The following is a 57,671-nucleotide window of genomic DNA, read 5'->3' as shown; positions in this document are numbered from 1 at the left end:
GGCCAAGAGATCAACGAAGCGGCGCACAGGCGTATACTTCATGCGCATTCCAGCACAGCCCATAAGCGAGCGCTTCCCGTCACAACGATTGCCATGACGGGTTCGATATTTAGGCATCGGCAATAGCGTCTCAACATACACGATCGATGGGCTTGCCGCAGTTAGGCAGCTAGCGGCCTGAATTACCGCTGGAGCGAAGCGCTGCTCTTTCAGCCCGCATGCGGTCATGAGGTTGACAGTGTCGGCACGTATCGCCGAGGCCGGCACGCGAACTCATTCTCCCTGAATGCCTGCTCTATCGATCTTCCGCAGCGTACCCACTTGACCGGTCGCTTCGACATTCCAGGCACCTGGATTGTAGCCGATCCTTGCCGCTCTCCTTCGGCCGGTCGCAATGCTAGACGTGCGGCCGTTACGCTATGCAGAGCTGGTTGTCAGATGCGTGATGCGAAACGTGAGATGCAGCTCCAGTTTTGGCGATGGCGGGCTCGCCGCATTGTTGATATCATCCGCACAGAACAGGCGCGCAAATGACATCGGATTCAGAGAAGGCTGAGGCGGTCGAGCAGTTACTTGATACACCTGACCTTGCAACCGCACTGGAAAGCGAACAGTTCAAGAAATTCCTCGACCAGGTGCCGATCGCCATAGCCGTTTCGGACCTTGCCGGTGAAGAGCGCGTGGTCTACGCCAATCCGGAATTCGAGAAACTCTCAGGCCTGATGGCCGCCAGGCTCACCCAAGAAAACTGGGCGGCCCTTTTAGGCACGGGCCTCCATCAGCAAAAGGACAGGCCGCTAGCCGAGGCGGTGGTCGAGGGAACCGATTTGGTCGGCACCTTCAGGCTGGAGCGCGGCGAGGACAAACCCGCGATCGTCGACGTTTATTCCAACGTGATCGAAGACGACAACGGTAAGGTTTGCTTCCGACTGGTGGCCCTGGTCGACGTATCGGCTCACGGCGAGGCGGGAGATCAGCGCTCGGCCGAGGAGCGTGTCAGCGAGAAAGACACGCTGCTGCGCGAACTGCAGCACCGGGTGAAGAACAACCTGCAGATGATCACCGCGCTGATCCGGCTGGAAAGCCGCAACGCGACCGAGGCCGACCGGAGACGGTTTGAGCGGCTCGCCGGTCGCGTCGACGCTCTGGCGATCCTCTACCAGACGCTAACGGCCGACGAGCCGAAGGAGGAGGTCGATCTTGGCGTCTATCTCAGCCAGATCGCGTCCGCGGTGATGAGCTCGCATGCAGTCGAGGGGATCCGGCTGGATATGAAGGTGGATACATATCCCGTGTCAATAAACGTCGCCATGCCGGCCGGGCTGGTCGTAAACGAATTGCTGACCAATTCACTAAAGCATGCGTTCCGGGGCCGCGATGGCGGCACGATAACACTGCACAGCGTCGTCGATGGCGACGGCTGCCGGGTTATGGTGGCGGACGACGGAATCGGCCTGCCGGAAGGCGAGGTGTGGCCCAAACCAGGCAAGCTCGGAGCGCTGATCGCGCGATCGCTGACCGAGAACGCCAAGGCGCAGCTAGCCGTCGAGTCCAGCGCCAACAAAGGGACGAAGGTGACCATCGTTTTCAAGCGGTCGGCGGCAGCAAGCTGAACGGTTGCTGTCGAACTAGCAGGCTGGCGGCTGGCTTCATGTCGCGGCTTTGAGCAGGTGGCTGCAAATAGGCTAGGTCGCCCTTCACGGCCTGTTTCACATGGTCGAGGTCTTCCATTATGCTCCAGGCTTGCTGCTTCTGACTTCGGCGGCCAGTCCATCCCCACCTAGCGGAAGGCACTCCCGCCTGATTACGTTGCGGCTTGAGTCTTGACGGCGGGGGCACCTGACGCCTTCGCGCTCATCACGCGCGGGCCGGCAATTCAGCAGCGAGTCATCGCTTGGCCAATCTTGCCGAGGACGAAGGTCTAACCTACAAATAAAATTGGTCCGACTGTTCGTGGCCGGAGGTAACCGCGAATTTGCGCTATCGGGACAGGAGAGCAGTGCTGTAGGCAAACCGCGATGCGTGCATTCGTTCGATTGGTTCTACGATTATCCTGACGCCTGGGGTGACCAGTTGCACCAGTATTTCCTACTACGCGCAATCTTTGTAGGGTCATGTGCAGGTCATCGCGGCCCGCCAAGACATCGGAAAACTGATCGACGATCCTTCAACCCCTGAGATATTGCGCGCCCGAATGGCATCGGCGGCCGCCATATAATAGTTTGCGGCAAAGACGGCCGCGATCGAACGGCTGAGGACGCGCTCGCCAACAGATTGCGCGACAGACGATGGGGTGGATACCGCGGATACGACGCCTGGTTCGATGCTCCGATCAACAACGCGAAGCTCGCCGCGACTTCCGTCTACAGCGATTCGGTTCAAAGGCTTGGCGCGTTGGACAAAGCTCGCCGCGCCGAAGCGCGATGCATAGAAGCCGGGATAAGTCGCCCGAACACAAGTCGAACAAGCGGAGTGGTCGACCGTTTCGTCCTCCCCGGGGACGAGCCGGTTGCTCTGGCCTGGGGCGACCTGATGGGTCTTGCGGAGCACCGTCTCCAGCATGGCGATCAGGTCTTCGGGAAGTATGGCCTCATTCTGCACAGACGGTTTTGCGTGGCTGTTACGGATGCCGGCGGGCACGGTGGCGATATGGCGGTCCTTTCGATCGAGCGGCTCGCCACGCTGCGTATAATTCCACGCCAGGGAGGAGAGACGGCGCTCGATCGTCGCCACAGAGTTTGGTTTCTTGTCTCCTGTAACCTTTCTGGATGCACAGGCCGTGATGTAGAGGCCGACGGTCTGCGGATCAGGCGGCAACACCTCCGAGGTGCTGCCGGCGCGCCCAGGCGCAAAAATCCGCTCTCGACCGAGCGGCGTCAGACCGGTATTCTTATGGATGTTCATCCGGTCCCCCTGGAGTCACTGAAGCTTCGACAATCTCAGCTTTCCCGGTTCGGACCGGATGGACAAGCTACTGAAAGCTCACAACTAGCTACCAATGCGATCAGCTTTCGGGCTATCGGGCGCATCCAGGGAGGATGGGTATGTTCTTGGCTAACGGGCTCAAGCTGCGGGACCGCGGGTGCACGCTGGCACTGATGTTGGCGATTATATGTGTATGTGCGCCTGCACTGGCGGCAAACGCGTCGGATCAGGCGTGCCGGTCCATCGCCAAGCTCAAAATTCCAAGCGTGATTTTACCGAGGCTAGCCTTCAAAAGCCGCAGGAGATCCCCGCAGATCCCTTCACTGCATTCACCGGCGCCTCGCCTCAGGCGGTAAAAGTGGGCGGGCACTGCCTTGTCCGAGGTGTTATCGGGAAACGCCAGGGGGTCGATGGTCAATCATATGGCACCCGGTTTGAGGTGCGTCTTCCGACGACCTGGAACGACATGTTCCTTTTCCAGGGCGGCGGCGCAGTTGATGGCTTCCTGGCGCCGGCCGTCGGGACCATTCCTTGCCGGAACTCGACCGCGGCTCCCGGGCTCTTGCGCGGCTACGCTGTTGTAAGCATGGATGGCGGGCACCCAAGCCCCGATCCGGCTTTCGGGGTCGATCAAGCCGCACGCATTGATTTTGCGTACGCCTCCATTGGCAAAGTCACTTCGGTCTCGAAGCAGGTGATTGCAAAGTTCTATGGGGCGGCTCCGAAAAAGTCGGTGTTCATGGGATGCTCGAATGGCGGTCGTGAGGCGTTGATAGCGGCTCAGCGATATCCGCTCGAGTTCGACGGCATTGTTGCAGGTAGCCCGGGTTTTCGTCTCAGTGCCGCCAACATTGCCGAAGCCTGGGATACTCGCCAGTACATGAGCATCGCTCCCAAAGATGAGGCCGGCCATCCCATTCTGTCCCGCGCCTTCTCCCAGCAGGATCTGAACATCGTCGCCAAGGCGGTTCTCGCTGCCTGTGATGCCCGCGATGGCATTGAGGATGGCGTCATCAACGCCTGGCAGCAGTGCCGGTTCGACCCAAAGGTCCTGTCCTGCCAAGGCGATAAGACGGACAGCTGCCTCACGGCTGGTCAAGTGCAGGCCATGAGCCGCGCGTTCGCGGGTCCGGAAAGCTCCGATGGCGAAAAGCTTTACAGCGATTGGCCATATGATACGGGCGTTGCGGGCGCGGACTGGAGAATGTGGAAGCTGGGCAATTCCCCCACTTCCCAGTCGGATGCAAATAACATCGTTCTGGGAGCCCGCTCGCTTCAATACTACTTCATGACGCCCCCGGCGCCGAATTTTGACCCCCTGAAGTTCGACTTCGACAAGGATCCGGCACGCGTTGCGGATACGGCCAAGCTCAATGATGCGACCGGCACGTATCTCGCCAGCTTCGCTGCCCACGGTGGAAAGCTGCTCTTGTTTCAGGGACTTTCCGATCCGGTCTTCTCAGCCAACGATCTGGTGCGCTGGTACAAGCAAGTCGTCGAGGTCACAAGCGGCGGCGATTTGGAAGCGACTCGCCGTTTCGTGCGCATGTTCATAATCCCGGGGATGACCCACTGCGGCGATGGCCAAGCCTTCGACGACTTTGATCCTTTGGCCGCCATCGAGGGCTGGATAAACCAAGACAAGGCTCCGGATTCTCTCGCGGCTGGCAGCAAGGCATTCCCCGGCAAGCACCAGCCGATCTGCGCTTATCCCACTCAAGCTGCCTATGGCGGTAAGGGAAATCCCGATGAGATCGCGAGCTATTCGTGTCGGGGATAAGAGACCTCGTCATTTGTTCGCTTCAATCTGCGCGCATTCCCGGAACAGGTCTCCCGGACCAAGGATCGGTTGGAAAAGCTAAACCCGGAATTTGTGGGCCGTGCATAACGCAGTTGATGATCATGCCTGACTACGAAGCGTCGGCCGCCGATAGTCTGGACACAGCGCTCGCTGTGCTCGATGAGGTAATTGTTATCGCCTGAGATCTGACCGCCTCATCCCAGCGGACAAAACGGGGGCATCAGAGCCCGGACGCCTTGGTGAGATTTACGCGGAAACGATCGCGCCGGCGCTGATAATTTCGCGTCATCTCCGCGGAGGCATGGCCGAGCTGTTTTTGCACATAGCGTTCGTCGACCTCGGCCGACGAGGCGAGGCCGGCGCGCAGTGAGTGGCCGGCGAATTTCTTGGCCCGTTCGCCCTCCGACAGATCGCCGCGCACGCCGGCGGCGAGCGCCGTGCGCTTGACCAGGCGTGCGACCTCCTGGTCGTTCAAGCGATCGGCACCGACGGCTCTGCCTTGACCAGCAACGCGCCGAAACAGCGGTCCGTGCGCAATGCGCGCCAGTCTTAGCCAGGTCTGCAGAGCGACCACAGGGCAGGTGGCGTCGGAGGAGCCGCGGCCGATTTCGACCTCGCGCCAGCCGGTTTTGCCGCGCAATGTGACAAGCAGACCCTTATCGGCAAAAATCTCGACCCAGCCGCGCCCGTCCTCGGTCTGATCCCTGCCGACGTCGAGGCCGACGATTTCGGATCGGCGAAGGCCGCCGGCGAGACCCAAAAGCAGCATGGCGCGGTCGCGCAGACCACGCAGCGTGCCGCGGTCGAGGGTCTCGAACATGCGATCAGATCCTCGGGCAGGATCGCTTCCTTCTGCCGGGGAGGGGAGGCGTGGGTGTTGCGAACGCCAGCCATCACCGTGGCGATATGCCGGTCCTTGCGGTCCAGCGGCTGGCCGCGCTGGGCAAAATTCCAGGAGAGCGACGAAAGCCGGCGCTCGATGGTTGAAACGGTGTTGGGCTTTTTGTCGCCAGTGGCCGTACCTGACGCGCAGGCGGCGATATAGAGCCCGACCACCTGAGGATCGGGCGGGAACATCTCGATGCCTTGGCGCCGGCACCAGCTCGAAAAATGCTTCCAGTCGGCTGCGTAGGCGCGGCGCGTGTTGGCCGAACTCGCCGCCTCGATATAATCGCGCGCGCGGCCGGCGAGCGCCTCAAGCTGCGCAGGCAGGCTGGGATTGGCAATGGCTGGAAGGGGAGGGGACGAGGCTAGGTCGGCATCGCCCATCTGCATGACGATATCGATGATGTCGGGCAAAGCCGCGGCGCTTTGTGTATGAAGCTTGTCCGAAATTCGTAGCATATTTCGGACATCTTGACCGTCACTTCGTCCGAAATCGGACCACAGATTTCGGACAAAGCCCCGGCATCAACCCGCCAATATCTCGATCCGCCGTCGCCGCTGCAAACGTCGCCTGTAAGAGGCGAGCCGCCTCTAAACTGGTCGTATATCCCGATTAATAATAAGAATGTAGTCAACTTCCATATTTTAGAGGGCACGCATGCTGCCACTCAACCGGCCTGATCACCACACAAAGTGAGGAAGAACCTGGTTAGGTGCAAAGCGACAATTGCCTCGACAGCGGGTCCCGGAAGGTTTATGCTGCCCAATCTTACCGCAATCCGAAATGGCGATTGAGTACCTTCACGAGTGAAGGGATTCCCGCGGTCTTAGAGATGAGTTGTCGAATGGCGCGAAGTCGCACAGAATCGCGAAGTCGCACAGAATCGTGTGTTTGATACCGATCAGGATCGCGAGCTATTTCAGGTGCAGAGAGGTCTTGCGCCCGATGCACGAGTTGCTCCCGGTCCAACGGAAGTGAATGGGGTGGAACTGCTTTGTCGACCAAATTGTTGACGGAACGTCCGGCGCCCATTGTTGCTACATGTCTGGATTCTTGGGGCGTTTTGGATGATGCAATCCACCATCTCACTCCAAAGGGCAGTGGAATCTGGAACAATGTCGCTTTTGTACGCAGGACATCCTTCGCGCCCGATTGGCATATTGTCTTTAACTCTGCTTCTATTTTTGGGCTCCCTGTTGATATCGAGGCGAGTCCAAACAGGACAATTTTTGCAATCGGCGAACCGCCGACGAAAGCTCATCGCGCATTTCATGAAGGGCAGGGGAAAAATACCATCGTCCTGACGTCTGACGCAGAGCTGGCTGCTCGGCAGAATGCAGAGCGCCGATTCGTTTTGTCTCCACCTATCACTCGGTCTTGGTCTGTAACAAAGACATATGACCAACTTCTGGTCAGCGAAGTCGTGGACAAGCCGCTTCGGCTCTCATGGATTACCAGTAACATCGCCCTGCTTAAAGGGCATCGATATCGGCTGGCGTTTCTGGAACGGCTGAGAGAGGAGCTCGATTTTGACCTGTTCGGCCGAGGTTTTCGGCTGATTGGAGATAAATGGGACGCACTCGCACCGTACCGTTACAGTATAGCTTTCGAGAATACTCGTGCTGATTACTATTTTACAGAGAAGCTTATGGACTGCTTCGTTGCTGAAACAATGCCGATCTATTACGGCAGCCCGGCAATCACGAGGTTCTTCCCTTCCGACTCAATGGTTCTGATTGACCCAGAGGACAGGAACGTAATCCAAAAAATTCAAGAAATCATCGACTCGGACCTCTGGAAGGAGCGTCGCGGCGCAATACAAGAGGCGAAGCGGTTGGTTCTTGAGAAATACAATACGTTTGCTTATCTCGCGGGCTTCATCGAAAGCGTTCACGATAAACCCTTACCGCCGGAAGTTATACACATCGGTTCGCCTGCGGTCGATTTTGGGACAGACGAATGAAGTACTCCAACGCTCGCTTCGCGTGCCCGGCGGTTGGTGGTCTGGCGAGATCGGTACGGAGCGCTCGGCGGAGAATGCCTACCTGCGCAGACGGGCCGGCACGGGCGCACGAGGTCATGCGCCCCCGGCTGCCGCTGATCAGACGAACTGGGGAAGGCCAGGAACGGAATTGAGGACCTCGTCCACGAGTTCGTCGCCGGCATGTTCCTTGGCGAAGGCGATCGTCTCGTTGGCGATGGCGGCGATCTTTAGAATGCTGAGACCCTCACTCATCAATTGCTGGCCGAGCCCCATGAGGCCGCCTCCGCCCTCTGGGTCGTTGCCATGATACTTCGCCACTAATTCCGAAGCTCCGGGAATGGCCGCGATCATGCGCGCAACGGGACCGTCGGCCGCGTGGCGTTGCAGGAAACCCAGCATTAACCCAACGGCCTTCTCTGCGAGAGCCGGGCCGATGCCGGCACCAGTGGCGATGCGCGATAAGAATTCTTCCATGGCAGGGTTCGTCTCTCTTTAATGAGGTTTACACGGGGCCGGTCCGGCGCCCAAAGCGCCCTTGGCCGAACCACAATTGAACTCCACAAAAATAGGCCGGCGGAAGTGCTATTGCAACTGCGCGTAAAACCGCCTCTGTCAACGCAAGCTGCGTCGGACGTGCGTATTTCGCAAAAACGGGACAGTCGTTCCGCTAAATCGCGGACAGCAGTTTCACTAATTCGCGGACAGCAGGATGGGGTCGGCGCTCGGTTGCCTGGTTGAAGTCATTTGCGATTGATTTCGCCGTTTTCGGCGCCGGTCAAGGGCGGCGGTGTTTTTTGCTTTCTCATGCTGTCGCCTTCGAGGGTGATGCGATGGGCGTTGTGGATGATCCGGTCGAGAATGGCGTCGGCTATTGTCGGCTCCGCGAATGCTTCATGATGCACCTTTCCTTGATCGCCTGGTCCGTTGCAGTCGGCGTTGAAGTTGATCGATCTGGTCGCTGGAAAGGTTTCCGCTTGGCCGCGGGGCGTCACCATTTCTTTCCCACAAGATCCTTCAACGCGGCATTGTCGAGCATGGCGTCGGCCAAAAGCCGCTTCAGCCGCGTGTTCTCGTCCTCCAGAGCCTTCAGTCGCCGAGCCTCGGAGACATCCATCCCGCCGAAGCGGGCCTTCCAGTTGTAAATCGAGGCGTCGCTGACCCCGTGCTTGCGGCACAGATCGGCAACCGATACCCCGGCCTCATGTTCCTTCAAAATTCCGATGATCTGCTCTTCAGAGAAGCGGCTACGTTTCATGTCCTGATCCTCTCGATGGGCCAGAACGAACTTCAAACCGGATTAGATAAGAGGGGCAAGGTCAAGGTCGATGACTCAACTGTTGTGTGGGGAGAGCTCTTCCTTCTCATTCGCTCCAAATGCGGACGCGGCGCACGAGCTCGGAAGTTGAGATCCCGTAGCGATCGTGAAGCGTCGGCAGCGCGCCAGCGTCGAGGAACTCGTCGGGCAGGGCGATCTGGCGAAAGACTGGGGTCACTCTCTCGCGCATCAGCAGCGCGGCAACGCCTTCGCCAAGGCCACCAATGATGGTGTGGTTCTCCGCCGCCACCACCAGCCGTCCCGAACGGCGCGCGGCAGCGAGTATCGCCTCCGTATCCAGAGGTTTGATCGTCGGAACGTGCAGAACGGCGCAGCCGATCCTGTCGGCTTCAAGCGCCTTCGCGGCCTCCAGCGCGCGCATGGTCATCAGGCCGCTGGAAATGAACAATACGTCCGCGCCCTCGCGCAGCATTCGCGCCTTGCCGATTTCAAATGTATAGTCGTCTTCGTCGAGCACGACAGGAACCTTACCGCGCGAAAGCCGCATGTAGACCGGCCCGTTGTAGTCCGCGATCGCCTCCGTGGCCTGTTCGATGTCGAGCGCGTCGCAAGGGTCGATGATCGTCAGGTTCGGCATCCCGCGGAAAATCGCGATGTCCTCCGTCGCCTGGTGGCTGGGGCCGTAGCCGGTCGTCAGCCCCGGTAAGGCGCAGACGATCTTCACATTGAGTTTCTCCTCGGCGATCGCCATGCAGATGAAATCGTAGGCACGTCGCGATGCGAAGACGGCGTAGGTGGTGGCGAAGGGCGTAAAACCCTCCCGCGCCAAGCCGGCGGCGGCGCTCATCAGCACCTGCTCCGCCATGCCCATCTGATAGAAGCGGTCCGGATGCTCCTGTGCGAAGACATGGAGATCGGTGTATTTCGCGAGGTCCGCCGTCAGGCCAACTATCCCGGGCCGCTGGTGCGCCAGTCTGGCCAGTGTGTGCCCGAACGGCGCATTGCGTGTCGGTACGCCATCGGGCGCGATCGACGCGATCATCGCCGATGTGGTCTTGCGCTCACCGGCATTGGCGGCGTGGCGCGGCGCGAACTTTGACAACCTCAACGCGGACGTCCCTTTTCCAAAGCTTCGAGCGCTAACGTCCATTCGTGCGGTTCGACGCGGATGAAATGCGTGATGTCGCGGGTTTCCAGGAATGGCACACCCTTGGCCATGCGCGTATCGCAAACGATCACACGCGGACCAGGTTCCTTCAGGCCGCGCGCCATGTCGAAGGCCTTGCGGACCGCCTCGATGTCGTTGCCGTCGACGCGCTGCGCATGCCAGCCGAACGCCTCGAACTTGTCGGTCACTGGTTCGGAGGAGAGCATGGCCGTCGACGGACCATCGGCCTGCTGATTGTTGAAGTCGACAATGGCAATGAGATTGTCGAGCTTGTGGTGGGCGGCCGACATCGCGGCTTCCCAGGTCGAGCCCTCACCGAGCTCGCCGTCGGACAAAAGATTGTAGACGAAACTGTCGCTTCGCTTGCGCGTCAGCCCCATGCACATGCCAACGGCAATGCCAAGGCCGTGACCGAGCGAGCCGCCGGTGATCTCCATGCCGGGCGTGTATGGCGCCATGCCGGACATCGGCATACGGCTTTCATCGCTGCCATAGGTTTCGAGCTCTTCCTCCGGCAGCACGCCCGCTTCGATCAGAGCCGCGTAGAGCGCGATCGCATAGTGTCCGATCGACAGCAGGAAGCGGTCGCGTCCCTCCCACAACGTGTCCTCCGGCCGGTAACGAAGCGCATGGAAATAGGCGACGGCAAGCACGTCGGCGACACCCAGCGCCTGTCCGACATAACCTTGGCCCTGGACTTGACCCATCCGCACGGCGCGTCGGCGGATACGATAGGCTCGTTCGGCCAGGCTGACATTGCTGCCAGCGCGAGGCATCTCAAGCTCCGTTGTCCACTCAGCCATGGATTAGCATCCCACCGTTGACATCGATCACGGCGCCGGTGATGTAGCTGGCCAGATCGGAAGCCAGGAAGAGATAGGCGCCGGCTACGTCGCGCGCCTCGCCCAGCCGGCTGAGCGGGATTCCCTTGATGATGTCGGCGCGCATGGCGTTGGTCAGTTTGCCGCCGGTGATGTCGGTCTGGATCAGGCCCGGTGTGATGCAGTTGACGCGGATGCCTTCGGGACCGAATTCGCGCGCCATGGCCTTGGCAAGCCCCAGAACACCCGCCTTGGCAGCCGAATAGTGCGGGCCACCGAAGATGCCGCCGCCGCGCTGGGCCGAAACTGACGACATGCAGATGATCGAGCCGCCGCCATTTTCGCGCATGTTCGGGATGAATGCCTGGCTGAGATGGAGCACGCCGCGTAGGTTGACATCGAGGATGCGGTCCCAGTCAGCCGCGCTGATCTCCAGCGTCTTGACCGGCTGCGTGACGCCCGCATTGTTGCAGAGCACATCGATCCTGCCCAAGGTTTCTGTCACTTGCGCCGCCGCCCTCTTGCAGGCGTCGAGGTCCGCGACGTTGCACGCAAGGCCGATATGGTCGGGTCCAAGCGACGCAGCGGCGTCACGCGCTTGCCCGTCATCGAGGTCGAGTATTGCAACGCGAGCCCCGTGCTGTACCATCAGCGCTGCCGTGGAGCGGCCAATTCCCCGGGGGCCCGCGGCCCCCGAAATCACCACGGCCTTGCCCTTCAGCAACAAGTCGAACTCTCCTGCTATTTCTGTTTGCCGGTGATCTAAAGTCGGTAGAACCGGGCGGCGTTGTCATGGAACAGCGCGAGCCGCTCCTCGTGCGGGTGGGCGATCGTAATTTCCTTGAAGGCGTTCAAAATGGCGTCGAAGCTCGAGAACAGCTTGCCGACGGGGAAGTTCGTCGCGAACATCGAGCGGCCGACGCCGAAGGCTGCGATCGCCTCCTCGATGCTCGGCGCCGTCGACCTGCATGCCGGTGTGATTGAGAATGATCTGCACGTCGGGAAAGTCGCGCGCCAGTTCGAGGAACTCGCTCATCTGCGGATAGTAGAGCTGCGGGTCGAAGCTCAGCCCGCGCTTCGCCAGCTCCCGGAAGCCGCGCCGCCATTCGGGCGTACGACTGACCTCCGGCCGCGCCAGATAGGTCTTGGCGGGGTCGGGATGATAATTCATCGGCTGCCGCATGCCGCGGAAGTTCGGATATTCCATGTGGCGGTCGAGGAGGTCGCCGACGTCGGGTTGGGACAGGTCGGCATAGCCGACGATGCATGCGGAAAGCCTCGCTTGTTGGCGATCTCCTGCAGCCAGCGCGTTTCCCCAACCGGATCGCCGGGATCGAGAAGCAGCACTTCGGCTCCGGTGGAAAGGGCACGAGCGATCCGGACGATCTGGCCTCCGTGGAGGGACAATTTGCGTGCCGGCATTATCGATGATCGCTTCGCCGATCGCTGGGTCGATCAGCTGGAGCGCTCCGAGCGCAGTTTCGCGCGTGCGGCGACGGCTGATCTGCGACCAGCCCGACCTCGCATGCACAATGCCGATGTTTTCCGCGACCGGACAGCTCGGGCAACAGCGCCAGCTCCTGATGCACCACCGCGATGATCGGGCTGTTGTGGTCGGCCTTGGACGAGGCGAAGCCAATCTCGCCGGCTTCGCGTGAGGTCAGCCCTGTGACGATGCGGATGAGAGTGCTTTTGCCGGCGCCGTTGCCGCCCAGGAGCGCGTGGATTTCGTCGGCCCGGACCTGAAAACTCACACCCCGCAGGACACGGGTTGCGTCATAACTCTTCTCGATATTGGCAGCTTCGATCAGGGGCTTCCTGGTCAATACCTGTCCAACTCCCGGCACGTTGCCGGCGCTACCCAAGCTTTGGGTTGAACTCGGCTCCATCCTGTATCTCCTTCCGGGACCACTGTGCGACCGATTGACATTCGGCTCAATTTTCGTTTCTTAACATTCTGTGTAGCTGAGCTTAACTGACGAGGACGAGGTCAGACATCAAGTTCAATTCGATGACGCATTTCGAGGCAGTCGCGCGGCTCGGCGGCGTGGCAAAGGCCGCTCAGGAATTGCAGGTGACACCTTCGGCGGTTAGCCAGCAGCTGCGGCTGCTCGAACACCAACTCGGGGTGCGGCTTTTTCAGCGCGAAAAGCGCCATCTCTCGCTCACGATCGACGGTGAGCGGCTCTTCCAGACCACGACCCAGGCTTTCGAATCCATACGCGAGGTGCGTAATGCCATTGTGCGGCAGCGCGAAAGCTTCCAGCTTAGCCTGCGCGTCAGTCCTTCCTTCGGCGAGAAATGGCTGGCGCCGCGGTTGGCCGAGTTCAGCAAGGGCTATCCGAGCTGGAATTTGCGTGTCGACGCCACGCCCAATTTCTCGGATTTCGAAACGGAGGTCATCGATCTCGATCTTCGTTATGGCGACGGCGGCTGGGCCGGCCTTTATTCGGATTGCATCGTCAACGATCTGATCCTGCCGATGTGCTCGCCTTCCTATCTTGCCGAACTGCGCGCGATCTCACCGGATCCGCGCGAGCAGCTTCGCCATGCGCGGTTGATCGACAGTGTGAAGGCCTATTTCCGGTGGGATTATTGGCTGCCGTGCAACGGTATCCAGGGCGCCCGCATGACGTATCCCTATCGTTTCGACCGTTCGTCAATGTCGGTTCAACTGGCGAAGGACGGTGCAGGTGTGGTCCTGGAAAGCACATCCATCGCATTCGAGGACCTGGTGTCGGGTTCTCTGGTTCCGGTCTCGATAGAGTTCGAGGTCATCGAGTTTCCGGGATACTGGCTGGTCTGTCCTTCGCGGCATATGAACCGGCGCGCGGTTCGCCTGTTTTCGGACTGGGTGTCACGCGTGGGTAAGCGCGACACCGATCTGGCTCGCCGGTTTCTGGCGGATAAGCAACTGCGCATATCGTTCGAACGACGGCCTCATTTCGGGGCACGGGATGACAAAGCGGCGCCAATGGCGTGAACAGTTCGGCGTTCAAGACATGGCAAGACGAACATTGACAGCACGTTGCGGTTGAGGAGCTGGCAAAACGCAGGCTGTGTGCAAGCGAATGGGTTGGCCCCACTTTTCATTTTCCGCGTAGCCTGTGCCTGTGGCTGCCCGCGCCACAAGGCGTTGGTGCACAAATGTGGCATTAGGCACAATCAGCTCTTTGATGCCGCCTGCTATGTCGGCCTTGCCGGGCAGCGAACGGACTCCGGGCGTGCGCACGCCGTCATGCGGTTGAGAACGGCGCAGCCGATGGCGACCTCGGTCTGCTGAGCCGAAAAGGAGCGGGCTCGCAGGCGACGTCCGATCAGCCCCTTGTAGCGCCCGATGGCGGTCTCGATCAGGGCGCGCTTGCCATAGCCGGTGGACGCCTGCCAATTCAGCCTTCCATCATTGGCGATCGCCGTGATGTGACCGTCCCTTTGACCGGGTGGTCCGGTGTCATCACTCTCCACGGCCGTTGAACGTGGCGGGATGACTATCCTTGCGGTGACGCTGTGTTGCAGCACCGCGCAGTAGGTGGGACCGCCATCATATGCTCCGTCGGCCCTGAATTGGTCGATCTCTGCGTCGATGCGGTCGAGCAGCGGCTTCACCTGCGAGGGATCGTCGCCGTCCTGGTCGGTCAGATATTGGGCGATGATCTCGCCGCTGTCGGCATTGAGAACCAAATGCAGCTTGCGCCAGGTCCGGCGTGATCTGGCACCGTGCTTGTCTTCCAGCCATTGGCCGGCGCCGTAGACTTTCAAATCCGGTGCTGTCGATCAGCACATGCAGCGGACCGTCCTCGGGATGCCGCTGCCGCTTGGCCGATGGTTCCCCTATCTGCGCCCGGCGGCTTAGCGTCGTGTGATCGGGAACCGGTATGATCAAGCCCCATCAGATGAGCAGCGAGGTCGCCAATCCCTCGCTCTGGCGCAGACGAAGCCCGAAGACGCATCCCAGTGTCAAGACCGACTCGATGGCGAGGCTGGCCGCCGCGGGTCGTTCTTCGCGGCGCATGCCACCTGGCCAAGGCTTCTTCTGTCAACCACAGCGTCAGACTGCCGCGCCGCCGAAGGCCCGCCTCGTATTCCGGCCAGTTTGTCACCTTGAATTTCATCTTCGCGACTCGGTGACGGCGGCTGGCATTGTGTTTGTAGGGCATCGGGCGAAGATCATGTCGTTGGCGATCTCGCCTGCCTATCGGCAAACCCTTGAAAAATGTTCCACGCACCAACGCCTCGACAAGCACCTTTCTTCATAGATTTCCCGAACGACCCGCAGCGCAAAGCCTCCCCATGAGAAAAGAGCTTCCCATGTCTTTCACGCCATTGATTGACCCCGAGATCAAGGCCCGCTACCGGGATTTTCATCTGATCAGCATTGTGGTGCGGAACGCTGGAATCGACGTGCCGGATGCACAGTCGTTGAACGACACGATTGCGGCGGCGGAACAGGCGGCGCTTCGCGATGACGCCCAAAGGGACGCGCGTCTTGCGGCGTGGGCCGTTGCCTACGAGGCTTTCGGCACAAAGGCCAATCGAACGCCGTGCTCGGCCGCCGCGCTTCTCAAGCGGGTGCGGAAAGATGGCTCTCTCCCGCGGATTTCCCCACTGGTTGATGCCTACAATGCCGTCAGCGTGTTGTATGGCGTTCCGATTGGCGGGAAGATCTCGATCTCTACCAGGGGTCCCGAGACTTTTAATTGCGAAGGGAGCGGAGCCATTCGACACGATCGAGCAAGGTGAAATGGTAACAGAGCATCCTGAACCGGGCGAAGTCATCTGGTGTGATGATGCCGGTGTCACGTGCCGCCGCTGGAACTGGCGGCAGGGGCGGCGCACCATGGGTCACGGTCGATACCCGCGCCATGTGGCTCGTGCTGGAAGCCCTCGGCCGAATGTCAGCTATACAGATGACGGGCACCGGAGAGCATTTGATGGGACTTATCCAAGCGTTGTGCCCGGGTGCGCGAATCGAAACCGCGCGGATCGACGAGTCCACTACATCTCGTGTCCCTTAGGGTATGGCCCCACCTTTCGGAGAAACAACACTCAGCCCTGTCCGGATCTGGCGCTCCTTGCTCGCTCCGCTGGCCTACACAGTTGATTGCGAACGACCCAGAACGGCTCTCGAAAACGAGCGTCGAACGAAATCAGATCACCGTTTGTTCTCCCTTAGCGTTGTTTGGCGTACTTTTATCGCGATGCCCTCTTGTGGGCCGTGCCATAACGCAGTTGATGATCATGCCTGACTACGAAGCGTCGGCCGCCGATAGTCTGGATACAGCGCTCGCTGTGCTCGATGAGGTATTGTTATCGCCTGAGATCTGACCGCCTCATCCCAGCGGACAAAACGGGGGCATCAGAGCCCGGACGCCTTGGTGAGATTGACGCGGAAACGATCGCGCCGGCGCTGATACTTTCGCGTCATCTCGGCCGAGGCATGGCCGAGCTGTTTTTGCACATAGCGTTCGTCGACCTCGGCCGACGAGGCGAGGCCGGCGCGCAGTGAGTGGCCGGCGAATTTCTTGGCCCGTTCGCCCTCCGACAGATCGCCGCGCACGCCGGCGGCGAGCGCCGTGCGCTTGACCAGGCGTGCGACCTCCTGGTCGTTCAAGCGATCGGCACCGACGGCTCTGCCTTGACCAGCAACGCGCCGAAACAGCGGTCCGTGCGCAATGCGCGCAGTCTTAGCCAGGTCTGCAGAGCGACCACAGGGCAGGTGGCGTCGGAGGAGCCGCGGCCGATTTCGACCTCGCGCCAGCCGGTTTTGCCGCGCAATGTGACAAGCAGACCCTTATCGGCAAAAATCTCGACCCAGCCGCGTCCGTCCTCGGTCTGATCCCTGCCGAGGTCGAGGCCGACGATTTCGGATCGGCGAAGGCCGCCGGCGAAACCCAAAAGCAGCATGGCGCGGTCGCGCAGACCACGCAGCGTGCCGCGGTCGAGGGTCTCGAGCATGGCAATCAGATCCTCAGGCAGGATCGCTTCCTTCTGCCGGGGAGGGGAGGCGTGGGTGTTGCGAACGCCAGCCATCACCGTGGCGATATGCCAATCCTTGCGGTCCAGCGGCTGGCCGCGCTGGGCAAAATTCCAGGAGAGCGACGAAAGCCGGCGCTCGATGGTTGAAACGGTGTTGGGCTTTTTGTCGCCAGTGGCCGTACCTGACGCGCAGGCGGCGATATAGAGCCCGACGACCTGAGGATCGGGCGGGAACATCTCGATGCCTTGGCGCCGGCACCAGCTCGAAAAATGCTTCCAGTCGGCTGCGTAGGCGCGGCGCGTGTTGGCCGAACTCGCCGCCTCGATATAATCGCGCGCGCGGCCGGCGAGCGCCTCAAGCTGCGCAGGCAGGCTGGGATTGGCAATGGCTGGAAGGGGAGGGGACGAGGCTAGGTCGGCATCGCCCATCTGCATGACGATATCGATGATGTCGGGCATGTCGTCCTCGCCGGAAGCAGCGGATGATCGTTGCGCGTCGCCAGCCATGCTCATGCCGCTTCGATATCCGTTTGGGAGAAGTCTTTGCCGACGAAAAGCAGCGGTTCATCCGCACGCTTTGCCAAAGCATAGGACAGGCAATCGGCAAAATTCAGCGCCGCCGGGTGGTGGCCCTTGCCGTAGGTCAGCCAACCTTGGGTCGCCAGATCAACCAATTCGGAGTCGACAGGAATGATGTCGGCCTCGATTTTGCGCAGCCAAAGATCGATCTCGGCCAATGCGTGTTCGCCGCGCCTGCTGACCAGCACCATGCGTGCCTCGAGCACGCAGGTTGCCGGGACCAGACGGATTGGGTCCAAGACCAGCGCTCGTTCCAGCCTTGCTGCCTCAGGCTCGCTCCGAAGGGTCGCTACAACAGCTGAGGTGTCGATCACCATCAGTTAGGGATTCCATGCTCGTCATACCCGATGATCTCCTCGTCGCTGCGACTATCCAGTTCAGGCAATCGTGCCACTCTTTCTCGGATGGCGCGCAATTCTGCCAGCAGACGCTCCTGAGCGGTCTCTCCAAAGCCCAAGCGATGCAAGCGCTCGCTCAGGGCCTGATGAATGGCTGCTGTCTTACTGATACCCTGGCGGCGTGCGAGTTCATCGGCGAGAGCAACGGTGGCCGGATTTTTGATGTTCAGGGACACGAAAGACTCCAAAATTCTACCTTTCTGGCCAATTCTACCATGGACCCCTAGCCTCGTAAAGGACGAATGATAATGCAATTATCATTCGTTTTGAATACGCGGCAGGGTGTGCGTTTTTAGGCGGATGTTGTGGTACAAAGCGCATGTAACTCCGTACTTCTGCTCGCGGCCAAGGTTGACCATGTCATGACAAGCGTGGCCCAGATCAGTCAGTTCTTGGTCCGAAAGCACTGATGCCGGTGTCACCAAGGCCTGGCGCAACGCGGACTCAGGCAGATCGGGCGGTGCATTCGGCAGCTGCCGCCTCAGGCAGGATTTGACGAGTCCAAATTCTCTCTGAGCAACCAGCTTGTCGAGGCTATCCAGGTTATCATCGCCGGCATCCAGCGCGCTGTGCCAGTAGCGCAGGAGCAGATTGGCGCCTGCTACGGAATCCCTCGCCAGCCTTTGGCGTGGCGATCGAGCCAGCAGGACTCCATCTTCACCACTGAAATAGTCCTGCCGCAATCCAATCAGGGCGCGGACGAGCGGGGCCGCAGCCAGCTCAGCCCCTATGCAATCCCGCCGCGACGACATATTCGGCAGTGTAAGCTCCAAGCTTGCTTCGAAGGTACCTTTCGTTTACCCGACCATTCCCTCGTTTAGCTTGTTCATCGCCGTGGTTGTAACGAGTGCTTAGAGGTTTCGCGTCTTTCGCGTCACCCAAGTCATTATGCCTGTGCTATTTATGGCAGATCACACAGCCGGCAGCGGCTTCGCCGATGCCATACACATCATCCACGGTCGGCGCTTGATCGCCTGCAAGCGGATTGATGCGCCGACGCGAAAGCAACCGTGCCCTGCGGACTTCGAATTCTTTCTCGATCGCCTCGACGCGCTCCGGCTTGCTGAGCTCGTCCAGACCTTCTCCCTGACTCCAGGTAAACGGCGATCCATGCTCGCGGGCAGTCTTCTCGTATCCACGAGCGTCTGCGAACGCCTCTGGATGCTCGCGCATCAGACGCACCCACTCGATCTTTTGCTGGAAGAAACAGAAAGTGCATCCCGAGCGCGTACGCCAGCGGTAGTACTCGGGCTCGCCCAGGCCGGCGCTCTCCAGAGTCTCACTCACGCCCGCCCGGTTGATTCCGTCTTCCCGGAGCGGGAAGTGAATCTGCATGTTGCCGTTAGTAGCTTGGTAGCCCTCTCGGCTGGGCTCGTCGGCGCGGATGGCGACGTAAGAGTGGATCGTGACACCTGCCTCCAGATCGTCGCGCAGCCACTGCTCCAGCGGTCGGAGCTTGAGTTGCCGGGTGCACCATCGGGTTTGTGGCGACGGCAGGAAGTGATTGTATTCCTTGAGCCAGAAATCGAAGTCGCGGTCCGGATTGAGGCGCGTGATTGGCCTGCCCAGGAAGCCTTCCAGCTTGTCGAGAAACGAATATACCTCGGCCAGCTCCTTGCCCGTATCAGTGAAGAAGTATTCGAGGTCGATATCCGGTCGGGTCTGCCGCATGTGAACTGCCAGGGCGGCACTGTCACGCCCGCCTGATATACCGAGTATGTGACGCTCGCGAACCACGGTCATATCTGCTCCAATTCCTGTTCTGCCGACAGCCGCTCTACTATCTTGGCCAGCGCAGTGAGCGATACCGCCGACCGGAGGTCTCTTGTCTTGAGTTGCCGAAATAGCTCTTCCGCTATTCCGTCTGCTTCGGCAAACTCGTCTTCCGACACATGGAATGCGTGGAACAAGGGCCTTTGTGCGGGATCCAGCCCGATCACCACGGAGATTGCCCTGGCCGTCGGCGCGCGGCCCTTGACCGACGCGAACGCCTCGGCATCACGGAAACGGCGGGCGAGCTTGGCCATCTCGAACACGGCTTGTTCCTGCTCGCGATCCGACCAATTCCGCGGCGGTTTATGAACGAGCAGGCTTGCCAGACCTTCCATGTCGCCCGCTCCGCCCTCGAATTCGCCGATTCTCATGATGAAGGCTTCGAGGCGAAGTTCGCCAGACACTCCGGCGGCCGTAGAGGCGCGGAAACCGATACCCTCGAAGGTGTCGCTTTCCACGCTGAGGTGTTCCGCTAGCTGGCGGGTAAGCTCATGGACCATGGCCGGGTATGCAGTCTCCGCCTTGGACAGCGACGCGGCGATCGTCACGGCAGGATCGGTCTCGCCCTTAAGGGCAGTCGCCAGTTCGGAGAACAGCAGTACCTCGGGATCGTTTGCCTTGAGGACGACATCGCGGACCCGCCGCACTCGCTCGTCCAGGCGCCTGGTGCGCTGAGTCCAAAGCGGAAGCGCGTGGAACCGTTGGAAGAGGGCGGAAGCCACGGGAAGGGCCTCAGCCTCGAGAATCTTTTCCTCCGTGGACAGCAAGGTGGCGAGCTGACGGATGAATTCCACGTCGCGCTTGGACCGGGAAATACGCCTGAACTCGACGGCCGACGCATCCTGCAGCAGGCGATCCGCTACGACGTCGTTGATGACGGCCTGGTAAAGACCGTCAACATAGACTGCCACCAGACTTCGGTTCGCCAGGAGATAGGCGAGCGCCAGCATCGGCATGACACCGCGTTTGATGCCGAACGGGCGACCGGCCCATCGGTCGAACAGCTCGCCGAGGTTGACGCTCTTTTCCTTGAGCAATTTCCAAGCTGGAGCAAGTTTAGCTCCCGCACCCTGCTTGTCGGGATCATGGAACCTCCAGCCCCCCGTTTCGTCGCGGCGATGAAGCCCCAGCGGAGACAGGACCGTCAGATAGTGACCCCGCTCCACTGGGTAGTCCTCGATGCCGAGATCCTCGATGTCCGGCTTCGCTACCATGGCGTGCAACACCGCGCGGAGGCCGGCCATGGCACTGGACGAAGGCTTGTCCCGGTAAAGCAGTTCGGACTGTATGACCGGAGCGCTATCGAATGACGCGTTGCAGAGGGCCGAGGCGACTACCGTCAGTCCTTTGCCGTCCAAGTCACTTTCCCGCTTGTCGAATGCCCACCACCGCGAGGCGAAGAAGGCTTCAACCAGCTCGCCGCGGACAGCATCGGTGATCTGTGCGCGACGGGCGGTCAGCTCGCGGCGGGCAATACGGTCACCCTCCAGCCGGGGATGGGAAGCTTCGACATGATCGATCGCATAGAGATCGGAGGCATGGTCGCGCAGCAAATAGACACGGTCGGTAGCCGCCACGGCTGCGAGAACGCCGGCCTCCTCTAGTTCGCGGCTGAGAATCTTGGCCGCCACCTCCGGCTTGGCATCGAACGTGCGTGCATCCGGCATGATGAGCACCAGAAGGCCAGAGGAGTTTCGCTGCCTTTTGGCCAGCGCCGCCGCCGTCCTCTTTGCCCATGCGGCCGGGTTTAACGGAACGTCATCCGCGAACTGCAGGACGACGTTGAACAGCCGGAGGGCGCCCGTCGCGAAGTAGTGGCTCTTGGCGGCGATCGGACCGATGCCCAGGCGGGAAGGAAGATCGGCCAGGACGTCGGCATCCAGCTTGAGACTGGCTTTTGAGATGGCATCGTCCAGATCGAAATCGCTGCCGGCGAATAGGGCGTAGCCCCCAAGCCTTGCCTGGCGGATAAGGATCGCCCTGTTCACCAGGTCATCCAGCGTCGCGGAAACGTCGTCGGGGCTGCGCGTCGGCGCACACAGGGCAAGAACGTCATCGGCGACGGCAAGCCCCGATCCGTTGCGGAACAATTCGATGATGGCCGCGGCCTTGGTCAGATAGCCGGCTAACACACCCTGCAACGTGGCGCGCTCGACCGCTTCGATGGCTAGCGTCATCCGGTTGCTGTCGGGCCCGACAATCAGGGCGGTGCCGAAGTTAGCCACCAGGTAGTCCCAGAGTTGGTCGGGTCCGTAGAGCGCATTGTCCCCAACGTCGGCCTGGGCGAGATGTGCCTGGAACCCGTAGGGTTCCGCCGACGAGAGGAAACCGAAGACACTTCTTTCGTTCTGCGCGAAGCGTTGCCGCGACAGCGGGCCTAACAGCAGGGCGGATACGGGGTGAAGCGGCCAGGCATCGGCCAGTACTTGCGCCAGTACAGGTACGTCAACCGCCCGACGTTTGGATATGGCCGTCGCGGTCCTCGCGGCAAGGTCGAGGGCGCTCCGGGGCGTCTGCTCGGAATGGATCGCGCGGGCGAGCAATGCCGCCACTTCGTCAGCCTGGGCGACGAACGGCACGTTCTGGAAGCGGCCCTGAACCTTGGCCCACTCGTCACGCGCGCTGCGGTTGAGGCGTCCGGCATATTGTTCGAAAGACTGGTGCAGTATCCCGACGACGACCAACCGACCGTCCGACCGTGCGGCCCGCTCTGCGAGGTCTTGGAGGACATGAATGTCGCCTTTCCCTCCCATAGCGTGTTCGAGAAATTTCCCGAGTTCGTCGATTATGATCAGCAGGCCGCCCTTGGACCGGGCCTCCGCTTCCAGTCGGTCCACCAGCGCCTTTTCGTCGGCAGCAGCGGTTGCCTTATCCTCGCCAGACCAGCCGAACCTATCCGAAGCCGCGTCCGCGAGGGCGCCTGATAGGCTCGTGCGCCGGCCGGTCAGCGCCAGGATGCCCCACGATTTTCCGCGGCCTGGAAACGAGTGGCTGAAAGCCTCCGCCAAGTCGTTGCCGACGATTTCCTCGGCCAGAGCCCTTTGTTTCTTGCTTCCGGCAACCAGGTTGGCCACGAGCAGTGCCGCACAGGACTTGCCGCCGCCATAGGGCCCCGTCCATGTGAATGCGTACTGCGAGCCTTCCCCTATCCCGCCCAGCATCGCCTCGAGCGACTTCCGGACGCTCGACTGCAGGACATAGCCCGTAAGGGGAGGCGTGCCGTTAAGATCGGTGTCCAGTCTTGCCGAAAGGGCGAAGCGACGCTCGACCCTGACGACCTTGGAAAGCTTGGTCACGCCGCCCTCCGACGTTTGTAACTCGCTGCAATTAGCGTCAGTTCATCGATTTCGGCCAAATTGCCTACGAGGGCAACCTGTCGGAGCCCTGCGGTATCCGTCCAAGTCATCTTGCCGCCCGTAACATCGGAAATTCTCATGAGCCTGGCGACAAGGCTGTCCTCGTCGAGCTTGAACACGCGGCCCGGCGAGCCTGGCCCATACTGGGCCTGCTCCACGGACAGCGTCGGTGACTGCTGGTGGTTACGTTCCCAGTAACGCTTGAGGACACGCGCGAATACGCCATCCGGGAGGGTATTCTTGGGGCCGCGTACGAATTCCATCTGTCCGCTGGACTTCAGCTCCCGCAGAAGGCCGAGCTCGACCATCAGCGGCTCGGATGCGTCCTCCCCGGCGTCCTGGCTTCGCGCGGCGTAACTCCGTACGAACACCTCGACATCCCGCTTCAGCGTTTCCACCGTTGCACGGCCTCCACGGGATCCCACGATCACCGCCATCGCCTGAACCAGGTCTTCGCGCGAGAATGCCGACTGGTTGATCCTGTTAAACGCATAGTAGAACGTCGTGGCCACGTCCGGGATTGCGACGAGGTTGGCGTGAATAAGCCATAGCGTCGAATGCTGTTCCAGATATGGATCGAGCCCGTCGTTCCCGAAAATCATATGCCCGAAATCCGTTGCGGTTAGGGCTGCTTCGCCGTCGTCGCTGATGACGCCTGCGGCGAGAGCCCAATGGCGCATCGAAAGGGCCATATTCTTACCTACGCCGAAGCGGGCGATTGCGCTTTGTTCGTGAAATGTTCTGCGGTCGACTCCGTGGGGACCCGACGCCACGTCGTACGCCTTCTTCAGCCAAAGAAGGCGCAGCGGGAAGGTCTCATGGCCCGAGACGCGAATTTGTGTCATGGGGAGGTGAAGCTCGTCAGTCATGATTGAATGCTACTGGAGACGGTCGCCAGCGACAATCATTAATCTCGCACGAGGTCCGACAAAATTCGAGCAGCTTCCGCTACTTCGATCCCGGTCGTGAATCGAGAGCAGTAAATCCTGACAGTCTCTGCTGCCGCTTCCGAAGTATATCCCATGGCGGAGAGGACGTGAGAAGCGTCTATCTGACCGCTCGTACAAGCAGAGCCCTCAGAAATCGCGAGGCGCCCACCTGCGCGGCTCACGAGTGACATGGCGTTATGTCCCGGAAACCTGATGCTGATGCTGCCCGGCACACGATATTTTTGGGGAACGTTCTCGATGAACTTTGTCTGGAGCGACGCCAACTCATCCAACAGCGTACAAGCCATCGCCTTTTGATGGGCGGAATCGGTCAGTAGACGCTCGTTGGCCAGGCTAGCTGCGACTCCGAAGCCGACCGCCAGTGGCGTGGCAACAGTTCCGGGGCGAATTCCCGCTTCCTGCCCCCCGCCGAACTGTAGCGCGAAGGGCCGGAGCGGGGATGCGGAAGAAACGAAGAGCGCGCCGATCCCCATTGGGCCGTAGAACTTATGCGAAGACAGGCTGGCCAAGTCGAAATCGGAGAAATCCAGGGGTACCTTGCCGGCCGCCTGCGCAGCGTCGACATGGACGAGGGCGCCGGCCGTCCGGGCGAGATTGACCACTGTCGAAACGGGCTGGATCGTCCCGACTTCGTTGTTGACTGCCATGACCGAGACCAGAAGTGTCCCCTCGCCGATCAGTGGTTCGAGCCGGTCGAGATCGACGACACCGTTTCGACTGACAGGCGCTTCGACGATCTCGAAACCCATCTTCTCGAGCGAATGGGCGGATGCCAGTACGCTCTTGTGTTCGATTGCGGAGACAATGATCTGCCGGCGGGGGCTCCCGCCATCGAGCGCGGCAAGGGCAGTACCCCGAACCGCGATGTTGTTGGCTTCGGTTGCTCCCGACGTGAAGAACAGCTCCTGCGAATCGGCATTGACCAACCTGGCGATATCCATGCGGGCCGCCTCGACGGCGGACGACGCCATCATACCGCGGAGATGAGGGGAATGCGGGTTGCCCGCCTGCGCGTGCCACCAAGGTGCCATCGCTTCCAGGGCCTCGGGCGCCAGCGGCGTCGTGGAATGTCCGTCAAGGTAAATCTGGTTCAAATCGAGCTGTCCTCGGCTGCTTCGGATAAGGTAGATCTTTTCCGGATACAAACATCGACGTTCGTTAGCGGCGCGGAAACTGTTCCCCTAAACCGAGCGACTTGAATAGGTAGCGGCTGTGCCTGATGTAGGCGTCTCTCGCGCGAATGCTCAGATCATATCCGTCGATCTCCATAGCGATGGCATCGCCGGGATATGCCATGATGGCGGATACCCTCGACGGCAGGCCCCTGGCGTACTTGAGCACCGAGGCGTGCCTGGAAGGGTCTAAGGATTCTATGGCGTCCGAGTTTCGCGAGTTCATCACGCCGGTGGGGCCGGAGACGTCCTTCAGGCAGCCGGGGCAAGCTATGTGGTCTACGAACGGGTAGACATAATTGCCCCGCAAAATACCTGCTAGGTAATACGCCCGTGGCAAGAACCAGCCGGAACCCTGGTGCCAGCCCGTGTCGCGCAGGTGGGCAAGAATGTCGTCTACCGAAGTGTTTTTCCCATAGACTTCCGCAAAGGCCTCTACGCCTCGAGCGAAATAGCAGTCGTAGTGCCACGCGGCGCAGCACTGCGGATAGTCCAGTAGCTGCGCGTCCGAAAGGAACGAGGTGTCGCCTGCCACGAATTTTTCGTGAATGGCTTCGTTTCGCGTAAGCCAGAACACCGACGTTGCTGCCGAGCTCCTGCTGTCCACCTCACGGGCGACGCGGGCGTCGTCGATCTTCAGCGGCCTATACCTATGGTGTACGTTCACCTTGCCGCTGCCGGAGAGGCACCCGTAATCCTTCGCGAGCCTGACCACTTCCCGGTATGGGCCAGCCCGGACCTCGTCCTCCGCCATTCCCAAGAACACGTTTTTGCTTCCCCGCAGCGCCTGAACCACCTGCAGGATGTTGATCGCTTCCTCTTGCAGGTCGATGGCTGCGTTCGGATAGCGTTCGAACACCTCCCTTATTTCACCGAACAGCCGGATTTCGTCCGGGTCTTCCGAAAGTTCCTGCATGTAATGCGTCCTGCTTTCATCGCTGCGAATGGGGTGAGCGGCCGGTATGCTTCAGTCAAGGTCGCGGTGCGGAAGGTAACCGAGATTGGAAGCGTTGCAACGGTCCCTCTATTGGTTTTGGGTTTGAACGGTGCGATCAATCGCACCTGGCATTCCGGGTGATTCCCGCGGGGACGAAGTGTGGCGACCAAGCTCGTAGGAATTCTAGAACGTTGCGGTACGTCGAGTCTTACCGGATTGCTCGGAGCTTCGGCGATCGAGCTCCTTGAGATCAAACGGCCCGAGGCAAAGACGCCCCTCGGCTTGGCCGAGTTCGTGGTCGGCATATTCGGTGCCGAGGGCGCACTCAAACGGGACGACGTGCGCAAGCTGCTGTTCGAGCAGATGAACTCCTCGGAAGCGGCAGAGTTGTGCGAGCTGCTCGAACTTCCCGCTGGCGCGCCACAGTTGACCCTGCGCGCCGTTGCGTTCGATCGACCCTTCTATACCGACCTGCTCTTCAGGTGGTTCGGCCTCGCGTACGACGGGTCCGACCAGGTCGAGCAGGAGAGCTCAAGCAAAGCGCCCAGCAGCAACAAGCTCCGGGAGCACCAGGCGAATGCCTTCCGCGAACTGCGGAACCGTCTCGCGGACAGTAGCCAGGTTGTGCTTGTCCACATGCCGCCTGGCGCGGGGAAGCTTCGGCTGGTCGCTGCAGCGGCGCTGGACCTGTTCCGCTCGGCGGCTGCCGACAGCATTGTCGTTTGGATTGCCCCGCATCCAGCTCTCTGTGACGAGGCATTTCTGGAGCTCACCCATGTCTGGCATGATCTGGGTCTTGTCGACGTGACGGCCTACAGGCTGTACGGCAACCACGCGCTCCCGGACCTAGCTACCCTCTCGAGCGGAATTGTCATCGCCGACCTTGACAGGGTCGCCGCGGATGGCCAGAACCTGGCAAGCCTGGGCGCGAGGGCATGTGTGGTCGTCATGAATGACGCGGAGCACCTCGGGCATCCTATCGGCGCCTCCCTCCTTCAGGAAATGCGTAAAGGAGGGCAGTTCAGCATTGCGGCGATCTATTCCGCTTCCGGAGCTACCCTGCGCCAGAGCAGCTATGCGACCGGCGTGATGGATGCCCTGACCGGAAGGTCTATATGCATGGTCGACCAAGCTCCGCAACTGCTCGTTGCAGCTGGCGACATAGACCCCTTCGATGTGACGACGAAATTCTCGCCAGTGACGGGGCTGACCGTCGATGCTGCCCAGTTGGACTTGCATCAGGATTTGGCGGACGCTCTGGCGTCCGATGTCGGACGCAATGCGATGCTCATCGAGTTGATGGAAGAATTGAACCGGGCAAACGAAAAGGTCGTCCTTCAGGCCACGACCGCCGACCACGCCAACCTCCTGAATGGAATGCTCGGGTTCCTCGGGATAAAGGCGATGGCAATTACTGGCCAGATGGCGTGGAACGACCGAGTCGTCCAGATGCAGCGTTTCAACTCACGATTGGACACGACCGTCCTATGCGTGCATGGGGTTTTCGTGCCGGGGCACGTGGTCCCCGACGTCACTTGCTTAGTCCTGGCCAGACCGACGAGTTCGTCAGCCGTGCTTTCCGAGATGGTGGGGCGAACCGCAAGCGGTCGCAAAAAGCCGGACAAGCCCTTGCGGGTCCTGGCCATCGCCGATCCCGTACCTGCATTCCTGCGGCTCGTGGAAGACCTCTCGCGGTGGAATAGATTTGAAAACGAGGAAAAACAATGAGCTTTCCCGTCATTCCGCAGAACCTCTCCATCTCAGCGATGAGAAGTTCCGGGTATCGCGACACGGCGCACGCGTTGGCCGAACTGATCGATAACTCGATACAATCCGGTCAAAGCGTGGGGACGATTACGGATGTGGAGCTGATCTGCATCGACGAAGTCCCAGCAGGCGGTTCCAGGCGCAGGCTGTCAAGGCTGGCAGTCTTCGATAATGCCGCTGGTATGGACCCAAAAACCCTTCGGGGAGCGCTGCAGTTCGGTAACGGCACGCGCCTTCAGGTAAAGGACCAGAAGGGGATCGGCAAATTCGGCATGGGCCTCCCGAATTCCTCGATCTCGCAGTGCCGCCGCGTCGACGTATGGAGCTGGCAAGAAGGGTCAGTGTATCACAGCTACCTCGATGTCGGTGAGGTGGAGCGGGGACAGATGACCGAGGTACCCGAACCGCAAGTATCGGCTATTCCCAAGGAATGGCTCAAACTTGTCGCGGCCGAGATCGGCCCTCACGGGACTTTGGTGGTTTGGAGCGACCTCGACCGTGTCTCTTGGAAGCAGAGTAGGGCGTTGCTCAGAAACACCGAATTTATTGCCGGTCGTGTTTACCGCCACTTCATCCACAAGCGCTCGGTAAGGATACGGCTCGCCTCCTACGAGGCGGGGGACGGGATATACGCCCCCGGTTATCAGAGCTTCGTCCGTCCGAACGATCCCCTTTTCCTGATGAGCGGGACCAATGCACCTAGCCCTTATGACCAGATTCCGGCATTCGATCCGTTCGGCGAGCCGGTCGAATTGACGGTCGGGTACAATGGGGGCGAGTCGATTGTCAAGATCCGCGCCTCCGTGTGTAAGCCCGAGGCGAGGCGGGGCGGCGGAGCGAAACCGATCGGCCAGCATGCCCGGAAGAACATCGGCATCTCGGTGGTGCGGGCGGACAGGGAACTCGAGCTAAATCGCAGCTTCGAGAACTCGTATGACCCAAGGGAACGCTGGTGGGGGGTAGAAGTCGTATTCGATCCCGCCTTGGACGACGTGTTCGGAGTGACGAACAACAAGCAGTCCGCCACAGGCTTCATCCGACGCGACCTCGAAGAGGATGCGCAAGCCGAGGCCATGTCGGAGGCGGACTTCCAGGCTTCGCTAGAAGAGGATCGAGATCCGCGCCTACCGATGTACAGGATCAGCAAGGAGATTGATCGCCTGTTGAACGCGATGCGGGCGAAGGTAGCGAAGATGCGCGAAGGCGAGCGTGTCGCCAAATCGGAGGAAACGGACGAGACGCGCGCCGAAAAGGCGGCAACGGCTTCGGTGAAGCGGAGACGCGAACGCCTGGGAGATACGGGGCAGAGCGATCGCGACGAGAAAGCACCCGATACCGAGCGTATGGACGCGATCAGTTCCGACATCGCGAACGACGGGGTCGATGCCAAAAAGGCTCGGGAAATCGCGGTAGACTACGTAACCAAATCCTCGAAATTCAGGTTCAAGCACGCCGACATCTCGGGCTCTTCCATGTTCGATGTTTCGTTGGTCGGTGGACTCATTACCGTGACCCTAAATACGCGGCACCCGGCCCACGCCGCGCTATTCGAGGAGTTGCGCGAAGAAAACGCCACCCCCAACCCATACGCCCGGCAGGTCCTGGCCCTGATTGCTGCCTGGGCCCGCATGGAAGACGAGTCGCCGAGCACGAAGGCGAGCGCGGCCATGGAGGAGATGCGGGAGAACTGGGGTCGGGTGGCCCGCGATTTCTACGCTTCAGATGAGGAGTAATTCCGGAATGAGTTTCGAGCTGGAGCTGGCCGATGGGAGGGCGTGAGGCAGTTCGTGGCTTCGCGATTCAGGCGCTAGTTTGTCTTCTTGATGCGCTCGAACCCGGCAACGACTGGACTGCGGTCACCGTCGAGCCGGATTCTGCCAACGATAAGGTGGATATCTTGTGGGAGTTGCCGGAAGGAAGACGGCTCGCCCAACAAGTGAAGTCGTCCAAGAACATCATCGGCCGCGGGGCAGTGGTGACCTGGTGTAGGGAACTGAAGCAGTCTCAGGCGGCTGACAGGTATCAACTGCTGCTCTCTGGCCCCCTCGCACAGGCGGCACTTGACGATGTGCCGTTTGATGGGGTCGAAGTTCCCCCTCCATCATCTATAGATACATTGGCGTTGATGGACCAGGCTATTGCCAAATTGGACCGGTATCTTTCCGACAAGACTATCGCTCCTACTCCGATCGCGATCAGGGAAGCGATCGTCGTCACGGTTTCATCTAAGATCCTCGATGGTTCCATCAGGGGAGACTCCCTCAAGCGCGAGACTTTCGACGGGTTGCTCGTCAACTGGATACTGGCCGCTTACCCTCAGGCCATTGAGCACCGGATGGTGGCCAACTGCGAGGTCCTGTGGAGCACCGTCACCCTCGCGGGGCCCATCAATATGAACGAAAGAGCGTTCCATCTCGTGCTCCCGCTTACTGTCGTCAACGGCGGGCTGTCCGTGGTCGTTGTCGAATGGTTCCGGGTGAAGGTTGACGGGGTAGGCAGGCAGATGCGGTATCTTCCGTCGGTCGTCTTGCCTGAAGGTTCTATCTCGCAGACGGTAGATCGCTCCGCAGGCATCCCGTTCGGAGAGTTTGCGGTGCTGCCGGGGTCTGCTCGGACAGCGAACGTGCTCTTCGTGCCCTTGGAAGGACCCGGTCTCGCCACTGACATGTGGCCCGAACAGGATGTCAAACTTGAACTGTTCGTGAAATACGGTGCGTTGCCCGAATTCAGATCGGTAAGGAAGGTGACGCTCGCGTCGACCGCAGACCATCGGGCCGTGCTCGGAACTACCCGAGCAGTTCACATTTCGACGGTGCCGATTGACGCGTTTGTCTGAATCGTCGCAGCGGCAGCGGAGACAGTCACCCCCGTGACGCGCGGCCGGGCCACGCACCTACTAAATGCGATGAAAGCCCGGTTCTTGGGAACCGAACCGATGTAGCGTCGCGCACTATTGGACTGCATCGAATCCCAGCGAGCCGAAGTCGGGGAGCGTTTAGATGAAATCGATACCGGTCGACGGGTCCATTTTCTGTCCCAAGTGGACCCCGCATTCGAGATCAGACACCGTTCATGTTCGGTTCGACCGTAGAGTACGATTTCGCGCTGCTCTTGTTCTGACCCCAATTTGAACAAGCTCGGCGGCGACTACGCCGTCTCGCTCAAGAACAAGGACAAGAAATGGCCGCCCTCAACGGTAAAGATCATTCAGTTCTGTTGTGGGTCGCGGTGGCGATGTCATGCGCCGGTGTCATTTATGCCCTCGTTCTCCTGTTCGGTCCTGCCCCGCCTCCGGTGTTGCCAGCTCAGCCGTCCTGAGCAGCGATCGCCGACACGACGTCTTCTATATCCTCATCGGACAGGAATGGTGCCTGTGCAAAGACGGTCGAGGCCTCGCCGCTCAGCCGCGCGGCCAGGTGCCCGAGGCCGAGCAGGTTCTCGGCGCCCTTAATCCCGAGGGCGATCTCTGACGTTCCGACGCTGGCGACCTTGAGGATCAGCCGATTACCCAGATTGTCACGCAGCTGAACAGGCATGACCCCGGCATCGGGCCGTTGTGCCGCAAAGACGAGGTGAATGCCGGCGGCTCGCGCCTTCACTCCGAGCCTGGAAACGATCGAGGTGACGGCACCCTTGTAATCCTCGGTCAGCATCCATTCGGCGAACTCGTCGTGGATGAGAAACTTCATCGGCAGCCGTGCTTCTGGCGCGGCCTTGATGTTGAACGATCGGACGTCGCGAGCCCCGCTTTGCCTGAACAGCTCGTACCGCCGGTCCATCTCGACGACGAGCCCCTCCATCATTTCGATCGCGGCCGCTTGGTCAACGACGATCCCACCCTTCACATGGGGCAACCGCTCGATAGCGGAGTAGTCGACGCCCATTTTAGGATCAATCAGGTGAATGTGCACCAAGGCACTAGGATTGGTCGCTGCGATGTCGAGGATTAGCGCCTGGATCAGCACCGATTTGCCGCTGCCAGTCGCGCCGGCAATCAGCGTGTGCGGGTCGTGTTGTGAGACGCCAGCAAAGGGGCCGCCCAAGTTGAGATAGAGAATTTCTCCGTCCAGCTCGCGCAGACCGAGAAGGAAGCTCGTGTTGAGACCGGCGGCGTTGCGGTTCAGGGCACGGCGCTCCCAGAGATCCCACATTGAGACAATCTGCCGCTTTGCTCTTGCCACGCCCACTACGATCTCGCCGGGCAGTGGCGAGATCGAGATCACTCTCAGGCCATGCGTGGTCAGAAGGGCCGACTGCTTGGCCTCGATGTCTTCAACGCGCAGGCGATCGCTGCCGACAAATCGCACCAAGGCGGCGTTTGGCGTCAATCGCGTCCCAGCGATCTTGGCCTGTAGATTGTACCCCATAAGAGCCGTACGCAGCCGGCCGGCTGTTGCCTCGAGCCATTGTTCGTCCTCGTCAGCCGCAGACTGCACCTGCCCCGCCCGTCGGGTCACCATCCCGGCAAAACTCTCGATGTCCCCGGGAATCGGTCCTTCCACCTCCTCCTCCCGATCAGGCGGAGTGGCGTGGGCAGCCGAATGAGGACCACCCTCATCGGCATCGGCAAGAGGCGCTGTATCGGCACTTCCCTTGGGCCCAGCCGGAAGGGGCGCGGGTGTCGTTTGCGGAGGGCTCAGCGGCGACGCGTCCGGCTCGGGGCCGGTACCACTGGCTGGGCCACTCTTCGTGGTCCACCGAACGCGTGGCGCTGGCGCGCGAAACTCAGATGTCTCCCACGGCCTGCGATCTCCCAAGGCGCTTCTGATCGGCATCAACCAGTCAGAGGCCTCATAGGCCTTGATCAGTTGCCGCAGACCTTCGCGCGTGTAGATCTCCTGCAGTCCCCGGACCTCGGTCACTTCGTCCTGATCGCCGGCGGAGCCACCCGCGTCTGCGGGTCCCGAGACAAAAATGTGGGAATAGCCCTTTAGATCGATTTCCACCGTGCCGTTGCGGATGCCGTTCCTCACCTCCTCAAGCGAAAAGCTTGCGGTTAGTGCCGACGGCTCATCGAGCAGGATGTCCGCAAGACGCGAAAGCCATAGGTCACGGTCAAGCCGTCCTGGATCGCCGAAGAGCGCGTCCTCGATCCGGCGCATCGTTTGTCGTAACTGTTGGCTAGAATGACGTTTGGCTTCCGCCAGGCCACTGGCCTCGACATACTTCGCTTCGGTCACCACAGCGCGAAGCCTGGGGTGCCCATCGGGCCCCGGGTCGACGCTGAGCGCAAGAATGTCGGCAATCCCTTCCTCTCGCTGGCCCAGCCATTGTGCGTAATCGTCGAGAAGGAACCACGATGCCGGACGCTTCAGAAGCTCCTCAGCAACAAGCGCACGACTGAGGACCAGGCCTATTAATTCACCAGCCGATACGCCGCGCTTGGCCGCACGCAGTATGACATCGCCGGAAATGGCCGTCGCGTCGGCGATCATCCTCTGGGCAAGCGCCGATAGACGCGCGTCGCTAAGCCCGAGGCTGAGTTGATCGAGGCGTCGACGGACAAGCACCGGAAGGACACGCAGGTCGGAGGTCGAGGACACCACCATGTTGCGGCCGTGCGTCCGTTCGCGCCGATATCGGATGACCTTGATGCCCTGCGCCATGAGCTGCCGCTTGTCGAGGAGGTCGTCATAAGTGGCGACCCACTCGGCCAGGCCGTGAACATCCTTGAACATGGCCTCAAGGCCATGGTCCTGCAGCGAAATCTGACGCGCGGGCAGATAATGCTCGTTGTCGCGATGCGACTGTTTGCGGATCACGGCTGCCAGAGCGTCGAGATAGGACCAGCCGACCCGAGGTTGGCGAGGCGAAACCAGATAACTTGTTGCGGTGAGCTGTTCTTCTCCAACAACCCGCCGATACGACCAGCGAGGCGGGACGTGGTCGGCGATCGAAGGATCCGAGTCATCCTTGCGAGGCACGGAAAACCAGGCCTCCTTGGCCTGACGCGATACGACATCATGCAGGAACGCCACGTCCACGCTGCGCTCGTCAGGCGCCCGGCGCCCCGTGCTGCCCTCAAGCATCACCCCGATTCTGAGCTTCGACATGAAGTTGAGCGACGTTTCACTGACGACGATTGCGTCGGGGTCGTTGCCCGACTGATCGAGGAGATCGGTATAGACCTTGTTGAGCTTCGAGCGGTCTCGATGGCGGACGAGGACGTTGCAGTGGACCTCGTCTTCGTGAACTGACCCCAACGCGTTGACCGTGGCCAATGGCAGGCCTGCAGCATCGCAGTTGTAGAGCATGATACTCAGATTGGCGCGCTCGTGCGGCTGCAGGTCGAGATAACGGCCGATCAGCCCGCGGATCTCACGCGCAGCCTCGGCAGGATCCACATCGGTGGAGGCTTCCGAGGGATCGCGAACCGGCCGTTCCATGAAGCTGTAGTCGTTGAGCGTGCTCGTCTCAGTCAAAAGAACCGCCTCGCCTCCCGTGAAACCCGGTACTGCCTCCGGGTAGTAGGGATGCGCGAGCTCGGAGCGGAGATCGGCAAAAAAGAGCCGCTGGTCGCCGAAGTTGACCTCTTCTGCCTTAAGCAAGTGGTCAATCAATCCGCAGAGAGAGCGCATCTTGACTGCCGTCGCGGCCATCCGCATGGGGTGCCAAGGTGCTACGATCGCAGCCGGCGTCGATCCGGCAATCTGAACCGTGCCGATCCTGAGGATCGGTTCCCACAGGTCCCGCCGATTTAGATCGCCTGGCGCCGAGCTACGAAGTTGATCCAGCAGCCTTGCGTATAGATCGGCCTGTTCGAGCTGGGGTGTTCCCCCCATGCCGTTCGTCCGCCAATCGTCGATGGCAGCCGAGTAGCCCACGACAAAGGCAGTCCACCTCTCTCCAACGTCTGCGCCGGCAGGGGGCGTTATACGACTGCCCGCGACGGCTGCCTTGATGGCCCTGGGCAGAGCCTTGCTTAAGTCTTCAACCTTGGTCGATCGTGGAACCAACGATCCCGCATCCTGGCGAAAAGAGGGCTGCAAAGTGCCTACGTCGGCGAGGGACACCGACTGCATCGCTCCCTTCTTGCTGACCAGCATGCGTGACACTTCGGCAATGCCGAATGGATTCTTTTCGAGCCTGGCCAAGTCATCGGGCAACGCCAAGCCGATCGCGTTTGGCTCGGCCCGCCAGATCAACTGGACCGTGTTTTTCTCCGCACCCGGGCCGCTTCCCACAGTCAGAGTGAGGTCGAACTTTATCTGAATGTTGGCGCGCGACGTCGAGACGTTCTCGCGGAATTTCCGGCTCTTGCTTGCGGCTTCGAGCAGCACCTCGAACTCGAAAATGTGCGGCGTGTCCCAGCTAACCGCCTGTGGGAGAACCTGACGAAGGGCCTTGTACTTGAGGCTGAAGGCGCGGGCTACGTCCGCATTCATGTCCAGCCATTGCGTCTTGGTCCGGCGTGAAGACCGGATCTCGATCCGGCGAGGCATCTTGAGCGTGCCGAGCTGAGCAAAAAGCCGCTCGATGCTGCGGACCAAGCCATCGAGGAAATCCCTGCACTCAATAGGGCGTCCGTAGACGAACTTCTCCCATTTGGCGCGCAACTGCCTGTTGGCCGCCAGATCCTCCCGATGAGCTTCGAAGAACTCGCGGTCGTCCTCTCGCGATTCCTTGAGGGATCGACCCTTGAGATCGCTGAGATACGCCTTGTCCGGATCGTTGAGGCGATCGGGACGCTCGTAGTCGAAAAACTGAGCGGTCTCTTCCGGAAGCTTCAACTTCTTGAGCTTGAGGCCCGAGAAGATGAGAAGGATATTGTCCTGTTCCCACTCGAGCTCAGCGAGTTTTTCGGTCGCCTCCCGCCACCCGGCTGGCGAGTCGACGAATGCCTCGATCATCGGGTGCAGCTCGGCGGCGATCTCGTCTCGAACCGTCTCGAACTGATCCCGCAGCTCGTCGGCTTCGATCGGCTGGCGGTTGGGCCGCTGCTTGGAAAGCAATGGTCGACGGTCAGTGATGAGTTTGTCGTAAAGGCGTCGCCAGCGGCTTTGCTGCTGCAGGTCCTTTGGCCGCTGCGAGCGGAAATATCCTGTGTCGCGCGGCAATTGCAGTGCAGGTAGCGCCCAGCCAAGTGCGTCCGCCACGGGCAGCGACATGCTGTCGATCGCGTCTCGCGTCATGGCAACATAGTTGCTGAGTTGTGCGAGTGGCCAGTCATCGACACTGGATAGGGCCTTGAGGGCTATGTGCCATGCTTCGACGTGCTCTTCCGGCAGCCCAAGACCATCGGATGCGGGAAGCACCCAATAGGCGGGTCCTTCCTTGAGTTCCTTGGCGCCGATCAGCGCCACATCGTGCAATGAAGCGCCCTGATCGTCGTCGGTATTCGCGATAAGGAGCGCGGGACGGTCGCATTCGGCATGCCGCCACGCCACGGTCCTCTCGTCGGTGATCACGGAATCGGGCAGGCCCTGGCCATCGACGAGAGCGCGGGGCACGGCGATCTTGACTTGCGACTGGATCGAAGCGTCAGAAACCAACTGCCTGACGATCGCGGAAACCTGCGGCCCGGTGAGGCGATCGAGCATGAAGCGAGCTGTGCCGCTGTCGGCCCCGAGACCCTGCAGGCGCTCTTGCAGCGCCGCAGCCCCTGCCGTGCCGATCAGATCGAGAGCGTTCATGCTCGCACCTCGCGGCGAAACGGATTTTCCACATAGGCGGCCGAGTCCGACAGCCGGTTGAGCAGGCCGAGGCTAATCAGCCGTTCCTCCAGTCGCCGCGCATTGTCGGAGAAGTCTTCCTGATCGGCTTTTCCGGCGCCGATGATGCTCGCTGCCTGTTGATCTCCGATCACGAGACCGTAGCGGTCGTGCAGCGCGGCGAGGAAGTCCTTGAATTCCATCCGCTCGCTCACGCAGCAAACAACCAGCGTCTTGAGCAGCCGGTCGGTCGGTGCGTAGCGCACGCGGCGGCTTGAGCGACGCGAGCTCAACCCGATCTGCCGCGCCCAGGTCGAATGAACCTTGCCCACATGTTGCGCGTGCCTGGTCTTTGCTCTGCCGACGAGCTCGTCGATCAGGTCGCCAGGATTGCTCATCCCGGTCGGTAGGTAATCAGGATCCGGCCAGTCGAAATGGCGTCCCAATACCTCCGCCGCGCTGAGAACGGCATCGTCCGATGTAACGGCGAGCTGCCACTCATGAGAACTTTCGGCACTGCGGACGTAATGCTCAATGGCAAGACCCGGCAGCGCATTGTTCGCCTGAAAGGAGTCCGCCGCAAGGTCACGGATCACGGTCTTTCGTGGCGATACGATCTCGCAAATCATCGTGATGGGCACCGAGTCCAGTAGTTCTCGCGCCCGGTCAAGCTGGTACCGAACAAGATTGAGCCCGGTGATGGTTACGATGTGCGGCAGAGCGTCGAACACCGAAATCGGGCTATCCAAAATAGCTATCCAATCCTCGGCAAGCTGATCGAAGATCGGGTGGGTCGAGCAAGGCAAGTATGAACCCGGCCGATCACGCTCGGCAAGTTGTGGCTCCCCTTGCAGCGCAGCGACCAACCGATCGTAGACGGTTGGCTGCTCAAAGAGCTTTGCGACCAGCCGTTCTTTGAGCTCGGCGACTCGCTTGGACCGGCAAAGCATCAGGTAGAGAACTTCGCCGGTTCGAGCGAAGAAACGTCTGTCGGTCGAAACACCGGACGCCGTCACAGCGGCATCCTCGTAAAGCGCGCTGGGACCGAAGGGGAAGACGAACTTTGAACTCCAGCGTTTATTGCTGGTGCCTTCGATGGCGGACGACTGCAAGAACCCCACCACAGAGGCGAAGTCGTCGAAGCTGTCGAAGCGGCCACGGAGGTAACTGAAGTCGCGGCTCTCAAGGCCGCCGGCGTTCTGTTCCATCAACTCCAGCCATTTGGTCCAGGCTGCATCGTCGGAAAGCTTTTCGGCCCCGATGGTCAGAAGATAGGGATTGTTGAAGATCAGATTGCGCAGTCGCAATTGCGTCTGCGGACGATAGGACAGTGCGTTGAACTCCTCTTCCGCCAAGGCGCGGCCGGCAACGTGCTCCGATCGGAGCACGCCAAGGAATTCAAGCAGAATCAGCCAGGGCGTCTGTTCGTCATGCAGGCGATGCCCCCAGATCGCTTCATCGACCCAGAACGCGGGTCCAGTGCGATCCTCATGGGAAATTGGGCGTTTCAAGATCTCCATCATCAGAGCCTCACCGTCACGCTACGCGATGATGCACGACCATCAGAATTGAGGTCGATGAACTTGAGGACGATCCCGTCACTGCGATCGTCACCGTCAAGGAACCGCCGCCGTTCGACGGCGCTCAGAAGCCGTGCCTTAAACGCAAGAAGGTCCTCGTGGCACTCGAGCGAAAAACTCGTAGGCAATGCGCCCTCGGCCACACGGCCCAAGAACTCAAAGCGGGTCGTCGACAATTGCAGCGTGACTTCAGGCGGATCATCACGCGCAAGCCGAACCACCAGCTTCATCCCTCCATCCCCGTCACCGAGCAACGCCACTTCCTCGCCAGCCCGGCGGGCGACGGACACGAATTCCTCCAGCAGAGGACTGGTCCTCGACTGCGATTGGCTTCCCGAACTTGCAAGTACCAATTCGTCCTGGTTCTGGATCAGCATGCCGGTGAACACCCGATTTAGCCCGCGCACGAGCATGGGCATCACCTGCCGCGGCAATGCTCGTTTCTCGGCCAACGCGCGACTGGTTTCGAGATAGAGCCCGGCGTACCGAAAGACGGTCAGGTCCCAGAGGTCCAACGTGTCTGCCAGGTCGTCTGAGATGGTAAAGAACAACCGCTGACGCTGCCCGCGAAGGAGCCCGAGAAACCGGGCGACAGCGCTCGGATCGTCGCCCTCGAGGTAGGACTGTTGCGCCCGTTTATAGGCTGGCGTCTCGCCGTAAACCTGATCGGTTTGCACGAGGGCTCGGTAGGTTTCCACCAACGCCGGATCGTCGGCACCGTAGACCAGCATATTGTCGACTTTGTTGCTCGTTTCCGAGCCGATGCCGAACAGGTTGAGCTTGCGAAAGGGTTCGGTTCTTTCTGCGCGGCTTGGTTTCAAATTCCCGCCGAATACATTGCGGTAGGGACTGGCACGCTCCGCCGTTCCCGCGGCTGCCAATTCGGCGACATCGGTGCACGCCATTAGTCCGTCGCGTGCGTCGGGATGGCCAAGAATGATGTTCGTGACGAGGGATAGGACCTGCCGGATGGTAAAGTGACCACCATTATGTTCGCTAGCTTCGACCAGATTGCCGAGCCGTCGCCGGAAGAGACGATTGTCGTGGGTCCCGACCAGCCGTTCACGGTTCTCGCGGATCGGACAGGTTGCCCCATTTAGCGCCGGACAACCCCCGCAGCCGCTCCAACCGGGGTGCAGCGTCACCGCGTCAATGACCTGATCGATCATCACGGCGGCGGCAGACCGGCTGAGATCCCTCAAATCGAGCTTAATCGCAGAGTTCCCACTGCGGCCAACGACCAGGAGATTCTCGACCACCTCGACCAGAGCGCTTGTCGTCTTGTCGCTGCCGGCGGTCTTCATTTTTTCGAGAAGCTGGCCATGATTGGCTGCCATCAGGTAGACCCTGGGGGAATTGGGGTCTGCGACATCCCACGCCATCTGCTCAATCAGCGGCTTACTCTCGTCGGAGCGAAGCTCACTCAGATCCTTGACGACGATGAGTTGGCGAGACCCCAAGCTGAGGCGCTGGATCTTCTCTCCGGCGTTCCAGTCCTCAATCGTGCCTCCGAGCTCAAGCCACACGCGTCGGCAGTGATAGGTCTTTCCGTCGCCGGCGGTGCCCGTGAGGATGATGGACTGGCACTCGTCCGACCTGAAATTATCGACCAGCCACGCAAGATGCTGGGCGGGCAGCTCAATAGGCTGCATCTTCAAGCGAGCCAAAGCCCGCTGAATGGTCTCGTCGTACATATTGTCGTTGGTCGGAATGGGCCCGTAGTTCCGAAGAAACCGGATCCAGTTGTTGGTCGGCATGCGCTATCCCCCCACGACTGCCGCCTTGCGCTGACGACCGTCCTGGAATTCCAGCGCAGCCCCATGAAAATCAGTCAGTTGCACACTACTGTAGAACTCGTGAAACGCAACAATACAACACCGAGGGGTCGGCGAACGCCATCTCCTCACCCCTTCGCGGCAGGGTTCCAAAGATTGGGGCCCCGTTAAACGCAGGGGATAAGACGTCCTTATTCATCTGTGCGACCATGAAACCGGCCAAGCGAAGAACGCGCCGAGTCTCTCAGACCTAAAAGCTAAAACTTGCGATCAATGGGCAATGGTCTGCGATGCCGAGCAGCGGCTCGGGATTGTCTTTGTTGGGATGACGACTCCCCCCGAGTCTTCCAATCGAGGTATGCGTCGCATCACCTCGAGGGACAAGGCCCGGTCCCAGCAAGATGTGGTCGAGCCCGATGGGATTTCGGCACCCAAGATAGGTGTGAAACCTCAAGACATCGACTTCTGGCGTATCAAGTGCCCGCGTCTCACCCATCCCGCACAGAAGCTTCCCAACCTCATTGAGAGGACACAGCTCCTTGAGCATCGTGAAGGCGCTCGATGCAGGCTTGCCGTCGATGACTTCCTCAAACAGGGAGCTCACGCGCACGCCGGCGGGGAGTGGGGTTGTAGGGTCGCTGCCATCACTTCGCACTGCTCGGGAGTCCTCAAGCTCGTGCCAGAGGTTGCGATTGAAGTCGCCCAGCAGGATGGTCTTGTCGGTGACCGCCGTCTCTCGGTCGATCCAGGTCTCTAGGGGGACGATCTGGTCGTGCAGGATCTGGCAAGCGGACGCATCTCCAGCAAGTGGGTTTCCACCGATGGGGGAGACGCAGCTCGATTTCAGATGCACATTGAGGACTTGCAGACGCGTTCCGCCGATATCGATGGCCAAGGACAGCCCTGGCCGGGGCTGATCCTTGGGTGGCCTGACATCTTTGAGCGTCAGAGGGTCTTCGGTCGCGCAAGCGATCTGGCTGCCCAGAGACCTCTTCCATGCGATGGCAAGACGTTGGACCTTGAAGGTCGTGAAGGAGCAGACCTGCCAATCGGCAGCGCCGTTTGGCAAAACCTCAAGAACAGCTTCTTTGCCGCTTACTTCCTGAAAGGCGATGATATCGGCCGGAACGCTGTTCGCGATGAAATTTTGTATTTGGGTGCGGCGTTGCTCGTACGCGGCGAGTGTGACGCGGACGGTGGCAAATCCGAATCCCTGCTTATTGGCTCCGTAGACATCGCAAACAGGGAAGCGGGCGGCATCCCAACCCTCTATATCGAATGCGTTGATGTCCCATCCGAACCGCGCACCGATCTGTGTCGATGGGCGGTATCTTTTTGTGGTCAGGTCCAACTCGTAAGTTGCGGTGCAGGCTTCGATCCAGTCCGTGACTGTCGCGCGATCCATGTGCCAACCCAGATTCCAGGTGGCAATGCTGATATCACGCGCGGCAGCCGCGCCCGCCAGACTCGAAAACAACAGGCTCAGAAGCACAAATAGGCGACGCATCAATGACCCCCTGAACTAACAGCGTGTCCGAAAAACCGGCAGCAGGCCACTATTCGCAGAAATGATCCAGTTCAAACTGGTAATCGCCAAGCTGCTTGCGCGCTGCCAGGACCGCATCGAGACGCCAGAAACGGGGACCCTCTACGATACGAGCGTCTTTTAGCCCGTCGAGCTTCGTTGCGATCGACAGGGCGCGTAGGAGAACTGCCCGTGCCTGTGTATCCGATTTCGAGTCCTGGAGCGAACGCACGAGGTCAAGGCCGATTGGATCGTCCATCTGTCGCAGCTTGTGCGCCAGCGCGCGATAGACGATGTCAAGGCCCGCATAGGACAAGTGGTTGGACGCGTACCTTTTGAGCAGGTCGATTGTCGCCGACGTGCTGCCGTGATCGCTCTTCAGCGACGCGGACAGCGCCTGCGCTACGGAGACGTCGGTGACTTCGATGATTTGTACGCCTGTCAGTGGATCGGCAGCGCGCGGCGGCGCTATCTGTACGTCGTAGGCGACGCCTCTTTCCAGACCTGAGACCCAGCGATCGGGCATGGGCGCCCAGCATGCAAGGTCGATCATTTCGGATGCATACGCCGCGATATCGCGCTCATCCTTGATGCTATCGTCGAGTCGCGAGACCAGTCGGGCCAATGCCGCGGTGCTGAGGAAGCGACCCTGCGCGGCAAGCACGCGTGCAGCTAAACCAGAATCGAGAGCGAGGCAGCGCGGGTCTTTGCCTGTTGTGTCAAGCGCACAGTTCCACAGCGCAGTGGTCCACTCTTTGCTGAGGGGAACCACGCGCGCAAATCTCGGCAACCAGATGGCGTCTGGATAGAACATCTCGCCATTAAGGACGAACAAGCCAAAACGCCGAATGATCAGGTCGAGGTCTCGTTCGTCGAGTTCGCCGCGGCGAGCAAGCAACAGGAGGGGCGGGAGCGACCATGAACGAGTGGCGTCCCCTTCCGCCGCCTGTCTCTCAGAGTCTTTCGCCATCAGCCACATCATCAAGCCTTCCGCGCTGCCCATGCCGGAGGCTTCCGGGCCCGCGGCAAAATATTCGACAATTTTCATCGACAGTTCACACCAACTCATTCCGCACTTGGCCAGACGCGGAAACACTGCGGTGTTAGGTGCGACGGCAAGCTTGGGGCTTCGTGCTATCTCCTCGACGAATCGCAATAAGGCAAGCCAATCCGCCGATTTGACCGCTCCGCGTTCAGCGCGAACGGAGATCAACAATACTGCCGCTTCCAGTGAGCGTCGCCTCGTGTCCTCATCCCCGAGCTCACGATAGGCCAAGGCAAGGCCCGCCAAATAAGTCCGTATTGCCTGGTCGGAAAGCCCCGAAAGCCCGTAGTCGGCGATCGTCTGCACGTCTTCGACGGCGTAGAGGTCGACGATCTCGGGGCCATTCAAAAGAAAATAAGTAGGGGGGCAGGACCGTGCCCGATCGAGCAACGCAGCTTCGAGTGCAAACTGATATTCGCGGATTCGATCGCGCCGAATGTTTGTCGCCTCGCAGATACTGGTCATGTCAATGCGTGACGAGACGAAATCCATTCGGCGGGCAGCTTCCTTGGATAATTCGGATGTCAGCCGAAACTCCCAGTTTTCTTGATCACCTACCGGGTGATTGACCAGCCCGCCTATGCCGCCGCGCATCAGGGCGGTTCGGGCGTTGATCCGCTCCTCGTCCCAGCGAGGCGAAGCGGGCTCAAGATCGTCGACTGCGACTGCCAACTGGACACCCGATCCTACCGCAACGGGAAGCAACGAGGACATCCAGGCCGGGCCGGGCCGCAACTCGATCCAGCCGTTCGGCTGAACAGCGATGTGGTACTGCAGGAAGTAAAGCAACAGGCCGATTGTAGCGGCGATCGTTACACCCCAGCCAAACACACGTCTGATTCTGCCGGCCAGCGCTCGTCGCGGTTCCGGTGCAGAAGGAGGACCGATTGTTGCATCAGACCAGGAAAGCTCAAGATGGCCAGCGCCATGCAGCTCCGGCGTCTGCATGCGACCGCCCGCAAATAGATAGGCGAGCTGTTCGGTGCGCTCCCTTGCGAACACAAAAAGCCGCGACAGGTCACTCGATAGCGATACGCCAAACGGCGTTGCTATTGTGGATTTGCGCAGTCCGGCGAGCGCGAACAGTCTCTTGTCGACGAGTGCCTCGTGCAGCGCGATCGTGAACAAACCCCTGCCAAGGGCAGGGTGCTCGTAGGCCAGTTGCCGCGTGGATGCGCCAGCAAGGATCAGGACATTTTCGTGGCCAATTTGTTTTGACAAGGACGCCTGAAAATCTTGCGCGACGCCGCCGGCATGGCAGAAGTCAAGTACCGCCGATACCTTGGCCGGTCTGGCAAGCATGACCAGATCGGCAAGATCGCTGCCCGCCAGGTCAATCCCATCAGGACGAGCGTCATAGGTACAGAACCAAGTCTCTTCCCCAGTCTGGTCACCATGACCCGAGAGCACCAGAATGAGTTCGCATGCTTGCTGCCCCTCCCTGGACCCTATGTCTCGAAACATGGTCTCCAGCGACTTGCGCGTAAGATCCTCATCATGGAGACCGGTGGGCGGATCGCTGGAAGAGAGAACGGCAATTGCATTGGCCAAGGAAAAGGCTCCCTCCACAGAATAACGCAGCCGAGACCGCGAACTCATGTAGATGGGACTGGAAAAGCGATCGGCAGCTATACTACAAACATATCTGGACTGGTTGGCAGTCGAACTGGAGGATTGGACATGAGTGGCGGAGTAGCGTTGACCACTGCGCTGAGCGTTTTCCTGGTTGGCCTTTTTGGGGGCTTCGTCGCCGAGCTTGTTCATTGGTATGGCCTAAAGACAAATCCACGGTTTCCAGAGTATCTAAAAAGTGCACCGTACTGGATTATCACAGCGCTGATGATATTTGTCTCGGGTGCTTTTACTTGGTTGAATTTTGGAAGCCAAGCGCAGGCATTGACGGCATTCCAAATTGGACTCTTGACCCCTCTCATACTACAGAAAGTAATCTCTGGCGCTGCCGGCGCGGAGACCGCGCGCTCACCACGGGCCAATCTGATGGATTTCTTTCGCGGTTGAAAGACCCGCCTAGCGGCAAAGCTCAATGTAAGCCGAGGCGGCCCCCCGCTTCTTGCCGATCCATAGTCGACGATCACAGCGAGCGGGAAGCCGCAGGCAGGTGGCCACCAAGTGTTGCGGTTCGTGGAGAGTAAGCTCCGTGAGCTCTGAACTCCGTAACATATCCAGGCGTATCAGCGTAGACGGACTGGCCCACCGGGACTTAGGAAGCATGGGTTTCACTTCGCTGCGGAAGGCTGGCCGAGCTTTTGGTCGAGGGACTGCCTGAATTCTTGCTTCTGTATGTTGGAGCCAGTCGGCCTACGCTTCGCGAGATCCTTGGCTATCTTGGTTACGGAACCATCGAGCACTCGATGCAGCGTTGACAGTAATGTCCCTTCGTCGTTATCGAAATCGCCGTGGTGCCTTGCTTTAGAGGCTGGACCCGGAGCTAAATTCCACTGCTTGGTTGTTCCGTCGAATAGCGTCCCCAGCGCATCTTTGGCAAATCTTTCCATGCCGAGGATAGGAACTCCGTCCTTTAGAGCAGGGATGTGAGGTGTTGTTTCAAACGCGTTGCTGACAAGATAAAGCAGCGACTTATGATAGATGCCGGCGCAATCGTCGTCCTGCTCCGTTGGGTCGTCAAGCGTATAAAGATCGAATTTCTCGATCATTCCCTTCTTGAGCGCTGGCAAATAGGTCTCATTGAAGAGCGCGACTGTGCACGCAGGCGCCCAAAGACTGACAGTTTTTAAGGGGACTTTGGCCTTGGCGAATTTTGAAACGACCGGAGCATGAAATATCGATCCGGCGCTATGTCCGACGAGATGGACCTCATCAATCTCACCGTCCTTGTGGAGCTTGATGAGATGGTCGGTTACCAAGTTCGCCGAGCCAAGTTTCTCTTCCGTCGCCATCCGCGCGTTTTCTTTCATCTCGTCCCACAGCGCTTTACCTCCGAGGTTTCGCGCGCCGACCTCCAGAGTGTCGTCTAGCCTGTCGAGCATGAAATCTTTGGCTTTGTCCAGGAGGCCTTCGTCCCGCCGACGCCCAATTGCGTCCCTCAATATGTTTGACAAAGTCGTCCAAACGTCCGAGCGCCAGATGAATGAGAGAGGATAGACCTGCGATTGAAGCAACGGCGCGAGATTGCTTGAAACCGTTTGCACCGCAGCGTCCTGACCGACCAAACCGCCGTGAGCATAGAGCAGCACACGCCTAGTTTGCCATGAAGACATGGCGCGCGGCATCCGCTCAGTTATCAGAGTTTTCAACCCAGCAGGGGTTAAGCCATAGGTGCCCTTGTCGTCCAAGACACCATTGTTCTTCGACGTGATGATGTATGGACGAAGGTCTGCATAAACCTGGCTTTGGTAGCTGCGCGGAGCGTCCGCTCTCATGTTTGCGGTAGCAAGCGACGAGGTCAGGTCGACGGGTGCGCCGAGTGACGCGACCCATACGTCTGTGCCGTTCGCGAGCCAGTCCGTGTAGGACAGGTTTGCCAGCCCTTTTGCGCCCCACTTTTCCCCCCAGCTGTTTTGAACCCAGAAGCCTCGGCGATTGTAACCTACGATCGCAAAGGCGTGCCCGCCAATCTGCCCGGGACGATATTCAATATTCTCCTGTTCCGGCTTGACCGACTGCCATCCGTCGTGAACGCGCGCCGTGGCATACAAAATGCCGGTTTCGTTAATCGCCGCGTGCATGCCGACGAGGTCTTTGTGATTCACGCGAAAATAAGCGCCGAGCGGACGAGCAAGCGCGTCCGCAGACCGCTTTTCCTCAACAGTGGGATCGGGATCGCGTTCCTTCCAGAGCGCATAAGCGCAAAGACCGTGCTTGAACCATCCCTTCATGGCTCCCCTCGCACTGGATCCCTCGTAATTTTGCCCGGGCCACTCATCATAACGCTTGGCCATCGCGTAAAGCATCCAGGCACTTACTTCGTCGGCCGCCGGATTCCTTTCTCGGACCCTCAGGAGATAGTTTGCGACCGTCGCCAAACCGAAGCCGGTGCATGCGCCTTCTCGGCCCTGATCCAGGACGGGTATGCCAAGGCCATAATAGGCGCTGATATCACTTTCGGGTGCGACACGGATAAGTGTCGGCGTAAAGATTGCATCTCGGAAGTCAATCGTGTCAGGCAGTGCGTCGAAGGTTCTCTTTGTAGCTGCAGCCCTTGCCATTTCCCCACCCATGATCCCGGAACGTAAGTGTGCGTCAGTCGCCGGTCACGGCTGCGCAATATTCGGTGAATGCATTGACATTTTCCATATAGATCTGCGCCCGAGGGCCACTCCCGTTGTAGGGGGGTAGAATTTTTGGAGGCAGATATCAAAGTCGCACCACTGGCGGTCCCGAAAGAACTGCTCGTCTGGCTTCACTCCTTGCAAGTCGTACTTAAACCTTCTGTAGCCGTTGTAGACCCCGCGGACGATCCGAATGACGCTGAAGCCTACGCGTTTTATTCGCTTCTTCGATAGGCATCGCAGTGAAATCAGGTCCGAATGCTTGGGTGTTTCTTGGGAAGGCGGTCCGCGGTGCGCCGCAGTAATCGCCGCCTGCGAAAAAAAAACATTAACGTTAGACGATCTCGTGGACCGACATCTCGTCAATCCAGCTAAGCATCTCCTGGCATACGATCGCGCATAAATGCTCGACCCCGTAAGCCTTGCGGTCCGCCACAATACTCACGCCAAACGCAAGGTCTGAACGCAGTTTATTCTGCAGAAAACGTAGCCCTCGAACATAACTAAAGAACGAGTCCCAATGAAAATCAAGACCCAAGCCATCTATGACAACATGAAGACGGTGGTATGGACAGTCGTCGTCGGCAAGGACCGCAACACAACAGCCGCTTCCGAATCCGAGACGGCCTCCACCCGCCTGAGCGTTTGCAGACACGCCGGCTTCAGCTGTTCTCGCGCTACTCCCGGACGTTTGGAGCTCGCTCATCATACATGTCGATTTCAGAGAAAACCCTCGATGACGCTCATTCGCAAATTCATATGGGGTCTTAACTGAATCTAGTGCGCTGATTTGTTCAAGGTGCACCCGCCAACTTCGACATTACGACAAATAGGAGTCGACTCGCCAAGCTTTATTGCTAATATAAGGAAGCGGAAATGAAGGGGTGGGGGGCGTCGATGGGTATCAATCTAGATATCCCTGGCATCTGGACGTACCGTAGCTTTCTAAATGTGCCGGGGAATGTTGGCGATTTTGGCAAACTGACAGTCTGGGAAGCCGAACTATCCCTCGAAGTTGGCGAGGACGGGCACATCTATGGTTTATTGGGGGAGCGCCCAGATCGTTGTGTAGGTACCGAACCCTACTTACTCGTTGAAGGCACCGTTATACCTGGCAACCCTGCGGTGATCAGCTGGCGTGCCAAGGGCAAGCCTCAATCCGAGTATGACGGCTGGATCTACGACTACCGGGGCTACCTATCCCCCGAGTGGCCGGACGCGCCGCGCAATCGCCCAACGATCGTAGGGACCGTGACGCGCACCGTGGCCCATAATGGAGCGCCGGCGGGTTCAGTGTTCTCTTTTGTCGCGGTCAAGTCGGATTTCCTTGAACCACGCAAAACGATACCCCTAGCGAAAAGCATCATCGACATGATGAGCTCGGCAGAGCATCGCTACCATCATGCGCTTTGGCACGCCTCGCGCGACACATGGGACAACCTGAGCGACCCCAAGAAGGAGGCTCTGCGCGCAACCGGTTGGCAGCCTGGCCCAAAAACCAAAGAGCGAGCAAGTCTGGCGGCCGATCGACTTGCCAACGGTTCGGGCGAAGATTTTTTCTACATGCACCGGCGCATGGTGAAGGAGGTTCGAGCTATGGATCCCTCTGTCGGGACCTGGCGACGTCTGCCGCAGCAGCAGTTCCCCTCGTCGTTTGCGCCCGAAACGAAGGCGTCGCAGATTGGCAATCTCGACGGATACTCCCTGCCGCCAGCGTGGGTCGTGCCGGGTGACCCTGACACGACGAATTGGCTGTTCGAATTGAGGAAAACCTCAACGCTTTATGGCCGATTCCAGGCATGGGAGGCGCTTTATACCTCCGCGGACTACCTCGCCTCCCTGTCGCTCGGCGAGCTTGGTTCACGGATTGAGTTCACCATCCACAATTGGATGCATATGCGGTGGACCTCGGTGACCCGCGACCCTACCGGTGATGTGGCCAAGCGCGGTTTGCCGCTTCCCAACGGCCGCGACGCACTGGACTTCGATGAAAAATGGCTGGATCCCGAGTACGACTATCTAGGCGAGACTTTTTCATCGCATATTAATCCGATTTTTTGGCGGCTGCACGGGTGGGTCGATGACCGCATCAACGACTGGTATCGCGCCCACGAAGCTGTGCGACCTGGAGTGGTCAAGCCAATGACCCTTGACGGTGTGGAATGGTTCGCGGTCGACGGGACTTGGGTGAAGAACGACGAGCCGTGGGAGGGAGCGCGTGCGTCATCATCCCCAACCCATCACGCTGGGCACAATCATCCTGGTCACTCGGGACGGGTCTTGGATGTGCCGACGATGCAAGCGGCCTTAAGGATTATTTACGGCCCCGAACCGGACGCTGCGCCTTCAGCAATGGAAGACCACGGGCAGGCTTTGCCCGGGACGCGGGCAAGCTGGTTTAAGAATGTCCCAGCGTAAAAGGGTTTAGCGGGGCGCTGCAAGTCGGGAACCCGGCAGACCAAGATCGCCGAATGCGTTTCATCACGGATGGGGAGAAACTTTCATATGGCACGGACAAAAGAAAAGACACTATCGCCCGCGAAGTCCACCAAAGCCAGCGTTTCGCCGGAACTCCGGGACGATAAAGCCGCCGAGCGCAATACCAAGCCCCTTGTCCACTTCATCCGCGAGGGTGTCCGCTGCGACACCGAAGAACGCGGGCACAAGACCCCAAAGGGCAAATCCCCGTTAGAAATCGTCGTCGACGCCTCAGAAGGCTTTATTCCTTTGTGGGCAAAAGGAACAACGCTGCGCTGGAAGTTCCGTGAGAGCTCCGTGCAATCGTTTGCAGATCCCGCCAAAGTCAAGGCTCAAGTTGAGGATTTGTTCGCGAAGGCCATTCTTGCTTGGGGCGATGCAGTGCCAATCAAGTTCGCGCAGCGAGACGACGCCTGGGATTTCGAGATTGTGGTGAAACACAGCGACGACTGCGACGTCAACGGTTGCGTACTGGCCAGCGCGTTCTTCCCCGACGGCGGGCGGCACGTCGTGACTATCTATCCCAAGATATTCGAACAAGACCCGACAGAGCAGATTGAGACCTTAGTTCACGAAATCGGTCACATTTTTGGACTTAGGCATTTTTTCGCGCAGGTCAGTGAGACCGCTTGGCCCTCCATCATTTTTGGGACGCATAAGAAGTTCAGCATCATGAACTACGGCGCGGACAGTAAGTTGACCGCAGACGACACTGCCGACCTGAAGAAGCTCTATTCACTGGCTTGGAGCGGCCAGTTAACAGAAATCAACGGAACCCCGATCAAATTTATGACGCCGTTTCACACGAGTGGCGAGCCGACAGAAATCATCTCGGCCATGGAACCTGCGCAAACCTTAGCCAGGGTACAGCAGCTTTTGTCGCCCTAAGATTGATACGGCCAACTTCTATCATTTCGAGAACCTGCGGCCTTAGGTGGATAGGAGCAGTAATATGATTTCGCTCGTCGTCTTTGTCGCATCGGTGGGGTTAGCGGGGCGCAGCAAAGCGGAGGCAGGAAACTCGCAACGGTAAATCTTGCGGTGCGCTTTGGCGGTTATGATTTTCACGCTCTCACCGATGAAGGTCTTGCAAAAGGCCGTCACAGTCCGAGCGGTGATCTTATTTCTCGGAAATATGTTACCTCGCTGGTGGCGCGTTCGCGCACCGAAAGCTTCATTCGAGGGAAGCGCGAAGGGACTGACGGACCAGCGATGTCATCAATCTGGTAGCTGTTCTGATTGGGACCATAGGAGCGGTATCTGGGGAGCGTCTATTTTAAAGGCGGTGGCAGTCTTTCACGGTGGCGGACCCCAACCCGCTAGGCCGACGGCCCCATAAGCTTCCTTCCCCACCCGTCCCCAAGAGGTGTCGGCCCGCTTCCTTTTACTTTACGTGGGGAACTTGGCAGCGACCGTTAACTAGGTGTAGGGCAAGGAAACGGAGAACGAAACGCGACGGCACTCACCCCGGGAATCTCGTCACCAGAATGTGGCTTGCTCGATCGCTGCATGGATGAGAACGCTGCCGGGGGCAAACGCGCCTCCTGAACCGCTTCGAGGGCGCCGTAACAAGCTATCCAAGCCGCGATGTGCATCTTGCCGGTTTTTTGTCGGTACAGTAGTGGCGTCGTCGTTTCCCCGATGCGCCAACCAGAAGTCGAAGAATCCGAAAGTCAGAGCCTTCGGGGCCAACCGCGACGCTGCCAACAGTTGTGATCAGAATCAGAAAAAATAACTCCGGCAACGACAATCGCTGCGGAGCTATATAGCCAATATCACACACTTGAGTGATGATGGCCTAGAAGAGGCTAGGGGGCTTCATAAACTTTTCCGTCATCGAGTGCCGTTCAGGCACAAGGATTTCATTGGAATCGCATCTACCTTCTTTATCGCCGAAGCGGGCATTTAGATTTTATCATTAGAAGGCTACGGCTGAGCATAGGGGGTAAGTCGAGGAGGGAATTATGTCCCTTCCCGAAAAGCTTATACATTTTTAAGTCTGAGCATTGGGGGTGGTATCTATGTGCTTCTGGCGCTGCGTGCTGACGTCTGTCTTCTGCCTTGCCGTTGCCGACTGCGGAACGTACGTTCCGAGCACTCGCGAATGGCCCAACGCAAACACGCTTAAAGAAAGCGACATGATCAGCACGATCATCAGAAGCGTTGGCTGCGAGCTTAGTTACACCGTAACGCAAGTGATAGAGAATGACAGAAGAGACGCAAAATATCGAAAGACACAACAGACCTATACCGATTTCCTCAACAACTGGGGCGTTGAGGTCGCCATCAACCTCACGGTTGTCGAAAAGACATCGGTGAACCCGACGGTCCTTCTTACCCCACCTTCGGGCCCTTCATCGATATTCACTGCGGCTGCTGGACTAGCAGGTTCCGCTGAAGCGACCCGTCTGCAAAAGACGAACGTCTTTTTCACTGTGGCGGATTTGTACAGGCCCCAGTTTTTCTCCGTCGACTCCTCTAAAAGAGGGTGCCGCGACCCCCTTGGAAACAAGGAAGGCTCCCTCCTTGTCGACAGTGACTTGAAGCTGTCCTCACTTCTTGAAGGTCGCATCGGCGCCACGATACTCAATGTTGCTGACAGCCCGGGATCCAGCGTGCCGATCACCGGACAGAAAAACGTGCTTTCGCAAACCGTGTCCTTCAAGATCGTCACTTCCGGTTCGATCACGCCGACCTGGAAGCTCGTTCGGGCGAGTGTGAACCCCTCCGGAACATTCTTCAGCACAAATCGCGACCGGACCCACGAACTCGTGTTCACGTTCGGCCCGCTTGATAAATCGGTCAAGGGAAGGCCAACGGGCCTTACGCCTTTGGCCGAGGCTACGCATCTCAATACTCAGCTTCAGACCGGGCTCAGAGGCCTGGTCAGTCCCCTCCAGTGAAGGTGTTGTTCGATGGGAAAATCAAGGAAAACAGTTCCCGAAGCGCAGAAAGCTGACAAAGCCAAGTCGCGTACCAAAAACGACAAGAAGACAAAGAGTCAGGAACGCCTACATTTTCAAGCGTTGGTCAGTGTCGGTGCAGAGGACATAGGCCCCCCTGACCAGATTTCCAGGATCAAGGAGGCTCTGAGTTCCAATCAGCTTGATGATCACATGATAACGGAGCTCATGCTTCATTGCGCTTCGGTGTTGGCTTTCAGGCGCTCTCAGGCAACTGGGTTGAAAGAGAAGACTTCGCCGGTCGACGGCAGCTGCTACAAGGGGGTAGGCGGAAGTGACCAAGTTACCATCTGGTCGAACGGGTTTGCTGTCGAAACCTGTTCCCGACAAGAGGCAAGAGATCGGGGAATCCCCGCCTGCGGATAGTCCTTAGGTGCTCGGACTGGTGTTAGGGAAGATCTGCGGCCCGAATTAAGGGAGCGTCTTTGCAGAAGAATAAGCCTTTCGGCTAGGGGGCAAATGAACAATCATGTTTAACCGCAACACTAATTGTGCGGGTGGGGGCATAGAACATGACGTCAATTTCGCGTGATGAGCCTGGCGGTCTTAGCTGCCGGCGCGGTCGCTTTCATTGCATTTATTGTATGGTATTATGGGCATAAACAACCCAGGTCGTTTCACGACGCTTTCATCGGCTGAAGGTGCTCGCGGACTTCTGACCTTCTTGTTTGCCTCGAGTGCTACCGGGGTGATCGTGCTGGTCGCCGTTTCGACGTTCTGGATGGGGCCGGAGGACGTTAAACTACGATTTCCACTAGGCAAGGACCTGCTCGCCATCATCATAGGTGTCTTGGGGACCATTCTGGGCTTCTATTACGGCTCCGCGGGATTGGGACGGCGGCGCCGCAGGCCTTGACGATCTCGGAACTCCCTTGGAATCAGGAATCCCTGCCAAGCGGCAGTAAGGCATCAATTGCTGGAAAGCTGTCCGGTGGAACGCCGCCCTACCAGGTCGAGCTGCGCTATCAGCCCTGCTGGGTGGAGCAGGTCACAAAGTCGTTGCCCACGATTGCAAAGGTCAACGGAACGCGTTCATCGTTGAATTTAATGTGCCTGTGTTTGCCGAACCCGAAAGTCTCGTGGGATTATGCGCCAATGTTCACGCTTCGTGCCTCAATGTTGCAACCAAGTTGGAATGTCGCGCTCTCAGCAAAGTAGAAATGTCGCATCCACGTCGCGTGCCGATCTTCGCCGCCGCCGCATCGTGACCTGTCAGGAAGCCATGCAGGCCCGAGACAAACGATGGCTTGAGGCCGCCGGCCTGGTGCTGGTCCGGCAACCGCCGGGCTCGGCCAAAGGCGTGATGTTCCTCACCATGGAGGATGAGACCGGCGCCGCCAACGTCGTCGTCTGGGTCAAGGTGTTTGAGAAATTCCGTCGCGTGCTTCTCTCGTCGGACATGCTCGGCGTGCGCGGCCGCATCCAGCGGGAAGGGGAGGTGGTACATCTCGTCGCGCATGAGTTAACCGATCTGTCGGCCGAGCTGGCCAGCGTGGGAAATCGCGAGGCGCCGTTTCCCCTGCCGCACGGCCGTGGTGACGAGGCCCATCATGGCGGATCTGGCATCGATCCGCGCGGCATGCCGAAAACGCGCGATATCGTCGATCCCTTATGCCGAGTTCGGCATAAGGGGTCTTATCCCGAGTGGGAGACTATCCCGATCAAGCTGCCTAGGCCACGGGACTTTAGGTAAAACGCCGCCACGACTCGGCATAGCCAAGGTATTCGGCGTCGCGAATGTCTCAGTTCGGGATGGCGCCCCAGCCTTCATCTCAGTATGTTACGCGCGCCACTCGTGCCCATCAGCCCATATTCTGAACGTCCCATATGAGAGCGGAGCTTGGCAACGCAGCCTAACCCTAACAGCATGCTGCCTCGCGCGTCAGCTTTCGGGCGCACGCAAACCTTCGCTAAACGGCAGACACGAGGCGCGTAGCTGCCGCTGCGAAACGAGCGTTGAAAACCCGCCCTCGCTAACGGCGAGATCGTGCAAATCCGAAAACGTAGCTTCGCGAACATCTGGTGTTGAGCGACCCACGGGTGTAGCATGCAAGGGCCACGTTAATCTCATCAATCCAATTTGCACGTGCTTCAGTGTTATGTGTTTAGCGGAATGCCCAAGACGGCGACTTGGTTTTGAATGCCGGCGACGTTACCAACGCCACTCCTACTCAACACCAAGCGACACTTTCCGCGCCAAACGCGACTGCGTCTAAGCATTGCCTCAATTTCAGGAGGGAAGTGTGGGGAGTCACATGGCGTTCAAAAAGATCTCAATCTACCTTTTGATTGCCGCGGTGGGATTGTCTATTAGCTGCCTGAAAAGCCCGGCCTCGGTTCTGTCAAAACTGAACGATCTGGTGTCTGAAAATAAGGTCGTGGACCCAGATATGCCTGACATACGTATATCGACTTTCTCGATAGAGAATCCAGGCTATCAGATAAGCTCGAGCAAAACAAAGAATAAATATTATGTTAACATAAATAGAATAATTGTCGCAAATGCTGTAAATGTATTTATTCTGACCCAGGAGCAATTCGACGAGGCGGGGGTCCCGTACGACTGCGGATGTGCGGCGAGGGTCATAGACGGTGTGCGCTATATATTCTGCGATGCGTCGTTCCTCAGAACATTTTCGAGAGGCATGGAGCATGAGGTCTTTAAAGACGATTCAGGTGTTCCGGCGCAAGCAATTCGAAATTGGATAATATACCACGAGGTAGCTCATCACCATTTTGATCATCCTATGCTGTACAAACGTTTCATCAGCCCTTGGGCCATGAGGCAGTACGAGCAAGAAGCGGACACACTGGCGGCCAATGCGTTTGTGGAGCCTGATTTGCAGACGAAGATATTCGAGTCCTATTTTGCTAACGCAGGAAGTAACAATACGAGTTACTTTGATGATATGTATGCCTATATAGTGTCGTCTTTGGATCAATTTGGTAGTTCGCACGAAAGTATGGATCTGAGGCTGTCGTCATTCGTGGATACGATCAAATATATTTTTCCAACCGGCGCTAATTATCGGGAGACGCAAACGCCAACCATAAATGTGTCCTCCCTATCGCTATGCAGTAGCAACTATGAATGGATGAAGACGAGAAATTTATACGCGTTCTCTCTGTTATTCATTAGTACAGCTGTTGCTAACCGAGGGGCGTTCGCAGAATATCTGCACTACAGCGTCGAAGAAGTTGGAAAACTCCCTGACGACCAAGCGCCCGTCAGGACTATCTTACTGTTTGAGTATTGCCAGTCATTGATACTCTCTGGCGCAAAGTGCGATGTCCAATTTGAAGGCAAGAGCGATAAACCGATCGACAGTTTCCTTGACGATATGATGTCTATTTTGTCACAGCAGAATGAGTTGATTAAGAAGAGACTTGGACAGGAAAATCGGTATGCGATAAAATCGGTGCTCCCTATCGCAGCAAGGATGACAAATGGTATTTACAGAGAAATTGATGGAAAATGGCTTTCCCTTTCTTTAACCTATCTAACCTTTCTTCAGTCGGACGGTAGATTTTATAACTGTGGGTCTGGTGGCAACGGGCTGTCATCGAGTGCCTCGGAATTCTATTCGTGTAAAGATTTTGCTGAAGAAGTGCGGGACGGGATCCATCTGGACGAGCGCGGGCAGCTTGCAGCCGTCAACATGATGGAGGCTCTTGATATTTCCGACGGGCGCGGTCTGCAAGCCAAAGCGGATCTGGTCACGATCTTGGCAACCCAGTTTCCGTTGGGCTACACACACCCATTCGTCGTCTCAGCCTTAAGCGAGATTGTTTCGAAGCCTGGTCTGATGGAGGAGGCAAATTTTCTTAGCCTCGCCTTTTACGGTTATCTAGAGGTGGGTGATGAGGCTGACGCCAATGCGCTGGGTGGAAGACTAATAGAGTCTACGAGGGCAGCGTTTGAAAACCAATACGAAAGATCGATCGCGCTGATGGACCTAGGGGATAGCTGCGTGAACCAGCTCGTTGCCATATGTGCCATACGCGCATACCAGGAAGCAGATGATTCCGCGCAAGCATATCTCATCACAGTAAAGGGAGAATACGCCCTCGTAGACCGGGCCCAGTATTTGCTTCGGACAATCCACTTTGCGCGAGTCAAGGCTAATGTTATTGGCGGATCAGTAGATGAGGCGCTCGTCTCCACGGTCGAAAAGGAAGCTGTGCTGGATAATGGCGAGGACGCCGTCGCTACGTATGAGGTTTTGGCCGAGTCTTTCATTTGGCTTGGAGATTTCAAGCGCGCACGGTACTTCTTCGACAAGGGGGCGGAGATAGCCAGTAAAAGTCCCGAAAGGGACGTCGAGCGGCGCACATCGTCGCTGACATATGAGGTGGCAATCACGTATTTGGAAGGTGATTGGAGCAAGTTGCACGACGCGCTTGATAGACTCGACTCTTTGACAGAACAAAGCTATGGATTTGCCATCTCGGGGTCCGTGAGACCCTTCGCCATTGCGGGACGACTTGTTCCGGGCCGTCTAATAAAAGTGGAGATGGAAACGCATGTTACTCACTAGGGGCGTTGTCCTTCTACTTATTTCTCTATGCATCACATTGATACTGTGGTTGTTGTTTCGGTTTATCTCCACCGGTGCCAAGTTTGCCGACGTTGGAAATGTCATAGTGCTCCTATATATCGGGCTTCCGTTATATGGGGGGATAATCTTGGGAAGGTTGTTTTTCTCACTGGCAAAAAGAACTGATGACTCGGTTTCTTTCCGAAATATGGTTAATGGACTCGCGAGAGGCAAGGACACGTATCTGGCGTTGTTCATCTCACCGCTGGTAGTCTTGTCCATTTATAGTATATCTAGCGAACATATCAACACGCTAACGACGGTGGTACTGTCTCTTGAAAATGGATTCTTCATTCAAAGCATAGTGACTGCGGCGATAGGCGGAAAGCCTCCTCAAGTTAGGCCGTGAACCCATAAAGGGAGAGCGACGTAGGACGGGATGGAGCGATTGTCAGTTAATGGAGGAAAGAGCGCGGCAATCGCCTTCCCAAAAGCGATCTAACTTGTCCCACACGCGCTTACTCTCTTTGACGTTGCCATGGCTCGACCGTAGCCTTTTTCCTGTCATTTCCACCTGACAGTTTTTTGCAATGCTTCCGAGAAGGCCGACGCGCTTAACTGCCATAAGCATCGCAGTCTGTATGCCAGCGTTCGACAACAGCGAAGATGGCATCGAACCTCCCGGTGGTCCCAGCTTCCAAGCACTCCAACAGGTTCTCGGCTAGAGCTGAGCGCAAGATATAGCAGAGGTCTGCTTCATCGCCCCATTCCGCCGTGAACTCGGCCCAGCGAAAACAAAAGGATGGGTCTGCTACCAAAAGCAGCTCAAACATTTTGTCCTGAGTAATCCGTGAAGCTGCCATTGCATAGCCGCGTAATCCAGCGACATCCGCAACTCTGGTAACCTCCGAATGGCCCTTTCCAATTGCCCCGAATATGAAGCGGAATGAGCCGATATGACCGACCGACTTCGAGTGGCACACCGAGCAAGCCTATCTGCATGCTCAGCGGACGGCGCAGTAGGCGGGTCCGCGTCAGCTTCAGCTGCGTCGTCGACGACATCCCTACCGCTACGCCTTCACCGGCTCTCGGTCTCG

The 57,671-nt window shown here is 58.9% G+C and carries 34 protein-coding genes and 10 pseudogenes (2 of these 44 cut by a window edge); 16 read left to right on the top strand and 28 right to left on the bottom strand.

The genetic code is table 11. The features are described 5' to 3' along the window. The 3 genes and pseudogenes from nadE to NKG95_RS17210 all read left to right on the top strand — a co-directional run. Positions 1-126, top strand: a pseudogene (nadE, locus tag NKG95_RS17220) (NAD(+) synthase) (its annotated part extends 206 nt beyond the left edge of the window); the annotation flags it as partial. A 404-nt stretch (positions 127-530) separates the two neighbouring features. After that, entirely contained in the window at positions 531-1,613 is a 1,083-nt protein-coding gene (locus NKG95_RS17215) for a sensor histidine kinase (RefSeq protein WP_352835558.1), read from the top strand. Between the two features lie 661 nt (positions 1,614-2,274). Beyond that, a pseudogene (locus NKG95_RS17210) lies at positions 2,275-2,340 on the top strand (hypothetical protein); the annotation flags it as partial. A 195-nt stretch (positions 2,341-2,535) separates the two neighbouring features. Here NKG95_RS17210 and NKG95_RS17205 read toward each other — a convergent pair. Beyond that, positions 2,536-2,854, bottom strand: a pseudogene (locus tag NKG95_RS17205) (integrase); the annotation flags it as partial. A gap of 303 nt (positions 2,855-3,157) precedes the next feature. Between NKG95_RS17205 and NKG95_RS17200 the strand changes: the two are divergent. Next, positions 3,158-4,705: a tannase/feruloyl esterase family alpha/beta hydrolase gene (locus NKG95_RS17200; RefSeq protein WP_353041629.1), complete on the top strand. Its 1,548-nt coding sequence runs from the start codon at positions 3,158-3,160 to the stop codon at positions 4,703-4,705. A gap of 241 nt (positions 4,706-4,946) precedes the next feature. On the opposite strand, the pseudogene NKG95_RS17195 reads toward NKG95_RS17200, so the two are convergent. Further along, positions 4,947-6,070 (bottom strand): annotated as a pseudogene (locus NKG95_RS17195) (tyrosine-type recombinase/integrase). A gap of 536 nt (positions 6,071-6,606) precedes the next feature. Between NKG95_RS17195 and NKG95_RS17190 the strand changes: the two are divergent. Beyond that, positions 6,607-7,575, top strand: a complete 969-nt coding sequence (locus NKG95_RS17190; protein ID WP_353041627.1) for a glycosyltransferase family 10 domain-containing protein — start codon at positions 6,607-6,609, stop codon at positions 7,573-7,575. A gap of 138 nt (positions 7,576-7,713) precedes the next feature. Here the strand turns inward: NKG95_RS17190 and NKG95_RS17185 are convergent, their stop codons facing one another. The 8 genes and pseudogenes from NKG95_RS17185 to NKG95_RS17150 all read right to left on the bottom strand — a co-directional run bounded on the left by NKG95_RS17185 (position 7,714) and on the right by NKG95_RS17150 (position 12,726). Continuing rightward, the gene (locus tag NKG95_RS17185) at positions 7,714-8,070 is read right to left on the bottom strand and encodes a hypothetical protein (protein ID WP_352453730.1); all 357 of its coding nucleotides are present in this window, start codon (positions 8,068-8,070) and stop codon (positions 7,714-7,716) included. A 266-nt stretch (positions 8,071-8,336) separates the two neighbouring features. Continuing rightward, positions 8,337-8,492 (bottom strand): annotated as a pseudogene (locus NKG95_RS17180) (ATP-binding protein); the annotation flags it as partial. 98 nt (positions 8,493-8,590) lie between these two features. Then, a pseudogene (locus tag NKG95_RS17175) lies at positions 8,591-8,851 on the bottom strand (transposase); the annotation flags it as partial. Between the two features lie 106 nt (positions 8,852-8,957). After that, the gene (locus tag NKG95_RS17170) at positions 8,958-9,980 is read right to left on the bottom strand and encodes a transketolase family protein (RefSeq protein WP_502895560.1); all 1,023 of its coding nucleotides are present in this window, start codon (positions 9,978-9,980) and stop codon (positions 8,958-8,960) included. Then, positions 9,977-10,816 carry a transketolase gene (locus tag NKG95_RS17165; RefSeq protein WP_352792064.1) on the bottom strand — a complete coding sequence of 280 codons (840 nt, stop codon included), beginning with the start codon at positions 10,814-10,816 and terminating at the stop codon, positions 9,977-9,979. The genes NKG95_RS17170 and NKG95_RS17165 overlap by 4 nt, the downstream gene beginning before the upstream one ends. Positions 10,817-10,835: 19 nt before the next feature. Further along, positions 10,836-11,588 (bottom strand): SDR family NAD(P)-dependent oxidoreductase, encoded by a 753-nt coding sequence (locus NKG95_RS17160; RefSeq protein WP_352453729.1) that lies wholly within the window; start codon positions 11,586-11,588, stop codon positions 10,836-10,838. Positions 11,589-11,623: 35 nt separating this feature from the next. Beyond that, positions 11,624-12,068: pseudogene (locus NKG95_RS17155) on the bottom strand (amidohydrolase family protein). A gap of 214 nt (positions 12,069-12,282) precedes the next feature. Further along, the gene (locus NKG95_RS17150) at positions 12,283-12,726 is read right to left on the bottom strand and encodes an ATP-binding cassette domain-containing protein (protein WP_353041624.1); all 444 of its coding nucleotides are present in this window, start codon (positions 12,724-12,726) and stop codon (positions 12,283-12,285) included. 146 nt (positions 12,727-12,872) lie between these two features. On the opposite strand from NKG95_RS17150, the gene NKG95_RS17145 reads away from it, so the two are divergent. Then, on the top strand, positions 12,873-13,844 hold the full coding sequence (locus tag NKG95_RS17145; RefSeq protein WP_352792063.1) for a LysR substrate-binding domain-containing protein: 972 nt from the start codon (positions 12,873-12,875) through the stop codon (positions 13,842-13,844). Between the two features lie 203 nt (positions 13,845-14,047). Here the strand turns inward: NKG95_RS17145 and NKG95_RS17140 are convergent. Next, positions 14,048-15,018, bottom strand: a pseudogene (locus tag NKG95_RS17140) (IS5 family transposase). A gap of 151 nt (positions 15,019-15,169) precedes the next feature. Here NKG95_RS17140 and NKG95_RS17135 point away from each other — a divergent pair. After that, positions 15,170-15,601 (top strand): phenylalanine--tRNA ligase beta subunit-related protein, encoded by a 432-nt coding sequence (locus tag NKG95_RS17135; RefSeq protein ID WP_353041622.1) that lies wholly within the window; start codon positions 15,170-15,172, stop codon positions 15,599-15,601. Positions 15,602-16,217: 616 nt separating this feature from the next. On the opposite strand, the pseudogene NKG95_RS17130 reads toward NKG95_RS17135, so the two are convergent. The 9 genes and pseudogenes from NKG95_RS17130 to NKG95_RS17090 form a co-directional block, all read right to left on the bottom strand. Beyond that, positions 16,218-17,350 (bottom strand): annotated as a pseudogene (locus NKG95_RS17130) (site-specific integrase). Next, entirely contained in the window at positions 17,347-17,733 is a 387-nt protein-coding gene (locus tag NKG95_RS17125; RefSeq protein WP_353041620.1) for a type II toxin-antitoxin system VapC family toxin, read from the bottom strand. Before NKG95_RS17125 ends, NKG95_RS17130 begins: the two are co-directional and overlap by 4 nt. Then, on the bottom strand, positions 17,733-17,990 hold the full coding sequence (locus NKG95_RS17120) for a type II toxin-antitoxin system VapB family antitoxin (protein WP_031195575.1): 258 nt from the start codon (positions 17,988-17,990) through the stop codon (positions 17,733-17,735). Before NKG95_RS17120 ends, NKG95_RS17125 begins: the two co-directional genes overlap by 1 nt. 81 nt (positions 17,991-18,071) lie before the next feature. Further along, positions 18,072-18,587, bottom strand: coding sequence for a hypothetical protein (locus NKG95_RS17115; RefSeq protein WP_353041618.1), 516 nt, complete (start codon positions 18,585-18,587; stop codon positions 18,072-18,074). 124 nt (positions 18,588-18,711) lie between these two features. Continuing rightward, positions 18,712-19,557, bottom strand: coding sequence for a phosphoadenosine phosphosulfate reductase domain-containing protein (locus NKG95_RS17110; protein WP_352720324.1), 846 nt, complete (start codon positions 19,555-19,557; stop codon positions 18,712-18,714). After that, on the bottom strand, positions 19,554-22,883 hold the full coding sequence (locus NKG95_RS17105) for a hypothetical protein (RefSeq protein ID WP_353041616.1): 3,330 nt from the start codon (positions 22,881-22,883) through the stop codon (positions 19,554-19,556). The genes NKG95_RS17110 and NKG95_RS17105 overlap by 4 nt, the downstream gene beginning before the upstream one ends. Continuing rightward, positions 22,880-23,812 carry a DUF4007 family protein gene (locus NKG95_RS17100; protein WP_352772089.1) on the bottom strand — a complete coding sequence of 311 codons (933 nt, stop codon included), beginning with the start codon at positions 23,810-23,812 and terminating at the stop codon, positions 22,880-22,882. Before NKG95_RS17100 ends, NKG95_RS17105 begins: the two co-directional genes overlap by 4 nt. 38 nt (positions 23,813-23,850) lie before the next feature. Then, positions 23,851-24,987 carry a cysteine desulfurase family protein gene (locus NKG95_RS17095; protein ID WP_352720318.1) on the bottom strand — a complete coding sequence of 379 codons (1,137 nt, stop codon included), beginning with the start codon at positions 24,985-24,987 and terminating at the stop codon, positions 23,851-23,853. Positions 24,988-25,051: 64 nt separating this feature from the next. Then, positions 25,052-25,981: a hypothetical protein gene (locus NKG95_RS17090; RefSeq protein ID WP_352720317.1), complete on the bottom strand. Its 930-nt coding sequence runs from the start codon at positions 25,979-25,981 to the stop codon at positions 25,052-25,054. Positions 25,982-26,161: 180 nt separating this feature from the next. Here NKG95_RS17090 and NKG95_RS17085 point away from each other — a divergent pair, with 180 nt between their 5' ends. Genes NKG95_RS17085 through NKG95_RS17075 form a run of 3 tightly spaced genes read left to right on the top strand, consistent with a single transcriptional unit; the run spans position 26,162 to position 30,605 of the window. Beyond that, a complete protein-coding gene (locus tag NKG95_RS17085; protein ID WP_352720315.1) occupies positions 26,162-27,730 on the top strand; it encodes a DEAD/DEAH box helicase in 1,569 nt (522 codons plus the stop codon). Beyond that, on the top strand, positions 27,727-29,502 hold the full coding sequence (locus tag NKG95_RS17080; protein ID WP_352720314.1) for an ATP-binding protein: 1,776 nt from the start codon (positions 27,727-27,729) through the stop codon (positions 29,500-29,502). Before NKG95_RS17085 ends, NKG95_RS17080 begins: the two co-directional genes overlap by 4 nt. Positions 29,503-29,534: 32 nt before the next feature. Continuing rightward, positions 29,535-30,605 (top strand): hypothetical protein, encoded by a 1,071-nt coding sequence (locus tag NKG95_RS17075; protein WP_352720313.1) that lies wholly within the window; start codon positions 29,535-29,537, stop codon positions 30,603-30,605. Between the two features lie 469 nt (positions 30,606-31,074). On the opposite strand, the gene NKG95_RS17070 is transcribed toward NKG95_RS17075, so the two are convergent. From NKG95_RS17070 to NKG95_RS17050, 5 genes are all read right to left on the bottom strand, one after another. Then, positions 31,075-36,402 (bottom strand): FtsK/SpoIIIE domain-containing protein, encoded by a 5,328-nt coding sequence (locus NKG95_RS17070; RefSeq protein WP_353041613.1) that lies wholly within the window; start codon positions 36,400-36,402, stop codon positions 31,075-31,077. After that, positions 36,399-37,943, bottom strand: a complete 1,545-nt coding sequence (locus NKG95_RS17065) for a methylation-associated defense system protein MAD7 family protein (protein ID WP_353041611.1) — start codon at positions 37,941-37,943, stop codon at positions 36,399-36,401. The genes NKG95_RS17070 and NKG95_RS17065 overlap by 4 nt, the downstream gene beginning before the upstream one ends. After that, positions 37,943-39,757, bottom strand: coding sequence for a hypothetical protein (locus NKG95_RS17060; RefSeq protein ID WP_352720308.1), 1,815 nt, complete (start codon positions 39,755-39,757; stop codon positions 37,943-37,945). Before NKG95_RS17060 ends, NKG95_RS17065 begins: the two co-directional genes overlap by 1 nt. A gap of 268 nt (positions 39,758-40,025) precedes the next feature. Next, entirely contained in the window at positions 40,026-41,282 is a 1,257-nt protein-coding gene (locus tag NKG95_RS17055; protein WP_353041609.1) for an endonuclease/exonuclease/phosphatase family protein, read from the bottom strand. Between the two features lie 49 nt (positions 41,283-41,331). Further along, the gene (locus NKG95_RS17050; protein ID WP_352851207.1) at positions 41,332-43,896 is read right to left on the bottom strand and encodes a caspase family protein; all 2,565 of its coding nucleotides are present in this window, start codon (positions 43,894-43,896) and stop codon (positions 41,332-41,334) included. A gap of 147 nt (positions 43,897-44,043) precedes the next feature. Here NKG95_RS17050 and NKG95_RS17045 point away from each other — a divergent pair, with 147 nt between their 5' ends. Further along, positions 44,044-44,364, top strand: a complete 321-nt coding sequence (locus NKG95_RS17045; RefSeq protein WP_352642569.1) for a hypothetical protein — start codon at positions 44,044-44,046, stop codon at positions 44,362-44,364. A gap of 218 nt (positions 44,365-44,582) precedes the next feature. On the opposite strand, the gene NKG95_RS17040 is transcribed toward NKG95_RS17045, so the two are convergent. Beyond that, positions 44,583-46,532 carry a C1 family peptidase gene (locus NKG95_RS17040; protein WP_352849143.1) on the bottom strand — a complete coding sequence of 650 codons (1,950 nt, stop codon included), beginning with the start codon at positions 46,530-46,532 and terminating at the stop codon, positions 44,583-44,585. Positions 46,533-47,492: 960 nt separating this feature from the next. On the opposite strand from NKG95_RS17040, the gene NKG95_RS17035 reads away from it, so the two are divergent. The 5 genes and pseudogenes from NKG95_RS17035 (at position 47,493) to NKG95_RS17015 (ending at position 56,574) form a co-directional block, all read left to right on the top strand. After that, the gene (locus tag NKG95_RS17035; RefSeq protein ID WP_353041606.1) at positions 47,493-49,013 is read left to right on the top strand and encodes a hypothetical protein; all 1,521 of its coding nucleotides are present in this window, start codon (positions 47,493-47,495) and stop codon (positions 49,011-49,013) included. Between the two features lie 87 nt (positions 49,014-49,100). After that, positions 49,101-49,961: a matrixin family metalloprotease gene (locus NKG95_RS17030; RefSeq protein ID WP_353041604.1), complete on the top strand. Its 861-nt coding sequence runs from the start codon at positions 49,101-49,103 to the stop codon at positions 49,959-49,961. A gap of 1,250 nt (positions 49,962-51,211) precedes the next feature. Beyond that, positions 51,212-51,976: a hypothetical protein gene (locus tag NKG95_RS17025; RefSeq protein ID WP_352720295.1), complete on the top strand. Its 765-nt coding sequence runs from the start codon at positions 51,212-51,214 to the stop codon at positions 51,974-51,976. A 1,237-nt stretch (positions 51,977-53,213) separates the two neighbouring features. Next, positions 53,214-53,729, top strand: a pseudogene (locus NKG95_RS17020) (OB-fold nucleic acid binding domain-containing protein); the annotation flags it as partial. Positions 53,730-54,291: 562 nt separating this feature from the next. Then, on the top strand, positions 54,292-56,574 hold the full coding sequence (locus NKG95_RS17015; protein ID WP_353041602.1) for a hypothetical protein: 2,283 nt from the start codon (positions 54,292-54,294) through the stop codon (positions 56,572-56,574). A 614-nt stretch (positions 56,575-57,188) separates the two neighbouring features. Here the strand turns inward: NKG95_RS17015 and NKG95_RS34310 are convergent. Continuing rightward, positions 57,189-57,407: a DUF7674 family protein gene (locus NKG95_RS34310; protein WP_502913963.1), complete on the bottom strand. Its 219-nt coding sequence runs from the start codon at positions 57,405-57,407 to the stop codon at positions 57,189-57,191. Between the two features lie 245 nt (positions 57,408-57,652). Then, positions 57,653-57,671, bottom strand: partial view of a hypothetical protein gene (locus tag NKG95_RS17010; protein ID WP_353041600.1) — the 3' portion only. Its footprint extends 266 nt past the window's final position; only the last 19 of its 285 coding nucleotides appear in the window; its start codon lies beyond the right edge, outside the window; its stop codon occupies positions 57,653-57,655.

The organism is Mesorhizobium sp. M1423 (genome assembly GCF_040317575.1).
Classification (GTDB): Bacteria; Pseudomonadota; Alphaproteobacteria; order Rhizobiales; family Rhizobiaceae; genus Mesorhizobium.
This window is presented reverse-complemented; position numbering and strand designations above follow the sequence as displayed.

Excerpts from the sequence above, each read along its gene's own strand:
- NKG95_RS17075 (WP_352720313.1), top strand. The coding sequence starts at position 29,535 with ATGGGAGGGCGTGAGGCAGTTCGTGGCTTCGCGATTCAGGCGCTAGTT.
- NKG95_RS17080 (WP_352720314.1), top strand. The coding sequence starts at position 27,727 with ATGAGCTTTCCCGTCATTCCGCAGAACCTCTCCATCTCAGCGATGAGA.
- NKG95_RS17040 (WP_352849143.1), bottom strand. The coding sequence starts at position 46,532 with ATGGCAAGGGCTGCAGCTACAAAGAGAACCTTCGACGCACTGCCTGAC.
- NKG95_RS17100 (WP_352772089.1), bottom strand. The coding sequence starts at position 23,812 with ATGACTGACGAGCTTCACCTCCCCATGACACAAATTCGCGTCTCGGGC.
- NKG95_RS17215 (WP_352835558.1), top strand. The coding sequence starts at position 531 with ATGACATCGGATTCAGAGAAGGCTGAGGCGGTCGAGCAGTTACTTGAT.
- NKG95_RS17060 (WP_352720308.1), bottom strand. The coding sequence starts at position 39,757 with ATGCCGACCAACAACTGGATCCGGTTTCTTCGGAACTACGGGCCCATT.
- NKG95_RS17165 (WP_352792064.1), bottom strand. The coding sequence starts at position 10,816 with ATGCCTCGCGCTGGCAGCAATGTCAGCCTGGCCGAACGAGCCTATCGT.
- NKG95_RS17015 (WP_353041602.1), top strand. The coding sequence starts at position 54,292 with ATGGCGTTCAAAAAGATCTCAATCTACCTTTTGATTGCCGCGGTGGGA.
- NKG95_RS17135 (WP_353041622.1), top strand. The coding sequence starts at position 15,170 with ATGTCTTTCACGCCATTGATTGACCCCGAGATCAAGGCCCGCTACCGG.
- NKG95_RS17110 (WP_352720324.1), bottom strand. The coding sequence starts at position 19,557 with ATGACCGTGGTTCGCGAGCGTCACATACTCGGTATATCAGGCGGGCGT.
- NKG95_RS17070 (WP_353041613.1), bottom strand. The coding sequence starts at position 36,402 with ATGAACGCTCTCGATCTGATCGGCACGGCAGGGGCTGCGGCGCTGCAA.
- NKG95_RS17030 (WP_353041604.1), top strand. The coding sequence starts at position 49,101 with ATGGCACGGACAAAAGAAAAGACACTATCGCCCGCGAAGTCCACCAAA.
- NKG95_RS17145 (WP_352792063.1), top strand. The coding sequence starts at position 12,873 with ATGACGCATTTCGAGGCAGTCGCGCGGCTCGGCGGCGTGGCAAAGGCC.
- NKG95_RS17090 (WP_352720317.1), bottom strand. The coding sequence starts at position 25,981 with ATGCAGGAACTTTCGGAAGACCCGGACGAAATCCGGCTGTTCGGTGAA.
- NKG95_RS17055 (WP_353041609.1), bottom strand. The coding sequence starts at position 41,282 with ATGCGTCGCCTATTTGTGCTTCTGAGCCTGTTGTTTTCGAGTCTGGCG.
- NKG95_RS34310 (WP_502913963.1), bottom strand. The coding sequence starts at position 57,407 with ATGTTTGAGCTGCTTTTGGTAGCAGACCCATCCTTTTGTTTTCGCTGG.
- NKG95_RS17035 (WP_353041606.1), top strand. The coding sequence starts at position 47,493 with ATGGGTATCAATCTAGATATCCCTGGCATCTGGACGTACCGTAGCTTT.
- NKG95_RS17065 (WP_353041611.1), bottom strand. The coding sequence starts at position 37,943 with ATGATGGAGATCTTGAAACGCCCAATTTCCCATGAGGATCGCACTGGA.
- NKG95_RS17125 (WP_353041620.1), bottom strand. The coding sequence starts at position 17,733 with ATGGTGATCGACACCTCAGCTGTTGTAGCGACCCTTCGGAGCGAGCCT.
- NKG95_RS17025 (WP_352720295.1), top strand. The coding sequence starts at position 51,212 with ATGATCAGCACGATCATCAGAAGCGTTGGCTGCGAGCTTAGTTACACC.
- NKG95_RS17185 (WP_352453730.1), bottom strand. The coding sequence starts at position 8,070 with ATGGAAGAATTCTTATCGCGCATCGCCACTGGTGCCGGCATCGGCCCG.